The sequence below is a fragment of the Arthrobacter sp. Soil736 genome, assembly GCF_001428005.1.
Classification (GTDB): Bacteria; Actinomycetota; Actinomycetes; order Actinomycetales; family Micrococcaceae; genus Arthrobacter.
Window position 1 is genome coordinate 230410 of sequence record NZ_LMSB01000023.1, and the last position, 55428, is coordinate 285837.

At 66.7% G+C, this 55428-nt stretch carries 55 protein-coding genes and 3 tRNA genes (1 of these 58 only partly in view); 38 read left to right on the forward strand and 20 right to left on the reverse strand.

Features of this window, described 5'->3' with window-relative positions:
- Positions 1-4: 4 nt before the first annotated feature.
- Both ASG92_RS14385 and ASG92_RS14390 read right to left on the reverse strand, forming a co-directional pair.
- A complete protein-coding gene (locus ASG92_RS14385) occupies positions 5-1153 on the reverse strand; it encodes a winged helix DNA-binding domain-containing protein (RefSeq protein WP_056629469.1) in 1149 nt (382 codons plus the stop codon).
- Positions 1154-1186: 33 nt separating this feature from the next.
- Complete coding sequence (locus tag ASG92_RS14390; protein WP_157372226.1) at positions 1187-2038, reverse strand: SGNH/GDSL hydrolase family protein; 852 nt, start codon at positions 2036-2038, stop codon at positions 1187-1189.
- Positions 2039-2132: 94 nt separating this feature from the next.
- On the opposite strand from ASG92_RS14390, the gene ASG92_RS14395 reads away from it, so the two are divergent.
- On the forward strand, positions 2133-2783 hold the full coding sequence (locus ASG92_RS14395) for an alpha/beta fold hydrolase (RefSeq protein WP_056629473.1): 651 nt from the start codon (positions 2133-2135) through the stop codon (positions 2781-2783).
- Between the two features lie 54 nt (positions 2784-2837).
- Here ASG92_RS14395 and ASG92_RS14400 read toward each other — a convergent pair whose 3' ends face one another.
- Positions 2838-3071, reverse strand: coding sequence for an RNA-binding S4 domain-containing protein (locus ASG92_RS14400; RefSeq protein WP_056629475.1), 234 nt, complete (start codon positions 3069-3071; stop codon positions 2838-2840).
- A gap of 33 nt (positions 3072-3104) precedes the next feature.
- On the opposite strand from ASG92_RS14400, the gene ASG92_RS14405 reads away from it, so the two are divergent.
- From ASG92_RS14405 to ASG92_RS14415, 3 genes are all read left to right on the forward strand, one after another.
- On the forward strand, positions 3105-4130 hold the full coding sequence (locus tag ASG92_RS14405; RefSeq protein ID WP_056629477.1) for a DMT family transporter: 1026 nt from the start codon (positions 3105-3107) through the stop codon (positions 4128-4130).
- Positions 4131-4262: 132 nt separating this feature from the next.
- On the forward strand, positions 4263-5648 hold the full coding sequence (locus ASG92_RS14410; protein ID WP_056629479.1) for a glycine--tRNA ligase: 1386 nt from the start codon (positions 4263-4265) through the stop codon (positions 5646-5648).
- Positions 5649-5650: 2 nt separating this feature from the next.
- Complete coding sequence (locus ASG92_RS14415; RefSeq protein WP_056629481.1) at positions 5651-6619, forward strand: hypothetical protein; 969 nt, start codon at positions 5651-5653, stop codon at positions 6617-6619.
- Between the two features lie 75 nt (positions 6620-6694).
- On the opposite strand, the gene ASG92_RS14420 is transcribed toward ASG92_RS14415, so the two are convergent.
- The 3 genes from ASG92_RS14420 to ASG92_RS14425 are packed head-to-tail and all read right to left on the reverse strand — an operon-like array spanning position 6695 to position 9136.
- Positions 6695-8092: a TIGR00366 family protein gene (locus ASG92_RS14420; RefSeq protein WP_056629483.1), complete on the reverse strand. Its 1398-nt coding sequence runs from the start codon at positions 8090-8092 to the stop codon at positions 6695-6697.
- Between the two features lie 58 nt (positions 8093-8150).
- Complete coding sequence (locus tag ASG92_RS29850) at positions 8151-8321, reverse strand: hypothetical protein (protein ID WP_240987147.1); 171 nt, start codon at positions 8319-8321, stop codon at positions 8151-8153.
- Positions 8318-9136 (reverse strand): alpha/beta fold hydrolase, encoded by an 819-nt coding sequence (locus ASG92_RS14425; protein WP_082579506.1) that lies wholly within the window; start codon positions 9134-9136, stop codon positions 8318-8320. The genes ASG92_RS29850 and ASG92_RS14425 overlap by 4 nt, the downstream gene beginning before the upstream one ends.
- 53 nt (positions 9137-9189) lie before the next feature.
- Between ASG92_RS14425 and ASG92_RS14430 the strand changes: the two genes are divergently transcribed.
- The 6 genes from ASG92_RS14430 to ASG92_RS14455 all read left to right on the forward strand — a co-directional run bounded on the left by ASG92_RS14430 (position 9190) and on the right by ASG92_RS14455 (position 15502).
- Positions 9190-10605, forward strand: a complete 1416-nt coding sequence (locus ASG92_RS14430; protein WP_056629484.1) for a YibE/F family protein — start codon at positions 9190-9192, stop codon at positions 10603-10605.
- Between the two features lie 54 nt (positions 10606-10659).
- A complete protein-coding gene (gene dusB, locus ASG92_RS14435) occupies positions 10660-11841 on the forward strand; it encodes a tRNA dihydrouridine synthase DusB (protein ID WP_056629486.1) in 1182 nt (393 codons plus the stop codon).
- A gap of 52 nt (positions 11842-11893) precedes the next feature.
- Complete coding sequence (locus ASG92_RS14440) at positions 11894-13153, forward strand: deoxyguanosinetriphosphate triphosphohydrolase (RefSeq protein ID WP_200951980.1); 1260 nt, start codon at positions 11894-11896, stop codon at positions 13151-13153.
- Between the two features lie 73 nt (positions 13154-13226).
- Positions 13227-15143 carry a DNA primase gene (gene dnaG, locus ASG92_RS14445; protein ID WP_056629489.1) on the forward strand — a complete coding sequence of 639 codons (1917 nt, stop codon included), beginning with the start codon at positions 13227-13229 and terminating at the stop codon, positions 15141-15143.
- Positions 15144-15231: 88 nt separating this feature from the next.
- Positions 15232-15304: transfer RNA gene (locus ASG92_RS14450), tRNA-Asn, on the forward strand.
- 125 nt (positions 15305-15429) lie between these two features.
- Positions 15430-15502, forward strand: a tRNA-Asn gene (locus ASG92_RS14455).
- Positions 15503-15558: 56 nt separating this feature from the next.
- Here ASG92_RS14455 and ASG92_RS14460 read toward each other — a convergent pair.
- The 3 genes from ASG92_RS14460 to ASG92_RS14470 all read right to left on the reverse strand — a co-directional run bounded on the left by ASG92_RS14460 (position 15559) and on the right by ASG92_RS14470 (position 17541).
- Positions 15559-15966, reverse strand: coding sequence for a hypothetical protein (locus ASG92_RS14460; protein WP_056629491.1), 408 nt, complete (start codon positions 15964-15966; stop codon positions 15559-15561).
- A 131-nt stretch (positions 15967-16097) separates the two neighbouring features.
- Positions 16098-16277 (reverse strand): hypothetical protein, encoded by a 180-nt coding sequence (locus tag ASG92_RS14465; protein ID WP_056629492.1) that lies wholly within the window; start codon positions 16275-16277, stop codon positions 16098-16100.
- Positions 16278-16311: 34 nt separating this feature from the next.
- The gene (locus ASG92_RS14470; protein WP_056629494.1) at positions 16312-17541 is read right to left on the reverse strand and encodes a multidrug effflux MFS transporter; all 1230 of its coding nucleotides are present in this window, start codon (positions 17539-17541) and stop codon (positions 16312-16314) included.
- Positions 17542-17713: 172 nt separating this feature from the next.
- Here ASG92_RS14470 and ASG92_RS14475 point away from each other — a divergent pair, with 172 nt between their 5' ends.
- The 7 genes from ASG92_RS14475 (at position 17714) to ASG92_RS14500 (ending at position 23412) form a co-directional block, all read left to right on the forward strand.
- On the forward strand, positions 17714-18595 hold the full coding sequence (locus tag ASG92_RS14475; RefSeq protein ID WP_056629495.1) for a phage holin family protein: 882 nt from the start codon (positions 17714-17716) through the stop codon (positions 18593-18595).
- Between the two features lie 55 nt (positions 18596-18650).
- Positions 18651-19274 (forward strand): CDP-alcohol phosphatidyltransferase family protein, encoded by a 624-nt coding sequence (locus tag ASG92_RS14480; RefSeq protein ID WP_056629497.1) that lies wholly within the window; start codon positions 18651-18653, stop codon positions 19272-19274.
- Complete coding sequence (locus ASG92_RS14485) at positions 19274-20182, forward strand: DMT family transporter (protein ID WP_056629499.1); 909 nt, start codon at positions 19274-19276, stop codon at positions 20180-20182. The genes ASG92_RS14480 and ASG92_RS14485 overlap by 1 nt, the downstream gene beginning before the upstream one ends.
- A gap of 96 nt (positions 20183-20278) precedes the next feature.
- On the forward strand, positions 20279-21475 hold the full coding sequence (locus ASG92_RS14490) for a glycosyltransferase (protein WP_056629501.1): 1197 nt from the start codon (positions 20279-20281) through the stop codon (positions 21473-21475).
- A gap of 107 nt (positions 21476-21582) precedes the next feature.
- A tRNA-Ile gene (locus tag ASG92_RS14495) sits at positions 21583-21656 on the forward strand.
- A gap of 118 nt (positions 21657-21774) precedes the next feature.
- Positions 21775-22098 (forward strand): hypothetical protein, encoded by a 324-nt coding sequence (locus ASG92_RS27385; RefSeq protein WP_082579507.1) that lies wholly within the window; start codon positions 21775-21777, stop codon positions 22096-22098.
- Positions 22099-22221: 123 nt separating this feature from the next.
- The gene (locus ASG92_RS14500) at positions 22222-23412 is read left to right on the forward strand and encodes an acyl-CoA dehydrogenase family protein (RefSeq protein ID WP_056629503.1); all 1191 of its coding nucleotides are present in this window, start codon (positions 22222-22224) and stop codon (positions 23410-23412) included.
- A 40-nt stretch (positions 23413-23452) separates the two neighbouring features.
- On the opposite strand, the gene ASG92_RS14505 is transcribed toward ASG92_RS14500, so the two are convergent.
- Positions 23453-24004, reverse strand: coding sequence for a M23 family metallopeptidase (locus tag ASG92_RS14505; protein WP_056629505.1), 552 nt, complete (start codon positions 24002-24004; stop codon positions 23453-23455).
- A gap of 422 nt (positions 24005-24426) precedes the next feature.
- Here ASG92_RS14505 and rpsB point away from each other — a divergent pair, with 422 nt between their 5' ends.
- From rpsB to ASG92_RS14535, 6 genes are all read left to right on the forward strand, one after another.
- On the forward strand, positions 24427-25296 hold the full coding sequence (gene rpsB, locus ASG92_RS14510) for a 30S ribosomal protein S2 (RefSeq protein ID WP_056629509.1): 870 nt from the start codon (positions 24427-24429) through the stop codon (positions 25294-25296).
- Positions 25297-25424: 128 nt separating this feature from the next.
- Complete coding sequence (gene tsf, locus ASG92_RS14515) at positions 25425-26261, forward strand: translation elongation factor Ts (RefSeq protein WP_056629511.1); 837 nt, start codon at positions 25425-25427, stop codon at positions 26259-26261.
- Positions 26262-26386: 125 nt separating this feature from the next.
- The gene (gene pyrH, locus ASG92_RS14520; protein WP_056629513.1) at positions 26387-27124 is read left to right on the forward strand and encodes a UMP kinase; all 738 of its coding nucleotides are present in this window, start codon (positions 26387-26389) and stop codon (positions 27122-27124) included.
- A gap of 97 nt (positions 27125-27221) precedes the next feature.
- Positions 27222-27779 (forward strand): ribosome recycling factor, encoded by a 558-nt coding sequence (frr, locus tag ASG92_RS14525; protein ID WP_056629516.1) that lies wholly within the window; start codon positions 27222-27224, stop codon positions 27777-27779.
- Positions 27779-28702 carry a phosphatidate cytidylyltransferase gene (locus ASG92_RS14530; RefSeq protein WP_056629518.1) on the forward strand — a complete coding sequence of 308 codons (924 nt, stop codon included), beginning with the start codon at positions 27779-27781 and terminating at the stop codon, positions 28700-28702. The genes frr and ASG92_RS14530 overlap by 1 nt, the downstream gene beginning before the upstream one ends.
- A 99-nt stretch (positions 28703-28801) precedes the next feature.
- Positions 28802-29386, forward strand: a complete 585-nt coding sequence (locus tag ASG92_RS14535) for a DivIVA domain-containing protein (protein WP_056629677.1) — start codon at positions 28802-28804, stop codon at positions 29384-29386.
- Positions 29387-29435: 49 nt separating this feature from the next.
- Here the strand turns inward: ASG92_RS14535 and ASG92_RS14540 are convergent, their stop codons facing one another.
- The 4 genes from ASG92_RS14540 to ASG92_RS14555 all read right to left on the reverse strand — a co-directional run bounded on the left by ASG92_RS14540 (position 29436) and on the right by ASG92_RS14555 (position 33237).
- A complete protein-coding gene (locus ASG92_RS14540; RefSeq protein WP_056629520.1) occupies positions 29436-30902 on the reverse strand; it encodes a cation acetate symporter in 1467 nt (488 codons plus the stop codon).
- 4 nt (positions 30903-30906) lie between these two features.
- The gene (locus ASG92_RS14545; RefSeq protein WP_056629522.1) at positions 30907-31260 is read right to left on the reverse strand and encodes a hypothetical protein; all 354 of its coding nucleotides are present in this window, start codon (positions 31258-31260) and stop codon (positions 30907-30909) included.
- Positions 31257-31979: a LytTR family DNA-binding domain-containing protein gene (locus ASG92_RS14550; RefSeq protein WP_056629524.1), complete on the reverse strand. Its 723-nt coding sequence runs from the start codon at positions 31977-31979 to the stop codon at positions 31257-31259. The genes ASG92_RS14545 and ASG92_RS14550 overlap by 4 nt, the downstream gene beginning before the upstream one ends.
- A 61-nt stretch (positions 31980-32040) precedes the next feature.
- Positions 32041-33237 (reverse strand): histidine kinase, encoded by a 1197-nt coding sequence (locus ASG92_RS14555; protein ID WP_056629680.1) that lies wholly within the window; start codon positions 33235-33237, stop codon positions 32041-32043.
- A gap of 165 nt (positions 33238-33402) precedes the next feature.
- Between ASG92_RS14555 and ASG92_RS14560 the strand changes: the two genes are divergently transcribed.
- Positions 33403-33783 (forward strand): DUF485 domain-containing protein, encoded by a 381-nt coding sequence (locus ASG92_RS14560; protein ID WP_056629526.1) that lies wholly within the window; start codon positions 33403-33405, stop codon positions 33781-33783.
- Positions 33780-35396, forward strand: coding sequence for a sodium/solute symporter (locus ASG92_RS14565; protein WP_056629528.1), 1617 nt, complete (start codon positions 33780-33782; stop codon positions 35394-35396). The genes ASG92_RS14560 and ASG92_RS14565 overlap by 4 nt, the downstream gene beginning before the upstream one ends.
- A gap of 133 nt (positions 35397-35529) precedes the next feature.
- Here the strand turns inward: ASG92_RS14565 and ASG92_RS14570 are convergent, their stop codons facing one another.
- From ASG92_RS14570 to ASG92_RS14585, 4 genes are all read right to left on the reverse strand, one after another.
- Entirely contained in the window at positions 35530-36174 is a 645-nt protein-coding gene (locus ASG92_RS14570) for a hypothetical protein (RefSeq protein ID WP_056629530.1), read from the reverse strand.
- 21 nt (positions 36175-36195) lie between these two features.
- Complete coding sequence (locus ASG92_RS14575; RefSeq protein ID WP_056629532.1) at positions 36196-36600, reverse strand: DUF4383 domain-containing protein; 405 nt, start codon at positions 36598-36600, stop codon at positions 36196-36198.
- Positions 36601-36714: 114 nt separating this feature from the next.
- Positions 36715-37257, reverse strand: coding sequence for a hypothetical protein (locus ASG92_RS14580; protein ID WP_240987139.1), 543 nt, complete (start codon positions 37255-37257; stop codon positions 36715-36717).
- 153 nt (positions 37258-37410) lie between these two features.
- Complete coding sequence (locus tag ASG92_RS14585; protein ID WP_056629535.1) at positions 37411-37884, reverse strand: Lrp/AsnC family transcriptional regulator; 474 nt, start codon at positions 37882-37884, stop codon at positions 37411-37413.
- Positions 37885-38079: 195 nt separating this feature from the next.
- Here ASG92_RS14585 and pdhA point away from each other — a divergent pair, with 195 nt between their 5' ends.
- The 3 genes from pdhA to ASG92_RS14600 are packed head-to-tail and all read left to right on the forward strand — an operon-like array spanning position 38080 to position 41650.
- Entirely contained in the window at positions 38080-39258 is a 1179-nt protein-coding gene (pdhA, locus tag ASG92_RS14590; protein ID WP_056629537.1) for a pyruvate dehydrogenase (acetyl-transferring) E1 component subunit alpha, read from the forward strand.
- The gene (locus tag ASG92_RS14595; protein ID WP_056629539.1) at positions 39258-40268 is read left to right on the forward strand and encodes an alpha-ketoacid dehydrogenase subunit beta; all 1011 of its coding nucleotides are present in this window, start codon (positions 39258-39260) and stop codon (positions 40266-40268) included. Before pdhA ends, ASG92_RS14595 begins: the two co-directional genes overlap by 1 nt.
- An 8-nt stretch (positions 40269-40276) precedes the next feature.
- The gene (locus tag ASG92_RS14600) at positions 40277-41650 is read left to right on the forward strand and encodes a dihydrolipoamide acetyltransferase family protein (protein WP_082579514.1); all 1374 of its coding nucleotides are present in this window, start codon (positions 40277-40279) and stop codon (positions 41648-41650) included.
- A gap of 61 nt (positions 41651-41711) precedes the next feature.
- Here ASG92_RS14600 and ASG92_RS14605 read toward each other — a convergent pair whose 3' ends face one another.
- The gene (locus ASG92_RS14605; protein ID WP_056629682.1) at positions 41712-42362 is read right to left on the reverse strand and encodes a TetR/AcrR family transcriptional regulator; all 651 of its coding nucleotides are present in this window, start codon (positions 42360-42362) and stop codon (positions 41712-41714) included.
- Positions 42363-42562: 200 nt separating this feature from the next.
- On the opposite strand from ASG92_RS14605, the gene ASG92_RS14610 reads away from it, so the two are divergent.
- The 7 genes from ASG92_RS14610 to ASG92_RS14640 are packed head-to-tail and all read left to right on the forward strand — an operon-like array spanning position 42563 to position 50494.
- On the forward strand, positions 42563-44170 hold the full coding sequence (locus ASG92_RS14610; protein ID WP_056629543.1) for a carboxyl transferase domain-containing protein: 1608 nt from the start codon (positions 42563-42565) through the stop codon (positions 44168-44170).
- 7 nt (positions 44171-44177) lie between these two features.
- Positions 44178-46379 carry a biotin carboxylase N-terminal domain-containing protein gene (locus ASG92_RS14615; RefSeq protein WP_056629545.1) on the forward strand — a complete coding sequence of 734 codons (2202 nt, stop codon included), beginning with the start codon at positions 44178-44180 and terminating at the stop codon, positions 46377-46379.
- Positions 46380-46381: 2 nt separating this feature from the next.
- Positions 46382-47545 (forward strand): acyl-CoA dehydrogenase family protein, encoded by a 1164-nt coding sequence (locus ASG92_RS14620; RefSeq protein ID WP_056629547.1) that lies wholly within the window; start codon positions 46382-46384, stop codon positions 47543-47545.
- 20 nt (positions 47546-47565) lie between these two features.
- A complete protein-coding gene (locus ASG92_RS14625; protein WP_056629549.1) occupies positions 47566-48357 on the forward strand; it encodes a CoA transferase subunit A in 792 nt (263 codons plus the stop codon).
- A gap of 2 nt (positions 48358-48359) precedes the next feature.
- The gene (locus ASG92_RS14630) at positions 48360-49100 is read left to right on the forward strand and encodes a CoA transferase subunit B (RefSeq protein ID WP_056629550.1); all 741 of its coding nucleotides are present in this window, start codon (positions 48360-48362) and stop codon (positions 49098-49100) included.
- A complete protein-coding gene (locus ASG92_RS14635) occupies positions 49097-49648 on the forward strand; it encodes a MaoC family dehydratase (RefSeq protein WP_200951974.1) in 552 nt (183 codons plus the stop codon). Before ASG92_RS14630 ends, ASG92_RS14635 begins: the two co-directional genes overlap by 4 nt.
- 15 nt (positions 49649-49663) lie before the next feature.
- Positions 49664-50494: a CoA ester lyase gene (locus tag ASG92_RS14640; RefSeq protein WP_056629552.1), complete on the forward strand. Its 831-nt coding sequence runs from the start codon at positions 49664-49666 to the stop codon at positions 50492-50494.
- A gap of 29 nt (positions 50495-50523) precedes the next feature.
- On the opposite strand, the gene ASG92_RS14645 is transcribed toward ASG92_RS14640, so the two are convergent.
- The gene (locus ASG92_RS14645; RefSeq protein ID WP_056629554.1) at positions 50524-51975 is read right to left on the reverse strand and encodes a lipase maturation factor family protein; all 1452 of its coding nucleotides are present in this window, start codon (positions 51973-51975) and stop codon (positions 50524-50526) included.
- Positions 51976-52073: 98 nt separating this feature from the next.
- Here ASG92_RS14645 and ASG92_RS14650 point away from each other — a divergent pair, with 98 nt between their 5' ends.
- The 3 genes in view from ASG92_RS14650 to ASG92_RS14660 are tightly spaced (at most 54 nt apart) and all read left to right on the forward strand, a layout consistent with a single transcriptional unit that may run on beyond the window.
- Positions 52074-52817 carry a sulfite exporter TauE/SafE family protein gene (locus ASG92_RS14650; RefSeq protein ID WP_056629556.1) on the forward strand — a complete coding sequence of 248 codons (744 nt, stop codon included), beginning with the start codon at positions 52074-52076 and terminating at the stop codon, positions 52815-52817.
- Between the two features lie 54 nt (positions 52818-52871).
- Complete coding sequence (gene dxr / locus ASG92_RS14655; protein WP_056629558.1) at positions 52872-54101, forward strand: 1-deoxy-D-xylulose-5-phosphate reductoisomerase; 1230 nt, start codon at positions 52872-52874, stop codon at positions 54099-54101.
- A 19-nt stretch (positions 54102-54120) separates the two neighbouring features.
- Positions 54121-55428 carry the 5' portion of a site-2 protease family protein gene (locus ASG92_RS14660; protein ID WP_056629560.1) on the forward strand. 24 nt of this gene lie beyond the right edge of the window, so 1308 of the gene's 1332 nt are visible here — the first part of the coding sequence; the start codon lies at positions 54121-54123; its stop codon lies off the right edge, out of view.

Consider the following 55428-nt stretch of genomic DNA (forward strand, 5'->3'; position numbering starts at 1 on the left):
CTGTTCAGGAGCGGTCTGCGGACCCAAGGGCAGTCGGAACGCCAAGAAAATCCCCGTACCGCGCCACGCTCCGGTCGAGTGCCTGGTCCATCGCCTCATCGGATCCGGAGAACGCCGCGGACAGGCGGACGTCGAGCTGGCAGCGCGGCCCGGTGGATCCTGTCCGTACCAGCCAATGCCGCCACGAACCCGCCATGCGTCCATTCAGAAGAACCACGTGCATGGGAGCGTCGTGGAGCGGAAATGTTGGCGCCGTTCCGCCGAAGTAATGGCGGGAAACCGAGTACCCCATGATGTATTCGTCGTAGCACTGGACCAGATCTATCCGCGGCGATGGACGGCCAGGCAATTGATCATCGGGAGCTTGGAAATAGAAGGTGGCGCCGTCGATCGTTGATGTCTCCAGCGCCGCGGGGTCGGCTTCCAAACCCAGCGCCAACCCCAGCCGCACGTCGGCCATCGTCAGCCCGGACCAGTCGGCGCAGTCCCTTACCGTGGCAGGACCGCGGCTCCGGAAGTACCGCACTGCCAGCGCGGCCAGGGATTCCTCTTTGGACAGCGCGGGAACGCCGGATGGCATCGCCTGGGCGCGTTCGTCGAAGTCCGCGTAGGTCTGCCGGAGGGCGCCGCCGGCGCTGCGCACCGGGACTCCGCTCGCCAGGACGCCGCTGATTTCGGCATGCATGATCAGGTAGGCCAGGCCGAGCCCCCTGGCCGCAAACCCCGCACGCTGCAGTTCGGTTGCCAGCTGCTCCCGCGTCCGGTGTGCGCCGTCCGCCACCGCCGCAGCCAACACTGCGGCGCTCTTTGCCGCAACCTCGGAGTCGATCCCGGTCCTGCGGTAGGTCCCGGCATTGGCCTGGTGCAGGCGCGGCGCGGACAATACGCGCAGCCACGGCAGGTCATCCCGGTGCACAAAATGCCAGGTGGGCCGCAGGATGTGGGTCCGGAGGATCTTCCCGTCAGCGACTGCCTCCTCCACGTCGTCCGCGGTGGCGCCCTCAGTCCGCTGGGCCAGGGACCAGCGGGCATAGGGAAATTCCTGGGCCTGGACGGCGAGCAGGTTTTTCAGCGCGTCGTCAGCCGAGGCCGCCGCAGGAGCACGGAGCTGCTGGCTTCCCAGCCGGATCCGCACCACGTCATCCGGTTCCATCACCGCCGTCGCTCCTCACACCCAGCCCCGCTGCTACTGCCGGACCGCGTCCTCCGAGCCCACAGGGCCTTCGCCGGAACCCAGCGGGACTCCGGGACCGAACACCGGTCCCGGGGTGGGACGCTTCGGGGTGATGCCATCGCCGGAGGACCGGTGGCGGAGGCGCCGGACCACCCAGGGCACAAAGTACTCCCGTGCCCAGACGAGGTCCCCGGTGCGGGCCTCGCGCCAGCTGCGCGAGGGCAGCGGCTTGGGAGCCAGCGGCTCCAGGCTATGGGGGACGTTGAGGGACTCGAGCACCATCGCCGCAATGGTGTGGTGGCCCAGGGGCGAAAAGTGCAGGCGGTCCTCATCCCACATCTGCGGGTCCTTCAGCTGCCGGAGGGACCACATGTCGGCGATGATGGCGTCATGCCGGGCGGCGATGGTGCGAAGGTTCTCGTTGTAGATGGCCACTTTGCTGCGGATCCGGCCCAGCACGGACGAGCCGGTGTCGGGGCCGTTGAACAGGACCACCGTGGCGCCGCTTAACGTCAGGATCTGCACAACGGGGTCGAGCCGTTCGGCCAGGGCATCGGGGTCCCCTCCTGGGCGGATGAGGTCGTTGCCTCCGGCGGAGAGCGTCACGAGGTCCGGTTTGAGGGCCAGGCAAGGGGCCAGCTGCTGGTCGATGACCTGCTGGAGCAGCCGGCCCCGAACGGCCAGGTTGGCGTAGGCAAAGTCATCGCGGCCGCGTGCCAGTTCCTCCGCCACGCGGTCGGCCCACCCCCGGTGGCCGCCAGGGCTGCTCGGTTCGGGATCGCCGATTCCTTCGGTGAAGGAGTCTCCCATGGCGACATAGCGGCTCCACGGGTGGCGGCCGGGAGGCCCCTGGGGATTCTGCATCGATTCGGCTCCGCTCACCTTCACATCCTGCCTTGTCCCTGCCAAGCTACGCCACCGTAGGTTGTTACCGGCGGGTAACTGTAAGAATGGAGCCATGACTTTCGCCGACTCCTTTCCTGCCCCCGTCGTTCTGTGGTCCAAGCCCGAGGAGGCAAGGGCCGGCAAGCCCCTCCTCGTCCTGCTGCACGGCTACGGAGCGAACGAGCAGGACCTCCTCAGCCTGGCGGAAATGCTCCCGGAAGACTTCGCGGTGGCTTCCGTCCGCGCACCCATCGCCATGGGGCCGGGCTTTTCCTGGTTCCCGCTGACCGGCACAGCCGACTACTCCCTCGACGCGGTCAAGGCCGCGTCCGTTTACGTCCTCGACTGGCTCGACACCGTCAAGGAGAACCACCCGTCCGTCACGCTCCTGGGCTTCTCCATGGGGATGGCGATGGCCACCACCCTTCTGCGGCAGCGCCCCGCGGACTTCGCTGCCGTCGTCGGGCTTTCAGGCTTTGTGGTCAATGCAGGCGCCGACGGCGAGTTCCGCGACGCCGAGCTGGACGGCACCGTGCCCCTCTTCTGGGGCCGGGACCAGCAGGACCCGGTCATCACGCCGGACAAGATCGAGTACACGATGGGGTGGGTCCGGAACCACGTGAAGCTGACCAAGGTGCTCTACACAGGGATGTGGCACGGCATCAATGCCCAGGAGATCGGCCACGTGTCCGAGTTCCTCACCCACGAGGTGCTCAGCAAGTAGGCCTGCGCCGGCCACTGTGAGCCGGCGCAGCCCTCAACCCCCTTATGCGCTGCGTTATGCGGCGGGCGCGCTGACCCGGACGGTCCGTCCGTTGACGGTGACCGTGTCGCCGTCGTGCAGCTGCCGGCCGCGCCGGTCGTCGATCTCGCCGTTGACCTTGACCAGGCCGTTCTTGATGAGTTCTGCGGCCTCCACTCCGTCCTCCACGAGGTTGGCGAGCTTCAGGAGCTGGCCAAGACGGATCATGGCGTCGCGGATGGGGATCTCTTCGATTTCCTGGTTGCTCATACCAGTAATGATGCCTGACGTAAGGTGAATCCAATGACCCATGCACCCCGGCTTCCGCTTGCCGCGGGCCTTCCAATGGCCGTGGCCGCCGGCCTGGCCATCCCGCTCCAGGGACGGATCAACGGAGCCTTGGGTGCCCGCCTCGGAGACGGCATCGCCGCCGCCGTGGTCAGTTTCAGCACCGGCCTGGTCCTGATGATCCTTGTGTCCCTCGTCCTGCCGCGCGGACGGGCCGGCCTCGGCAGGATCCTGCCGGCCCTGCGCGAACGGCGGTTCCCGCCCTATTACGCCATGGCCGGAGGGATCGGCGCGTTATTCGTCTTCGCACAGTCGTTCACGATCGGCCTGCTGGGGGTCGCGCTGTTCACCGTGTCCACAGTCACCGGGCAGACGGTCAGCGGGCTGCTGGTGGACAGGCTGGGAATCGGCCCGGGGGGCAAGAAGGCCGTGACGGGCATCCGCATCATCGGCTGTGTCCTCACCATCGCCGCGGTTGCCTGGGCGGTGTCGCCGCGTTTTGGGGCCTCCGGCGGCGGGGCGGGAGGCCCCGCGGCGCGAGCGGCAGGCTCTGGAGCGGCAAGTGCCGCAGGTGACCCCGCCCAGCTCATCCTGCTGGTGCTCCTTCCCGTTTTGGCAGGCTTCCTGATGAGCTTCCAGCAGGCGATGAACGGGACTGCCACCGTGCACTACGGCACCCCCATCGCGGCAACCCTGGTGAACTTCATCGCAGGCGCCTGTGTGCTGTGGGCGGCCTGGCTCGTCAAGCTGGCGGTCGCCGGTGCGGGCAACCCGCTGCCGGGGGAGTGGTGGTATTACCTCGGTGGCCCCATGGGGTGCGTTTTCATCGGACTCGGGGCGCTCCTGGTGCGCAGCCTCGGGGTGCTGGTGACGGGGCTCGGCATGATCGCCGGCCAGCTCCTGGGCTCGCTGGGCCTTGATCTGCTGGTTCCAGCCCCCGGCACCGTGGTGGAAGTGCCCACGGTGCTCGGGACGCTGCTGACCCTGGCGGCCATCGTCGTCGCAACCCTGCCGTGGCCGCGGGGCGCCTTTCGGAGGTAGCGCCCGGTAGGCTAGGACACGCAGCTTTCTGCACATTCTTCCCTTCGCATACCCCCGCCCGGCAACCAGCCGGGGTTCCGGGGCCAGAAACCGCGGACCGCACCCAGCGGCCCTGTAGAAATTGGAGTTCCCATGGCAGCAAAATCCGTCCTCGACCAGGTCATCTCCCTCTCCAAGCGGAGGGGCTTCGTTTTCCAGGCCGGCGAGATCTACGGAGGCTCGCGCTCCGCCTGGGACTACGGCCCCCTCGGTGCCGAGCTGAAGGAAAACATCAAGCGCCAGTGGTGGCAGTCCGTGGTGCGCGGCCGCGAGGACGTGGTTGGGCTGGATTCCTCCGTGATCCTGCCGCGCCAGGTCTGGGAAGCGTCCGGCCACGTCGACGTCTTCTCCGACCCGCTGGTTGAGTGCCTCTCCTGCCACAAGCGCTACCGTGCCGACCACCTCGAAGAAGAATACGAGGAAAAGAAGGGCCGTCCGGCCGAAAACGGCCTCAAGGACATCGCCTGCGCCAACTGCGGCACCCGCGGCGAATGGACCGAACCGCACGAGTTCTCCGGGCTCCTGAAGACGTTCCTCGGCCCGGTGGCCAGCGAAGAGGGCCTGCACTACCTCCGCCCCGAGACGGCACAGGGCATCTTCGTGAACTTCAACAATGTGCTCACCACGTCCCGCAAGAAGCCCCCGTTCGGCATCGGCCAGATCGGCAAGTCCTTCCGCAACGAGATCACGCCCGGAAACTTCATCTTCCGCACCCGCGAGTTCGAGCAGATGGAGATGGAATTCTTCGTCGAGCCGGGCACGGATGAGGAATGGCACCAGTACTGGATGAAGGAGCGCATGGACTGGTACACCGGCCTGGGCATCCGCGAGGAGAACCTGCGCTTCTTCGAGCACCCGCTGGACAAGCTCAGCCACTATTCCAAGGGCACCACGGACATCGAGTACCGCTTCGGCTTCCAGGGCTCGGAGTGGGGCGAGCTCGAAGGCATCGCCAACCGCACGGACTTCGACCTCACCACGCACGCGAAGGCATCGGGCACTGACCTGAGCTACTTCAACCAGGCCACCAACGAGCGCTACACGCCTTACGTGATCGAGCCCGCCGCAGGCCTGACCCGCTCGTTCATGGCCTTCCTGATCGATGCCTACACCGAGGACGAGGCCCCCAACGCCAAGGGCGGCGTGGACGTCCGCACCGTGCTGAAGCTGGACCCGCGGCTCGCGCCGGTCAAGGCCGCCGTGCTTCCGCTCAGCCGCAACGAGGACCTCTCCCCGAAGGCCAAGGCCCTCGGCACCCAGCTCCGCAAGAACTGGAACATCGATTTCGACGACGCCGGCGCCATCGGCCGCCGTTACCGCCGCCAGGACGAAATCGGCACCCCGTTCTGCATCACGGTGGACTTCGACACCCTCGACGACCAGGCCGTCACCATCCGCGAGCGGGACACCATGAGCCAGGAACGCGTCTCCCTGGACAAGGTGGAGGGCTACCTGGCCGCACGGCTGATCGGCGCCTAGCCGTGGCGATCCAGTACCGTGAATGGCGCGAAGGCGACGACCTCGCGCTGCTGGAGATCTGGGGAGACCCGGAAACCGTCCAGGCCGGGCAGTTCCGCGGAACGCTGGCGCCGTCCGGTAGCTCTCCCTGGCGGCGCTGCGTCGTGGCCGAGGACGTTGTTGACGGCGTCGCCGTCCCGGTGGCCGCGGGAGTGGTCCACGAGGCATCCCTGCACCCGGAACGCCTCTGGGCCTACATCGAGGTGGCACGGGACCACCGCCGCTCCGGCGTCGGTTCCACCCTGCTTGCCATGCTCCGGCGCGAGGCCGAAGGGTCGCTGTCGGGCGTTTCCAGGCTGCGCTGCAAGGTGGAGCCGGGCACTCCCGGTGCGGCGTTCGCTGAGGCGGCCGGACTGGCCCCCATCCAGCGCTCGCAGCTCGTGGTGGTGGAGCCGGCAGCCCTGAAGCTCCCGGTCTTCGGGGACGGTTCCGAGGAAGCGGCGTCGGAGCGCATCGAGGATCTGGCCACCGGTTCGGTGGAGCTCTCCGACGTGGTGGGCAGGTACTACACGTCCGTGCACGGCTGGGACAGCCCGGGCGAGCTGAGCGTCGCCACGGTGCAGCGGCTGTTCCTGGACGACCTCAGCGGCGCCCACGGCGCGATCGTGCTGCGGGCCCCGAAGGCCAGCGCTTTCGGCCAGGGCGTGCCGGCGTCGAAGAAGGGCCGGCTGCAGGCATTCGCGGTCAGCTATGCGCAGGGCAGTTCGGACCATCCCTCGGATGTGTTCCTCGGCCATGAGCCGGAGCTGGACGCGGATGAGGCACAGGCCGCCGTCCGCGATCTCCTGGCCCTCATCGCGTACCAGTACCCGGTCCTGATGGAACTGGACGACTCCATGACAGCGGTGCGCGCCGTCGTCGAACCCCTGATGGAATCCGGCAAGGCCCGGCGCCAGGGATCCGAGACGTTCGTCGTTGCCGACCCGGCCTAGCGATTAACCCGGCTGGCCCGCAGCAGTTCCCGTTTCCAACGGCGACTACTGCGGGCCAGCTTGGTTTAAAGGCAGCTACTTGCCGCTGGGGATTACCGGGGGAACGAAGTCGAACGTCATCCCCAGCAGCCACACGAGCAGGAGCACCACCGGCAGATGGAACACGAACTGCAGGAACGTGAAGCCCACCAGGTCCCGGGCCCGCAGTTTCAGCACCGCGAGCAGCGGCAGCATGAGGAACGGATTAACCAGGTTGGGCAGGGCCTCGGCGATGTTGTAGATCTGGACGGTCCAGCCCAGGTTCATGTTCACATCCGTGGCCGCCTGCATCACGTACGGCGCCTCCACCAGCCATTTCCCGCCGCCCGAGGGAACAAACAGCCCCAGCACGGCCGTGTACAGGGCAATCACGACGGCGAACGCACCGCCGCCGCCGATGTCCGAGAAGAATTCGGCCAGGTGTGCCGAGAGGGACATGCCGCCGTGGCCGGTGGCCTTCGTGAGGATGGCGGCCATGGCCGCGTAGAGCGGAAACTGCACGAGGATGCCGGCAGTCGCCGGCACGGCCTTGGTCACGGCCTGCAGGAAGTTCCGCGGTGTCCGGTGCAGCACCAGGCCCAGGATGAGGAACACCAGCAGGTAGCCGTTGAGGCTGCTGACCACGGTCAGGAACGGCTTGGTCAGGAACTGCGACACCAGCCAGCCCAAGGTCAGGATCCCGGCGAGGACCGGCAGGATCATGCTGTATTCCAGCCATTCGCCGGGGCGGGACCGCGGCGCCGGTTCGCTGGGTTCGTCGTCGAGGTCCACACCGAGGTCCCCGGCCGTGCGTACGGCGGCACCGCGCGGTGCGGAGAAATGGGCGATGACAGTGGTGAGCGCCATGAGGATGGCCAGGGTGAGCAGCGACTGCCAGGTGAAGATGGTGGTCCCGAAATCCAGGATCCCGGTGATTTTCAGGAGGGCCGGCGGCAGCGGGGCAGCCGTGGCCTGCAACTGCGCGGCCGAGGATGACAGCCCCAGTGCCCACACTGCGCCGAGACCCATGAAGGCGGCCGCCCCGAGCGCGCGGTAGTCCACTGACAGGTCCTTGCGGCGCGCGATGGCACGCGCCAGCAGGCCGCCGAAAATGAGGCTGAGGCCCCAGTTCAGGAAGGACACGGACATGGAGAGCATCGCCACGAAGCTCACGGCAGTCCGTGCCGTCGACGGGACCAGCGCCAGCCGGTTGATGAGCCTTGCCACCGGCGGGGACGTTGCCACCACGTAGCCGGTGAGCACCACCATGGCCATCTGCAGGGTGAAGGCGGTGAGGTCCCAGAAGCCGTTGCCGAACGAATCGGCGATGGACTGGGGTGAGGCGCCGATGGCGAGGGCGGCCACGGCAATGAGGACCACCCCGGCCAGCGCGAAAATGTAGGCGTCCGGGAACCACTTTTCCGTCCACGCCGCGTGCCGAGCCGGATCCCCCAGATCCCCGTCAGGACCAGCAGCAGCAGCCGCCTCGCGTCATCTCCGGCGGCGGCCGACATCACGAAGGAGACCACGGCGACGGCAACGAATCCGGGCCCCCACGCCACGTCCATGACGAGTGCCGGCCCTGGGCCACGGCCGCCGCAAACGTCACGCCCAGCACCACGAGAACCGCGAGCGCCGTCCACGGCAGGCTGGCCAGGAACGCGTCCAGGGGGAACAGGCTCACAGCACCACCGGGAGGGTTCCGGCGGAGGACGGCACCAAACGGTCCAGCGCAGCGGCCGGGGCGGACGGCTTGGCCCCGGCCGTGCCGGTCCTGTCGCTGAAGGCCTTCATCAGGAAACCCGTGGCCAGCGTGTGCCAGAGCCGCACGCGCCGGAACATGAAGTGGCCGGCACCCCGGAGCGAGACGTACTGCACCACATCGGCCTCCTGCGCAGCGCGGCGCGAGAACCGCAGCGATGCCGCCGGGCTCGTCCAGCGGTCCTGGTCGCCGTGCACGATCAGGAGCTTCCGCCCGACCAGCGGGGTGGGCGGCGTTGCGTCATCGAGCCACGGAGCCAGTGCCACCACGGCGTCCACCTGGGGATCGTCCGCCGCGCAGATGGCGGTGAGGCCGCCCATGGAGTGCCCCAGCAGGTATACGGGGAGTCCGGGATGCTCTTCGCGGATCTTCGCCAGCGCCCAGCGGGCGTCCTTCAAGGGAGACATCTCGTCGCCGTTCCAGCCGCGCACGCGGTTCCGCAGGATCCACACCGCCAGGCCCCGGTTCTTCCCCGCCCGATGCAGGTGCCGGGCAAAGGGCACCATCCGGGCCGGGCTCAAATGGCGGGCCTCGACCGGTTCGAAACTGTGCGAGCGGCCGCCGTGGAGGACCAGCGCCACGCCCTGCGTGGTTCCGGCCGGGCGCAGGACGGTCAGGACCGCTTCCGACGGCGACGCCTCCGACGGCGTTCGCTCCGGCAGCGCTGCGTGTACCGTTTCGTGCCGGTCAGTTCTGCGCTGGCTCACTCCTGAGTCCTCCGACTTCCTGTGGTCCATTTATCAACACTATGGTGCCCGCCGTAGAGTTCAAGCATGAGGTCTAACTGCTGATGGGTTCCGGTCACTCCCACGGTCACACAGGTCATTTGGAGCCAACGGCCCAGTCGATTGCCGCCCGCCGGAAGGCAAACAGGATTCTTGCCGCGGTGCTGATTCCGCTGACCCTGCTGACGCTGGCGGCCATGGCGGCGCTTTGGCCGTCCGGCAACCGCGAGGGCCTGACCCTGGCCAACCCGTACGCCGCAGCCCCGGGTGTCACCTTTGATACCGGCCGGATCCAGCGAGTCGTCACGGAGAGCTGCAGCCCGGCGACGGCGCAGGATCCGCAACAAGGTTCCCAGGACGGCGCCCAGAACGGCGGCGGCTCACAGTGCACGTTCGCCTTCACGGAGCCGGACAAGGGCGGCAACCCGGTCAAGGTGGTGATCAACCCGGACATCGCCAAATCCCACGGCGTGCGCGTCGGTGACAACATCCGCTACCTCAACCTCTCCAACGCCCAGGGCGCGGCCGCCGCCCAGGGATCGCCGTCGTATATCTTCGTGGACTTTGTCCGGACCATGCCCATCATCCTGCTGGCTGTCCTCTACGCCCTGGTGGTGGTGGCGGTGGCGCGCTGGCGCGGGCTCCGCGCCCTGATCGGCCTCGTCGGCGCGTACTTCGTGCTGGTGAGCTTCATGCTGCCCGGGCTCGTCGAGGGAAAGCCGCCGCTGCTGCTGGCGCTCGTGGGATCCACGGTGATCATGATCGGGGTGCTGTACTTCGCGCACGGATTCTCGGCGCGGACGTCAACCGCCCTGTTGGGAACCATATTCGGACTGGGCATCACGGCGCTGCTGGCCGCCTGGGCAACGGATGCGGCGAACCTCGCCGGAGTGGGAAACCACGATGCAGCCACCCTGACCAATATCTCGGGCAGCATCTCCATCTCCGGCATCATCCTGTGCGGGCTCATCATTTCCGGGCTCGGCGTGCTGAACGACGTCACCATCACGCAGTCATCGGCGGTATGGGAACTGTACGAACTGGCGCCGGCCACCAGCGCCCGCAAGCTGTTCACGTCCGCGATGAGGATCGGCCGGGACCACATCGCCTCCACCGTGTACACCATTGCGTTCGCGTACGCCGGCGCGGCCCTGCCCGTCCTCATCATCGTGATGCTCTACGACCGTCCGCTCGGCGAGGCGCTCACCAGCGCCGAACTGTCCGAAGAGGTCATCCGCACGCTGGTGGGGTCGATCGGCCTGGTGCTGGCCATTCCCGTCACCACGCTCATCGCCGTGCTCGTGGTCAAGGCCACCGGCATCCGCACCGGCGGCCAGACTGCCGTGACGCCCGACGACGTCGACGACACCGGAGCGCTCGCGGCAGCGGCGGCAGTGGCCGGCGAAACCCCGACGGCGGACGGAGCCTTGGAGCCGCCGGCCGAGACCCGGCGGGGCAGGCGGGCCGCCCAGCGCGGCTGAACGCCGTCGTCGGCGCTTTCTGCTCGATTTGCCCGGCTTTGAGACAATGGACGGGTGACTGTTGTAGCAACGCCTCCCGCCCCCAAGCTGGAACTTCCGCCGCTGAAACTCGGCCCCATCACCGTGGACACCCCGGTGGTGCTGGCACCCATGGCCGGAATCACCAACACCGCCTTCCGCAGGCTCTGCCGTGAATACGGCGGCGGCATGTACGTGGCGGAGATGGTCACCTCCCGCGCACTGGTGGAACGCACGCCGGAGTCGCTGCGCATCATTTCCCACGACGACGACGAGAAAGTCCGCTCCGTCCAGCTCTACGGCGTGGACCCCGTCACGGTGGGACAGGCCGTGCGCATGCTTGTTGACGAGGACCGTGCGGACCACATCGACCTCAACTTCGGCTGCCCCGTGCCCAAGGTCACCCGGCGCGGCGGCGGCTCGGCCCTGCCCTGGAAGATCGACCTCTTCACCGCCATCGTGCAGACCGCGGTCAAGGAAGCGTCCAAGGGCGGCATCCCGCTGACCATCAAGATGCGCAAGGGCATCGACGACGACCACCTGACGTACCTCGACGCCGGCCGCATCGCCCGCGATGCCGGGGTTGCCGCAGTCGCGCTCCACGGCCGCACGGCCGCGCAGTTCTACTCCGGCCAGGCCGACTGGTCAGCGATCGCCCGCCTGCGTGAGGCGCTCCCCGACATCCCCGTCCTGGGCAACGGCGACATCTGGTCCGCGGAGGACGCCGTGCGCATGGTCCGCGAAACGGGCGTCGACGGCGTAGTGGTGGGCCGCGGCTGCCAGGGCCGCCCCTGGCTGTTCGGTGACCTGCAGGCCGCGTTCGAAGGAAGCGACGAGCGGCACCGCCCGGGACTGCGCCAAGTGGCCGAAGGCGTCTACCGCCACGCCGAGCTCATGGTCGAGACCTTCGGCAACGACGAATACAAGGCCCTGCGCGAAATCCGCAAGCACATGGCCTGGTACTTCAAGGGCTACGTGGTGGGCGGTGAGCTGCGCGCGAAGCTGGCCACCGTGCCCACCCTTGAGGTGCTGCGCGAACTGCTGGACCAGCTGGACATGGACGTGCCGTACCCGGGCGCCGATTCGGAGGGTCCGCGCGGCCGTGCCGGTTCGCCCAAGAGGCCGGCGCTGCCCAAGGACTGGCTGCTGAGCCGGCAGATGGACGCGGAGCAGACCCGCGACATCTCCGCCGCGGAACTGGACGTGTCTGGTGGGTGAAAGCCAGCTCGCCGAGAGCCAGTTAGTCCCCGCCCGCGGGCCGTCCCAGTCCCTGCCGGGCTACGGGCCGCACGACTCTGCCCGCTGGGTGGAGGAACCGCCCAAAAGCACCTACCGGTCCGATTTTGAGCGTGACCGGGCCCGCGTGCTGCACTCTTCGGCCCTGCGCCGGCTCGGTGCCAAGACCCAGGTGGTGGCGCCGGACACGGACGACTTTGTCCGCACCCGGCTGACGCACAGCCTTGAAGTGGCGCAGGTGGGCCGTGAGCTCGGACGTGCCCTGGGCTGCGACCCCGATGTGGTGGACACCGCCTGCCTCAGCCACGACCTCGGACACCCGCCGTTCGGCCATAACGGCGAGTCGGCGCTGAACGAGATGGCGCACGCAATCGGCGGCTTCGAAGGCAACGCGCAGACGCTCAGGCTGCTCACCCGGCTCGAGCCGAAGGTCCTGGACACGGAGGGCCGGCCTGCCGGCCTGAACCTTACGCGGGCGAGCCTCGACGCGGCGGCAAAGTACCCCTGGTCCGCCCTGGACGCCCCGGTGATCCATGGCCAGCGCACCAGCAAGTTCGGGGCCTACGAGGACGATCTGCCCATCTTCAACTGGATCCGGGCGGGGGCGCCGGAGCGGCGCTCGTGCCTCGAAGCCCAGGTCATGGACCTCGCGGACGATATTTCCTACTCTGTCCACGACGTCGAGGACGCCATTGTCGCCGGCCATTTCCAGCTGCGCTGGATGGACAACCCGGACCACCGGGCCCGTGTGGTGGGCTACGCCAAGCAGTGGTACCTGCCCCACAACGATCCCGCGGCCATCGACGCCGCCCTGGCCCGGCTGGAGGCCACGGACGTCTGGGTGCGCGAGGCCGACGGCAGCCGCAAGTCCATGGCGGCCCTGAAGGACATGACCAGCCAGCTGATCGGCCGGTTCTGCCAGAGCGCGCTGGAGACCACGCGGGCCGTCTACGGCCCGGAAAACCTGACACGCTACAGGGCCGAACTCATGGTCCCGGACGAGACCGTCATGGAAATCGCCGTGATGAAGGGCCTGGCCACCACGTTCGTGATGACCACGGACCACCGCCAGCCCATCTACGAACGGCAGCGTGAGGTCCTGCACGCGCTCGTGACGTCCCTGAACGCCTCCGGGGACCGCCACCTGGAACCGATGTTCGCTGCCGACTGGAGGGACGCTGCCGACGACGGCGCCCGGCTCCGCGTGGTCATCGACCAGGTGGCGTCGCTGACGGACGGCTCCGCGCTGGCCATGTACGAACGGCTGGTCGGCAGCCTGCCGTCCCTGTGGTGACTTTGCACGCAACTGCCCACATACGGCCGGAAGCGCTTCGGCTGGCTCTGAACCCCGGGACTAGGATGGCTCTGTGGCTGGGCTGATTAAACGCGAAGATATTGACGAAGTTCGCCAGCGCACGGATATCAAGGAAGTCGTCGACGGCTACGTCACGCTCAAGGGTGCCGGGCTGGGGACCTACAAAGGCCTGTGCCCCTTCCACGACGAGCGCTCGCCGTCGTTCACCGTCCGTCCCCAGGTGGGGCGCTACCACTGCTTCGGCTGCGGCGAGGACGGCGATGTCATCGCGTTCGTGCAGAAGCTGGACCACACCTCCTTCCACGAGGCCGTGGAGAAGCTGGCCGCCCGGATCGGCTACGAGCTGCGCTACGAGGACGGCGGCACCGGCCCCAACCGCGAAGAGGTAGGCCGGCGGCAGCGCCTCCTGGACGCGCACAAGATCGCCGACGAATTCTTCCGTGCCCAGCTGCTGACGCCGGGCGCCGCCGAGGGCCGCAACTTCCTGCACGGCCGCGGCTTCGACCGCGCCGCCGCGGAGCAGTTCGGTGTGGGCTATGCACCGCAGGGCTGGGATGCGCTCCTCAAGCACCTCCGCGGACGCGGCTTCACCGATCAGGAGCTCAAACTGACCGGGATGTTTTCCGAGGGCAACCGGGGGATCTACGACCGCTTCCGCGGCCGCCTCATCTGGCCCATCCGCGACATCGCCGGCGACACCATCGGCTTCGGCGCCCGCAAGCTGTACGAGGACGACCAAGGCCCCAAGTACCTCAACACCCCGGAAACCACCCTCTACAAGAAGTCCCAGGTGCTCTACGGGATCGACCTCGCCAAACGGAATATCGCCAAGGACCGTCAGCTGGTGGTGGTGGAGGGGTACACGGACGTGATGGCGTGCCACCTCGCGGGAATCCCGACGGCGGTGGCCACTTGCGGTACAGCGTTCGGCACCGAACACATCAAGATCGCCCGGCGGCTGCTGTCCGACGATGGCACCGGGGGAGAGGTCATCTTCACCTTCGACGGTGACGCCGCCGGCCAGAAGGCGGCCCTGCGGGCCTTCGAGGAGGACCAGCGCTTCGTCGCCCAGACGTACGTCGCGGTGGAACCGACCGGCGCCGACCCCTGCGACCTGCGCCAAAGCAAGGGTGACGACGCCGTGCACGCACTGGTGCGGTCACGCCGGCCGCTGTTTGAATTCGCCATCCGCACCACGTTGAAGCAGTTCAATCTGGACACAGTGGAAGGGCGCGTGCAAGGCCTGAAAGCCTCGGTGCCGGTGGTTGCCGCCATCCGGGACGCTTCCACGCGGACGGGCTACTGCCAGGCACTCACCGGCTGGTTGGGCATGCCGGACCCGAACGAGGTGCTGCGCATGGTTAGCGCCGCCGTGAAACGGGGCGACCAGGGACGGTCGTCTGGTTCCGGCGCCCAAACTCCGGCGGCTTCCGCGCAGGCGGGCGGACCGGGCGTGGCTGCCGGACGTGCGGCGGGCGTTGTCCCGTCCTTCAACAGGCCGGATCCGCGGGACCCGGTGGCGTCTATGGAGCGGCAGGCGCTGGAAGTGGCGCTTCAGGAGCCCTCGCTCCTGGGCGGAGGCATCTGGGAGCGTTTCTCGGCCGCACGGTTCGCTACACCGGCATTCCAGGCCGTCCACGACGCCATGCGTGCGTCCGGACTGGGACTCATCGGGGACCCGGTGAGGTGGGTGGAACAGGTGATGCAGGAGGTGCCCGAGCCCCTCCGGCCGCTGGTTTCGGAGCTTGCAGTGGTGCCGCTGCCGGCGAGCAACGCAGAGGGCGTGCTCAAATACTGTCGCGACATCCTGGCCAGGCTCTTCGAGCTGCAGATCACCCGCGTGAAGGCGGAGAAGATGGGCCAGCTCCAACGGCTGGATGCATCGGCACACCCCGAGGAATTCCAGCGGCTGAACCGCGAACTGATGATGCTGGAAATGGAGCGCCGCTCGCTCCGCTCCGACGCCTGAGGTGCCTTGCGGCGCCGTGCGGGGCGGCCCGTCCCGGCGCCGATTTCGCTTCCCGGCAGGGTCTTTGCTAGGCTTATACCCGCTTCATTCCTCCTTAGCTCAATTGGCAGAGCATTCGACTGTTAATCGAAGGGTTGCTGGTTCAAGTCCAGCAGGAGGAGCGCACAGTCCCCGTTCCGGGCTTCCGGAACGGGGACTTTTTTATACCCGGGCGGGGTATTTCGTTTCCCCGCTCTGCCGATTTCCCATAGCGGCAAAACCTTTGCTAATGTCATACCTGCTTCATTCCTCCTTAGCTCAATTGGCAGAGCATTCGACTGTTAATCGAAGGGTTGCTGGTTCAAGTCCAGCAGGAGGAGCAAGTAACAGCCCCCGGCCTCATGAAGCCGGGGGCTGTTGTCTTTGGATCAGCCATTCAGACGAAGTCCATCTCCACCTGGAGGAACCTCTCGGCCTCGGCCACGGCCTCGGCGAAGGCCTCCCGTTCGGTGGGCGACTTCCGTGGTTCCCGGGGGTGCCATTCGTGCGGGGAGGAATGGACGCGGGTGAACCCGCCGTCGGGCGGGGCGTAGAAGATGCCGAAGCGCTGCACCGGCCATTCGGGGGACGTTTCGGGGGCCACCAGCAGTGCCGCGTTGAATGCCGGGTTGAACCACTGGGCGATGGGCCGCCGTCGGTCTTCAGTGAAAAGTCCCGCCGCATAGAGAGCTGCCGACTGCGCACTGGTCTGTGTGCACAGCCGGTCCCACCACAACGGCAGTATGCCGGCGTCGCACCGCTGCCACGTGGCCGGAAGTGGAGGATGATCCTGCCAGTGGGGCACGTATCAACTTTATCGCGCACGGGGCCGCGCCGAACAGATGGCCGCCGCAGCTTGCCGTAAGGGATAGCAGGCGCTCAGTGCCGGATCCCTTGCCGGTTCTCAGCGCCGGTCAGGGGCAGTTCAGGGCCGGTTCAGGGCCGGTTCCACGGTCCCGGATTGATGCGGTACAGCAGCGCCGAACCCGCCACGGCACCGAGGATGATGCCCATCGCCGGGTTCCCCATGGCCCTGCCTGCGAAGTACCCTGCCACCGCTCCGAGGATCGCTCCAACGAACAGCCCGCGGCGGTTGCGGTGGGGTTTGCGAGTCATGCTGCCAGCCTACTGGCTGAGCACAACCCGGGGCCTAGTGGATGGACGGGACTGTCCTGGGCCGGACCACGATCCACAGGGCTGCGGCGGCGAGGAGGATGCAGCAGGCCTGGACGGCACCCATGGGAGTGGCGGAGCTGCCGCCCAGCCAGCCAACCACGGGCGAGATGATGCCGGCCATCATGAAGGTGGAGGCGCCCAGCAGAGAAGCGGCAGTGCCGGCCTGCGCGCCGTGGCTGGACAGTGCCAGGACCTGCACGCTCGGGAAGGTGAAGCCGGTACCGAGGATGTAGAACCACAGCGGCACCATCACGCCCCAGAGCCCGAAGCCCAGCTGGTCGAAGATGACGATCAGGGCAGCCATCAGAAACATCCAGGCGGTGGAGCCGGCGAGGATCCACTGCGGGGGCACCCGGCGGATGAGTCTGGAGCTGGTCTGGACTCCGGCCACGATGCCCAGGGAGTTCACGCCGAACAGCAGGCCGTACTGCTGCGGCGTGAATCCGTAGATGTCCTGGAACAGGAACGGTGACGCGGAGAGGTACGTGAACAGCCCGGCGAAGTTCATGCCGCCGAGCATGAGCAGGCCAACGAAGATCCGGTCGGAAAAGAGCGCACGGTACCGCTGCCTGGCCGTCAGGCCCGACTGGCCGCGCTTCTCTCGCGGCAGTGTCTCGCGGACCAGGAACATCGCGGCGACGATCACCACCGTGCCGTAGCACGCCAGGAACACGAAGATGCCCGGCCACGGCATGACCAGGAGAAGCTGCGATCCGATGACGGGCGCCAGGATGGGGGCCAGCCCGTTGACCAGGGCCATGCGTGAGAACATCCGGACCATGGCGTAGCCGCTGAAGAGGTCGCGCACCATGGCCATGGCCACCACGCCGCCGCCCGCTGCGCCAATGCCCATCAGCACACGGAAAAGGCCCAGCGTGGTTATGTCCGTGGAAAGCGCGGCCCCGACCGAGGCGGCGATATGCAGGGCGGTCGCCAGGATGAGGGGCATCCTGCGGCCGAACTTGTCGCTGAACGGCCCGACCACCAGCTGTCCCAGCGCAAAGCCGAGCGTTGTGCCGGTCAGGGTCAGCTGGACCGCGGCCTCTGATACTCCCAGACTCGACTCCAGCGCGGGGAAGGCGGGCAGATAGAGGTCCACGGTGAACGGACCCAGGGCCGTGAGGGCGCCAAGAAGGAGGATGTAGAGGAACTTCTGGCGGCGGCTTAGGGCATCGCCCGGGTTGATGGTGGTCACAGAGACCAATCCTAGGGTGCAAAGATCATACTTTTACAGCGTTGGAGGGCTCGCCGGACAGTAATTCCAGAAGTTGCGGATGACCCTGAATGATAGCTTTGTCAGCGGGGACGCGCTGAGCCACAGTCCGCCCCGGATAAGCCGAAGAAGAATCGATGATGGAACCAGTTAGGCGGAACCTATGAGCGGGCGTCACAGCGGGCGGGCCAACCAGGGATTGCGTATTACTGCGCTGCCAAAAACGTTGAAACTCATCTTCCAACTGGCGCCGCGCCAGCTCAACGACGAAATCGCCCTGGCCAAGGTCGAGGTCAAGCGCAAGGGCAAGCAGCTGGGCGTTGCAGGAGCGTTCTTCGGGGTAGCGGCCGTGTTCGCCGCCTTCCTGCTGACCGGACTGATCGTCGCCGCGATCATGGGACTTGCCACCATCATGCCCGCCTGGCTCGCGGCACTGCTCGTATGCGCCTTATTCCTGCTCATTGCCCTCATCGGCGGGCTCATCGGCCTCCGGAAGTTCAAGAAGGCCATGCCGCTCGTCCCGGAGGACACTATCCGCGGCCTCAAGCACGATCTTGGAATCGCCAAGGAAGGCTCGGACTTCGACCCCGCCGTGCTGGACCCGAACTCACCGCAGGCCAAGGCGGCCAAGGAAGCCAAGGAAGCGGCCAAGGCCAAGGAGAAGGCAGACAAGGAAGCCAAGGCAGCAGCCGAGGCGATTGAGCTGCCCGCGCCCACCGAGCCCGAACTCCGCCGCCGCCTGCACCAGCGCCGTGAACACCTCAAGGGCGTCCGTGACGAGCTTGGCGAGGAAGTCGACGTCAAGCCGCAGGCCCAGGCCCTGCTCGCCGTTGCCCGGCACCGCCTGGACAACGGCAGGGACAAGCTCCGGGAAGGCAAGGAGCGGGCGGCCGGGAAGCTTGCGTCCCTGTCATCATCGGACCGCTCCGGAGAAGCCTCAGGTTCCCTGCCCGGGCAGCTTGAAGCCCGGTGGAAGCCGCTGCTCGCCCTCGCCGCATCCGCCGCCGTCCTGCTCGCCCTGCTGCGCAAACTGTTCAAGAGCTGAGCGCCGCCCTGAACTTTGACAGGAAGACGCCGCCCGCCACGGAGAGGGGGACCGGATGAGGTTCATCGGCGCTGGTTCCCGACCCGGCCAGCCGCACGTCGACCGCGATCTGGTCTTCACTGTCCCTAACCTCCTCACCGTGCTGCGCTTCATGGGCGTGCCGCTCTTCATCTGGCTCGTGCTCGCCCGGAAGGAGTACGGACTCGCTGTTCTGGTGCTGGCCATCATGGGCAGCACCGACTGGGTGGACGGGTACGTCGCCCGGCGGTTCAACCAGGCCTCCAAGCTGGGCCGCGTCCTGGACCCCATTGCCGACCGGCTGGCGTTGATAGCCGTGGCGGTCACGCTGGTGATAGCAGGAGTGGTCCAGTGGTGGTACCTGGCCGCACTCGTGGTGCCGGATGCCGTGCTGCTCACCATGTCGCTGTTCTATTTCCACGGCCATCCGGATCTGCCTGTCAGCACGGTCGGCAAGGCCCGCACCGGACTGCTGCTGCTGGGCACTCCACTCCTGGTGCTCTCGAAGCTCTCCATCCCCTTTGCCGATGCCTACTTCGTTGCGGCGTGGATAGTGCTCGGCCTGGGGCTGATCGGCCACTGGGTGGCCGCTTACAACTACTTCTGGGCCATCCGCCGGAAGGGCGAAACACTTAAAGCCGACGACGGCGGGCACGGCTGATGGTGGGGGTTGCGGTTTTCCTTGCGGTGATGGGCGCATTTTGCCTGGCCTTCGGGGCCCAGCGGCAGGGGAGTGCGGTCAAAGCCGATACCGGCGGGTTAGCGCTCAGCTCCAACGGATTCCTGCGCCTTCTGCGGAATCCCCGGTGGGTCTTCGGGCTCCTGCTCTTGTGCATGGGAATGGCGATGAACTCCGTCGCCCTGGTGTCGGCCCCGCTGACGGTCGTGCAGCCGATCGGAGCCATCGCCCTGGTAATCACCACCGTGGTGAACGCCAAGGACCAGGGGCTGAGCATCAACCGGGCCACGGTGGTGGCGATCTCTGCGTGTGTCACGGGCTCTGCACTGTTCGTCCTCCTTGCCGTGAACGTTACGCAGGAAAACCACCATGTCAGTTCCGACGACGAACTCACCGTTGTTCTGCTGCTTGCCCTGGCCGTGAGCATCTTCGGCACCCTGGCGGCCATGTTCAAGCACCGCATGAGCGCCTTCATCTACATCCTTGGCGCCGGTGTCCTGTTCGGGTTCGTGGCGGTGCTGACCCGGATCATCGGCAAGCACCTCCTCGATCCGAACGGCCTGGGCCTGCTGAACGTGCAGTGGTACTCGGTGCTTGCCATTGCAGCGGCCGGCGGCCTGGGATCCTGGTTTGTGCAGAGCGCCTACTCCACCGGTCCGCCGGACCTCGTGATTGCCGGGCTGACGGTGATCGACCCCATCGTGGGCATCGCGATCGGCATCGCCATCCTGGGCGAGCTGCGTCCGGATGTCCACGCCGTCATGGCGATTGCCATGGGTACAGCCGCAACCCTTGCTATCGTGGGAGTGATAGCCCTCTCCAGGCACCATCCTGAGGTCACCAAGCGGAAGAAAGACGCTCGGAAGGCCGCAGGCAGGGCATCCCACTAGCCGATTTTTCACTGCGGGCCAGGCGCCAACGCGCCAGCGGCCACCAGGGACGGTCAGCCGAAGCCGACCGCACCGTGACCACCAGGAGCTCTCCACGTGACCATGCCCGATGCCCAGCGCCCACTGACCATCCTCATTGCGGCGGACACCTATCCGCCCCACGTCAACGGCGCCGCACAGTTCGGCTACAGGCTGGCCAAGGGAATGACGGGCCGCGGACACAACGTCCACGTCCTCGCCCCCCGCGCGGACACGGGCAGGAGCTTCACCGAATTCCGCAAGGAAGGCACCGTCCACCGGCTTCGCTCGCACGGTGTCTTCACACACGAGTACTTCCGGATCTGCTTCCCGTGGGAGATCAAGAAGGAGATCAGCCTGCTGTTCGACAAGGTTCAGCCGGACGTGGTGCACATCCAGAGCCACTACATGATCGGCGAGCACGTGCTGTACGAAGCCGAAAAGCGCGGCATCCGGATCGTTGCTACCAACCACTTCATGCCTGAGAACCTCAACCCGTTCCTGCCGTTCCCGCAGTGGTTCAAGGACATCATCGGGAAGATCTCCTGGAAGGACATGGGCAAGGTGATGGGCAAGGCGGACGTCGTGACCACGCCGACGCCGCTGGCCGCCAAGGCCATGCACCAGCACGCGTTCCTGCGCAAGGTCCTGCCGCTGTCCAACGGCATCGACTCCGCGGCCTACGAGCCCAGGCCGGACGAGGTCATTGAGCCGCACGCCAACCCCACGGTGCTTTTTGCGGGCCGGCTGGCGGAGGAGAAACACGTCGATGTGCTGATCAGGGCCGTGGCGGCCAGCCCCGCGGATCTGAACGTGCACCTGGAGATCGTGGGCGGCGGGGAAGTCCGCCCGGCCCTTGAGGCACTCGTGGAGCGGCTCGGGCTGCAGAACCGGGTGAAGTTCCTGGGCATGGCCAGCGACGAGGACCTGCGCGAGGCGTACATCAAGGCGGATATCTTCTGCATGCCGGGAACCGCGGAGCTGCAGTCGCTGGTGACCCTTGAGGCGATGTCCGCGTCCACGCCGGTGCTGCTGGCCGACGCCATGGCCCTTCCGCACCTGGTGCGGGACGGTGAGAACGGCTACCTGTTCACGCCCAATGACAGTGCTGACCTGACAGAGAAGCTGACGAGGATCCTGCGCCTGCCGGCCGAGGAGCGGAAGGCCATGGGGCACGCCAGCCGCTGCATGGTGGAGCCCCACAGCATCCAGGGGACCCTTCAGACATTCGAGGACCTGTACCGCGGCGCGAGCTACGACGACAAGGTGGTCTAAAGCGAAGGTGGTCTAAAGCCGGCCACCAGTTTGCTAGAGTGTTTCTGCCCTGCAGATGGCGGGCCCCGGTGATGCACCTGCGTCGGGGCACGCGGTAGCAGGGGCACGGGGCTATAGCTCAGCTGGTTAGAGCGCGGGACTCATAATCCTAAGGTCCTCGGTTCAAGTCCGAGTAGCCCTACCCGAAGAGAGCCCCCGACGCGAGGAAACGCGGATCGGGGGCTCTTTCATTTTTAAAGTTCTTGCTTCATGCCATTGGTCTTCGCCACCGCAGCCAGTCTTGTCCCTATGCTGGCGCCATGGATATCGATAGCGATGCTGCGGGCGTGCTGGCACAGGTCATTCCTGCACTGTTGGTTTTCCTGGCGCTTGAGGACAGGTTGTCTCCCGCCAATGTCCCCCGGCGGAAGGTGCGGAGGCGACTCTCCAGATGGCGTGAACTTGCAGTCGTCTTGAATCTGCTTGCCCTCTTTCTTTGCCTTGTAATCGTCGTGACTGGCATGGTGTACGGCCCTGCGAATTGGTTCATCGCGTTCAGCGTCAGCTACCTGGTATTCGTGTTGGCCCTCCTGTTCGCGGCCATGTTTGGAAAGGAAGAGGAGCGGGGAGTACGGACGGGATAGAAATCGCTTGCTGCGGCGGCTTTGTTTCTCTTCGCATCTGCGGTAAGTTACTCACCAGTAACATACTGCTGACGCAAGGCGTGCGGTTCTCAGGCCGCCGCTGATCACCCGCGAAGGAACATCATGTCCACAGCTGCAAGCGACATCAACGACCTGCCCTACGCCGACGGCGACTTCTTCGCCTTCGAACAGATGCTCAGCAACAAGGAGCAGGACAGGCTGGCCGAGATCCGCGCCTTCCTCGCCCGCGAAGTGAAACCGATTGCGGTGGACTGCTGGAACCGTGGCGAGTTTCCGATGGAGCTGATCCCGAAGCTCGCCGAGATCGACCTGGTCAGCCCGGTGCGCCGGCAGGGCCACTCCAACCTCTTCGCGGGCATCGTGCACGCCGAGGTCACGCGAGCGGACACATCCATTGCCACGTTCATGGGTGTCCACGACGGCCTCTTCACCGGGTCCATCGAGGCGCTCGCCTCCCGCGAGCAGCAGGACGCCTGGCTGCCGGACATCTACTCGCTCAGGAAGATCGGCGCCTTCGGCCTGACGGAACCCCTGGGCGGCTCCGACGTTGCGGGCGGTACGCGCACTACGGCCAGGCGCGAGGGTGACCACTGGATCCTCAATGGCGCCAAGCGCTGGATCGGGAACGCGACCTTTTCCGACTGGGTAGTCATCTACGCGAAAGACGTGGCCGACAACCAGGTGAAGGCTTTCCTCGTGGACACCACGCTGGCCGGGTTCAGCTCCGCCAAGATCGAAAACAAGATATCGCTGCGGACCGTGCAGAACGCGGACATCACGCTCACGGATGTGGCAGTTCCGGACTTCTTCAAACTCTCCCATGCCAACAGCTTCCGCGACACCAACAAAGTCCTGAAGGTCACCCGCYTCGCGGTCGCGTGGCAGGCCGTGGGACAGCAGCTTGCGGCCTTCGATGTCGCCCGGCGCTACTCCGTGGAGCGTCATCAGTTCGGACGCCCCCTCGCGTCGTTCCAGCTGGTGCAGAGCCAGCTGGTCCAGATCCTGGGCAACGCCGTCAGCTCCATGGGCATGATGGTCCGGCTTTCCCAGCTCGAAGACGCGGGCCAGGCCAAGGACGAGCAGTCCGCCCTGGCCAAGGCTTTCACCACGGCCCGGATGCGCGAGAGCGTGGCCATTGGCCGCAGCCTGCTCGGCGGAAACGGCATCGTGACCGACTTTGAGATGGCCAAGATCTTCGCCGACGCGGAGGCCATCTACTCGTACGAGGGCACCCATGAGATAAACACGCTTGTGACCGGACGGGCCATCACCGGCATCTCGGCCATCGTCTAGTCCCGACAGTAAGCCGCCCGTAATTCCGCCCGATCGCGGGTCAGCCGGACGGCCCTCCGTCCAGGGGCAGCAGTACCGACGGCCGCAGATCAAGGACGAATTCCAGCGGGTTGACGTACTCGTCTCCGCGGCGCACGCCCCAGTGAACGCAGGGCGTCGGACCGCAGTGCCCGGCGAGAAGCGTGCCCAGGATCTCGCCTTTGGCCACCGCATCGCCTTTCGCCAGGGTGCTCGCTACGGGTTCGAAGCTGCTCCGCAGGCCGTTGCCGTGGTCCACGGTGATGACGGGCCGGTCCACCACGACGCCCACAAAGCTCACGGTGCCCGACTCCGGTGCGGTGACCGGTCCGCCGTCGGACGCGGACTTCAGGTCCACGCCCCGGTGGCCGCTCAGCCACGGCTTGTCCGGCGGGTCGAAGGCGCGCAGGACCGCCGGCCGGGGAGTCAGCGGCCAGCTCCACGAGCCTGCCGACGGCGACGGCGAGGCGCTGAAGCTGACGGGGGCAGCCGGAGCGCCGGCGGCAGGGGCGGTTGAGGGTGCTGTTGCGGCAGCTGCCAGGAGGAGGAGTGCCACGAGCGCGGGAGCTTTCATTCAGCCAGCTTCGCCGCCTGGAGCGGCGGCCGGAACCCCGTCTTTGGCGTATGTGGAAAACGCCGCCGGCAGCCCCGGAACTGGTGCTTTTGCCGCGTGCCCCTGTAGTACACTTGGTGGAGCAGTTTGCTGTGCCCTCAACGTATTCCAGTCTCTTGGGTAGCGTCAGCACGCCCCATTCAGGAGTGCGGGGGAGCAGCAGCTGACTACGCGTATCCAGCCCTCCAAAACCGGAAGCCGATGCTTCCCGCCGAGGAGGATTGTGCCTCTTGCGGTCAGGCCCGGCAACGGTCCTGATGAGAAGCGCAATGGATGCCAGGAGCTTGGCCCGCCTGGGCGAAGCTAAATAACCGTCAACTATTGGCAGGGTAAGAGCGGCTTATGGGCTCTCTCATGAATGACCTGCCGGAAGGAGCGTCGGCATGCCCGTCGTAACTATGCGCCAGCTGCTTGACAGCGGCGTCCACTTTGGACACCAGACCCGTCGTTGGAACCCGAAGATGAAGCGCTTCATCTTCACGGAGCGCAACGGCATCTACATCATTGACCTGCAGCAGTCGCTGTCCTACATCGACCGCGCCTACGAGTTCGTGAAGGCCACCGTCGCGCACGGCGGAACCGTACTCTTCGTCGGCACCAAGAAGCAGGCTCAGGAAGCAATTGCCGAGCAGGCCACCCGTGTTGGCCAGCCGTACGTCAACCAGCGTTGGCTCGGCGGTATGCTGACCAACTTCCAGACGGTTGCCAAGCGTATCCAGCGCATGAAGGAACTCGAAGAGATCGACTTCGACGACGTCGCCGGTTCCGCTTACACGAAGAAGGAACTGCTGCTCCTTCGCCGCGAACTCACCAAGCTTGAGTCCAACCTCGGCGGTATCCGGAACCTGACCAAGGCACCCTCTGTGCTCTGGATCGTGGACACCAAGAAGGAACACCTCGCCGTTGACGAAGCCAAGAAGCTCAACATCCCCGTTGTGGCCATCCTGGACACCAACTGCGACCCCGATGAAGTCGACTTCCCGATCCCGGGCAACGACGACGCCATCCGCTCCGTGAACCTCCTGACCCGCGTTGTGGCTGACGCTGTTGCAGAGGGCCTCATCGCCCGCAACCAGCGCGCAACCGGCACGGCCGAGACCCCGGAAGAGCCGCTGGCCGAGTGGGAGCGCGAACTCCTCGAGGGCAGCAAGTCCGAGGAAGCCCCGGCAGCCGCCGAAGCGCCGGCCGCTGAAGCTGCTCCCACTGCAGAGGAAGCCCCGGCAGCTGCCGAGGCCACCGACGCCGAGAAGTAAACAACTCCACCGGGATTTCCCGGCGCTGTCCACAGTGCCGGGGTAACTGACAGGATGGCGGCTCACCAGGTGAGCTGCCGTCCTGTCGGTCCGTACACCACATAAATTTTCTAGACAGAGGGGTTCACATGGCGAACTACACTGCCGCTGATATCAAGGCTCTGCGCGAGCGCACCGGCGCCGGCATGATGGATGTCAAGAAGGCTCTCGACGAAGCCAACGGCGACGCCGAGAAGGCGATCGAGATCATCCGCATCAAGGGCCTCAAGGGCGCTACCAAGCGCGAAGGCCGCTCCACTGCTGAAGGCCTGGTTGCTGCCAAGGTCGACGGCGGCGTGGGCGTAATGATCGAGGTCAACTGCGAGACCGACTTCGTCGCCAAGGCTGACAAGTTCATCCAGCTGGCCGACAGGGTCCTCGCCATCGCCGTCGAATCCGGCGCAGCCGACCTCGAGACCCTGCTCGCCACCGACGTGGACGGCAAGCCGCTGTCCGAGGTTGTTGTCGAAGAGGGCGCTGTCCTCGGCGAGAAGGTAGTGGTCCGCCGCATCTCCCGCATCGAGGGCACCACGGTCGACGCTTACCTGCACAAGACCTCCAAGGACCTCCCGGCCCAGGTCGGCGTGCTGTTCGCTGTTGACGGCGAAGGCGAAGCGGCTGTTACCGCAGCGCACGACGTTGCAGTCCACATCGCAGCCATGGCTCCGAACTACCTCTCCCGCGAGGACGTTCCGGCTGAACTCGTTGAGTCCGAGCGCCGCATCGCCGAGGAGACCGCCAAGGCCGAAGGCAAGCCCGAAGCCGCCATGACCAAGATCGTGGAAGGCCGCGTTACGGGCTTCTACAAGGGTGAAGTCCTGGTTGACCAGGCTTTCGCCAAGGATGCCAAGAAGTCTGTTGCGCAGGTCCTCGAAGAGGCCGGCGTCAAGGGAACCGCCTTCACGCGTTTTCGCGTCGGCTCCTAGTCAGACACGCAAGGGGGTGGTCACTTCGGTGGCCGCCCCTTTTGCATGCACCGGCCAAGCGGGAATATGAGCTTTGGCCGTGCAGCACGATAATCTAGCTCAGAGTTCACCAACGGGAAGGCACCATGGAAGCCGTCAAAACTTCAGTCCAGCCAGAGAAGAACAGGCGCCGGGTCCTCCTGAAGCTGTCCGGCGAGGTCTTCGGAGGAGGCAAGCTGGGCGTTGACCCGGACACCGTCCGGGGAGTTGCCAAGCAGATAGCCGCAGCCGTTCCCGACGTCGAGGTTGCCATTGTGGTGGGTGGCGGTAACTTCTTCCGCGGAGCCGAGCTGTCCCAGAGCGGCATGGACCGGTCGCGCGCCGACTACATGGGCATGCTGGGAACCGTCATGAACTGCCTCGCCCTGCAGGACTTCCTTGAGCAGGCCGGCGTCGAGACCCGGGTCCAGAGCGCCATCACCATGGGCCAGGTGGCCGAGGCCTACATTCCCCGCCGCGCAATCCGGCACATGGAGAAGAACCGCGTCGTGATCTTCGGCGCCGGGGCAGGCCTGCCCTACTTCTCGACCGACACGGTGGCCGCCCAGCGCGCCCTCGAGGTCCACGCGGACGTGGTGCTGATGGCCAAGAGCGGTGTGGACGGCGTGTACACGGCCGATCCGAAGAAGGACCCGAGCGCCGAGAAGCTGGAAAAGCTCAGCTACGACGACGCCCTCCGCCGCGACATCCGGGTCATGGACCAGACCGCGATGACCATGTGCAAGGACAACAACCTGTCCATGGTGGTCTTCGGCATGGAAGGCGAAGGCAACGTCACCCGCGCCATCCGCGGCGAACAGATGGGAACCCTGGTCACCCCCTAGTTACAGCTAGGATATTTTAGGAAGGTTCCGTCCATCGGGCGGAACCTGGATTTCGAAATGCCCCGGTCCGCCGGGAACCAATTTCTGAGGAGAGATCGTGATCGAAGAAACCTTGCTCGAAGCCGGGGACAAGATGGACAAGGCGGTTGAGGTAGCCAAGGAAGACTTCGCCTCGATCCGGACCGGCCGGGCAACTCCGGGCCTGTACAACAAGGTGATGGTGGAGTACTACGGCACCCCCACGCCGCTCCAGCAGCTGGCTTCCTTCGCGGTCCCCGATGCCCGCACCATCCTCATCACCCCGTACGACAAGACGGCCCTGCGCGACATCGAACGGGCCCTCAGCGATTCGGAGGTCGGCGCCAACCCGTCCAACGACGGCAACGTCATCCGCATCACCATCCCGGAGCTCACGAAGGAACGCCGCAAGGAATACGTCAAGATCGTGAAGGCCAAGGGTGAGGACGCCAAGATCTCGATCCGCAACATCCGGCGCAAGGCCAAGGAAACCCTGGACAGGCTTGTCAAGGACGGCGAGGCGGGGGAGGACGAAGGCAGCCGCGGCGAAAAGGAACTCGACGCCATCACCAAGCAGCACGTCGACGGCATCGACGAGCTGCTCAAGCGCAAGGAAGCAGAGCTGCTCGAAGTCTGATGGGCCAGGCACAGCAGGCCCCCGGAGCGCGGGCGCGATCGCGGACCCGTCAGCCGAGGCCCAACCCGACCCCCGGGGCCGGGCGTAACCTGCCGGCGGCGACCGCCGTCGGATTGGCCATGCTCTTTGCCGTGCTGGGCGGCCTGCTGTTCCTGCCGCTGGGCTTCGTCGCCATCACCACGACCTTTGCCATTTTCGGCGTGTGGGAAGTCTTCCGTGCCCTCGAGGCCAACGGGACACGCCTGCCGATCGTCCCGGTCATGGTCGGCACCGTGGCCATGCCCTTCTCCGCCTACTTCGGCGGACCGGAAAGCCTGCTGTTCGCCATGCTGATCAGCAGCGTCGCCGTACTGCTGTGGCGGTCTGTCGAGAGCGCCACCGGCTCGGCCCGGAGCATCTTCGCCGGCGTCTTCACACTGGCCTGGGTTCCGTTCCTGATCAGTTTTGCGGCGCTGCCGCTCCATGTGGCGGGAGGCGTGACTCCGATAGGCCCCTGGCCCGGCGGGGTGGTGCCGGAGGGGGCGTGGCAGATCGTCATCCTGCTCCTGCTCGTGGTCTCCAACGACACTTTCGGCTACCTGGTGGGCGCATCCCTGGGCAAGCACCCCATGGCGCCCAAGATCAGCCCCAAGAAGTCATGGGAAGGCTTTGCCGGGTCCATCGCCGGTGCCATGCTGATCGGTGTCCTGGCCAGCATCTTCCTGCTGGGCAAGCCGTGGTGGGTGGGCGTGGTCCTGGCCGTCGGCATGGTTGCGTCGGCCACCGCAGGCGACCTTGCCGAGTCCATGGTGAAACGCGAACTGGGGATCAAGGACATGAGCAGCATCCTGCCCGGACACGGCGGGGTCATGGACCGGCTGGACTCGATCGTGTTCGCCTCCCCGGTGGCGTACATGCTGTTCGTTCTGGTGTCCGGCGCCTGACGCTCCGGGCCTGCCTGCTCCGCCGCGTCCGCGGCGGCTGACGCGACGCCCTAGAATATTGCGGTTACTACTGAGCTGAAAAGCATTGAAGGAAACATGGTGAGAGTGGACAGCAAGCGGCAGATCCCCGCGTCTTTCGAGCGCGTGTCACGGACCGATTACGGCTACAACGCCAAGCAGGTAGACCAGTTCCTGCAGCGGGCCCGTGTGTCCCTGGAGACGCCGGCGGCGGCCGTCCACCCCATCAGGAGCGCTGACGTCCGGTCGGTGTCCTTCGACCCCGTCAAGGGCGGATACTCCGCCACGGCCGTTGACGCGGCCCTCGACCGGCTCGAAGACGCCTTCGCCCGCCGTGAACGCGACGAACTCATCGCGGAGCGGGGGGAGGAAGCCTGGCTTCGGCAGATCGGGCAGCTTTCCGGAACGCTTCGGGGCCGCCTGCACCGGCCCGACGGCGAGAGGTTCCGCCGCCCGGTCAAGAAGAAGGCACGGAGCTACAACACCAGGGACGTGGACAGGCTCTGCAAGGACCTGATCGGCTACCTCGAGGAGGACAAGCCGCTTAGCGTCGACAACGTCCGGCGGGCCGTCTTCCGCCAGGCCGTCGGCAAGGACGGCTACGAGGAAACCCAGGTGGACGCTTTCCTGGACCGCGTCGTCGAACTGATGGCCGCCATCGACTGAACGGCGTCACGGGAGGCGCCCGGCGTCACCGGCCGCCGCTCGCAGCAGCTCAGCGTTCCGTGGCCAGCGGCCTTTCGGGCGTGTGCAGCCTGGTCATGACCTTGGTGATGGTCCGCGGCACGCGTGCACTGGTTGCCCGGGAGGTCAGGATCATGACGGCAAACGCGGCGGGCACCGTCCAGGCCGCCGGCTGGGCCAGCCAGAACGGCGTCCCGGCCGCCCCGAGCACCGTCCCGGCCACCATGGCCCCGCCGCACAGCGCGCCTCCCGTCACCATGCCCGCAATGGCGCCGGCATCGGTCAGGCCGCGCCACCAGATTCCCAGCAGCAGCACGGGGCAGATCGTGGAGGCCGTGAAGGCGAAGACCAGGCCCACGCTGCCGGCGAGGGCCAGCGAGTCCGTCGTGAACGCCAGGCCCAGCGGAACCACTGCTGAAACCAGCGCGGCAAGCCGGAAGCCGCGGACGCTGCCACCCAGCACATCCTGGCTGATCACGCCGGCCAGGGATACCACCAGCCCGGACGTCGTGGACAGGAATGCTGCGAAGGCTCCGGCCACCACGAGTGCGGAAAGCAGTTCGCCGGCCGGCCCGCCGATGAGGCGTCCCGGCAGCAGCAGCACCACGGCGTCGGCCTGCCCTGTGTGGGCGAGTTCCGGTGCAAAGACGCGCCCCAGCAGTCCGAAGGCCGTGGGGAACAGGTAGAACACGGACAGCAGGCCCAGCACAATCAGGGTGGTGCGCCGGGCGGAGTGCCCGTCCGGATTCGTGTAGAAGCGGACCAGGACATGCGGCAGGCCCAGGGTTCCGAACAACAGCGCCACCAAAAGCGAGATGTTTTGGTACGGGCCGGCCGGGGCCAGGCCCGTGGGGTTGGTGGCAGGGGCGGCCTGGCCGGGGAAGTCGTTTCCACCCAGGACAAGGACTATGAAGATGATGGGGACGGCCAGCGCGGTGAGTTTGAGCCAGTACTGGAATGCCTGCACAAAAGTGATTGAACGCATTCCGCCGGCAACCACCGTCAGGCACACCACCACAACCACCGCGGTGGACCCAACCCAGGGCGGCAGGCCTGTGGTGGTCCGGATCGTCAGGGCGGCGCCGTGCAGCTGGGGGACAATGTACAGCCAGCCCACGATGACCACTGCCAGGCTGGTCACCCGCCGCACGGCCTGGGAATCCAGCCGGGCCTCCGTGAAGTCCGGAATCGTGTAGGCCCCCGAGCGCCGGAGCGGGGCCGCCACAAACAGCAGGAGCATCAGGTAGCCGGCCGTGTACCCCGCGGGGTACCACAGGGCATCCGTGCCGGACAGCAGAATCAGGCCGGCCACGCCGAGGAAGCTCGCGGCAGACAGGTACTCGCCGCCGATCGCGGAGGCGTTCCACCAGGGCCGCACAGTGCGGGAAGCTACGTAGAAGTCTCCGGTGGTCCGGGAGATCCGGAGCCCGTAGAAACCGATCACCGCCGTGGCCACTGACACTGCGGCAATGGCGGCGATTCCCAGTGCCGGGCTCATCGGCTCACCACTTGTCCTCGGCGAGGTCCCGGTACCGGGCCTCGTTTCGCGTGGCGCTGCGGATGTACAGCCAGGCGCTGATCCCGGTCACGGGATAGATCCCGGCGCCGAGCAGGAGCCAGTCAAAGGGGATCCCCGCAATCCGGGTTTCCGCCAGCCCGGGGATGGCACCGAGCAGCAAGGGAAACGCGCCGAGGATCAACAGGAACCCGCCGGCCACCACCAGGGCAAGCCGGAGCTGGGATCGGATCAGGGACCGGACAAACACCTGTCCCATTGCCGATTCCTCGGCGGCCTCCCGGGGCTCGGTTGCCGGCCTGGCCGCCGAGCGGGGCGCCGTCACCCTGACGCGCGTCATGCCTGCGGCCGGATCCGGGTCGCCTCGAGCTTCTCCCGGACGGCGGGCAGGAGACGGCGGCTGATCGGCAGCTCGGCATCCTCCACGGTGACGCTGGGACGGACCGCGGCGAGCTTCAGGTGCGTGACGTGCGAGAGGGCAATGAGATAGGAGCGGTGCGTGCGGATGAAGCCTGCGTCCGCCCATTGCTGTTCAAGATCCGCCAGCGGAACGCGGATCAGGTAGCTGGCATCGGCTGTGTGCAGCCGCGCATAGTCTCCCTGCGCCTGCACGTAGGTGACGTCGTCGCGCCGGATCATTTTGGTGGTGCCGCCCTGGTCCACGGTGATCATCTCCGGTGCGGCGCCGCCGCCGTCGCGGATCAGCTCGCTGATCCGGCCCACCGAGCGGGCCAGCCGCTCCGCCCGGACGGGCTTCAGCAGGTAGTCCACCGCCGCCAGCTCGAATGCCTCGAGGGCGCAGTCCTCGTCAGCGGTGACAAATACGACGGCGGGCGGCCGGCTGCTGCGGGAAATGACCCTCGCGATGTCGAGGCCGGACACCGCCGGCATGTGGATGTCGAGGAAGACGGCGTCCACGGATTCGGTTTCCAGAGCCCGCAGCGCCTCAGCACCGGAGGACGCGCGAAGAATGGTGCCGATCCTCTCATCCCTGCCCAACAGGAAGGCGAGTTCTTCGATGGCGGGCAGCTCGTCGTCGGCGACGAGTACATTAATCATGGTTCTAGGTTATCTTCCGGCCAGGCCCGCCGTTCTCAGGCCCCGTTCTCAGGCGCCGTGCTCAGGCGTTGTGACCAGGCTGGGACTTGGGGACCCGCATCGTGATCAGCGTCCCCTCGCCGGGGGCCGTCTCGATCACCAGGCCATGATCGTCGCCGTACACCTGGCGAAGACGTGCGTCGACGTTCCGCAGCCCAACGTGTTCACCGTCCATGTGCCCGGCCAGCATGGACTGAAGCTGTACCGGATCCATCCCCACGCCGTCGTCCTCTATGGTGACCTCCGCGAAAGCGCCGGAATCGTTGGCGGAGATGGTGATGTGGCCCGGCCCGTCCTTCGCCTCCAGGCCGTGCCGGACGGCATTTTCCACGAGCGGCTGCAGGCTCAGGAACGGTATCACCGTGCTCAACACCTCCGGCGCGATCCGCAGGCTCACCTGCACCCGGTCACCGAAACGGGCCCGTTCCAGCAGGAGGTACCGGTCGATGCACCGCAGCTCCTCGGCGAGCGTGGTGAAATCCCCGTGCCGCCGGAACGAGTAGCGGGTGAAGTCCGCAAACTCCACCACCAGTTCGCGGGCGCGGGCCGGATCCGTGTTGATGAACGAGGCAATGGCGTTGAGCGAGTTGTAGATGAAGTGCGGGCTTATCTGTGCCCGCAGGGCACGCACCTCCGCTTCCATCAGGAGGGTCCTGGACGCGTCCAGCTCGGCCAGCTCCACCTGGGCGGCCACCCAGTCGGCCACTTCGGTGGTGGCACGCACCAGGCCGGCGCCGGCCGAGGGGGCAAAAGCCGCAACAACCCCCACCACGCGGGCGCCTGCCCGGATGGGCGCGATGACGGCGGCTGCAACGGAACCGGACTTCCGGGCCGGCAGCTGCAGATCGGCGGCATTGAACACCTGGGTCCTCCCGCCGGACAGCACGTCGGCGGCGAGCTCCATGAGCCGGGGCCGGAGTTCTTCGGCGGGCCCGTCCCACGCCAGAACACCGGACACATCGGTGATGGCCAAGGCGTCGCAGCCCAGCAGCGTCCGGAGCTGCCGGCTGGCCTTCGCTGCACCGGCCGGGTTCAGTCCCGTCCGCAGGTGCCGGCCGGCCTTCGACGCCGCGTGAAGGGTGTTGTACGTGGCACGTTCGGCGTCGGTGCCCAGCTCGCGGAAGGAGCGGAGCACCTTGAGGCCAACCCCGACGACGACGGCAATCGCCAGGGCAATCACCGCAACGGCGGCTGCGGCATAGAGAGGGGATTCCGGCATGCTGCCCAGCGTAGCGCGTGCCGCTTGTCGCAGCATCGCGACCGCTAGGCGACCGAATTCCCGCAAGTACTGGAACCCCGCCGGGGATCGGCGCACAGTGATGAGAGTCACACTGGTGTGGAGCGTGCAGGCCGGTGTGGGAGACAGTCTCAATGAGGAGGAACGATGGGTAACAGTGCCCGAACTCCGGACGTCGCGGCGTCCGCGGACTTCGAGGAAGTCCAAGCCACCGAGCAGTTCAAGGAACTGCGCAAGCGCCACCGCAGCTTTGTTTTTCCCATGGCCGCGGCGTTCCTGCTGTGGTACTTCGCGTACGTCCTGCTGGCTGACTATGCGGTCGACTTCATGTCCGCCAAGGTGTGGGGCAACATCAACGTGGGGCTGATCATGGGCCTGCTCCAGTTCGTCACCACGTTTGCCATCACGGGCTGGTATGTCAGCTACTGCAACAGGAAGCTGGACCCCATCGCAGCGGAAATCCGCCACGGTATTGAAGGACACGAATTCGACAAAGCGGGCAACCGCGTGGGTGGGGATACTCAATGATCAGCATCCCGGCAGCGGTTGACGTCGCCGCGCTCAAGGACACAACCCTCCTGAACATGGGGATCTTCGGCCTGTTCGTCGCGGTCACCATGGTGATCGTCCTGCGGGCGAGCCGGAACAACAAGACCGCGGCTGACTACTACGCCGCCGGCCGTTCCTTCACCGGATCGCAGAACGGAACGGCCATCGCAGGCGACTACCTGTCCGCGGCCTCGTTCCTGGGGATCACGGGCGCCATCGCCATTAACGGCTATGACGGCTTCATGTACTCCATCGGCTTCCTGGTCGCGTGGCTCGTGGCGCTCCTGCTGGTGGCGGAACTGCTCCGCAACACCGGCAAGTTCACCATGGCCGATGTCCTCTCCTTCCGCCTCAAACAGCGCCCGGTGCGTATCGCGGCCGCCATCTCCACTCTGGCCGTCTGCTTCTTCTACCTCCTCGCCCAGATGGCCGGCGCGGGCAGCCTGATCTCCCTGCTGCTGGGCATCAGCGACTGGGGCGGCCAGGCCCTCGTGATCATCGTCGTGGGCGCCCTCATGATCATGTACGTCCTCATCGGCGGCATGAAAGGAACCACGTGGGTGCAGATCATCAAGGCAATGCTGCTCATCGCGGGTGCTGCCGTCATGACCTTCTGGGTCCTGGCGATCTACGGCTTCAACCTCTCCGACCTGCTGGGCGGCGCGGTGGAAACCGCGAAGAACCCGGCAGTGCTGAACCCGGGCCTGCAGTACGGCAAGACCGAAACTTCCAAGCTGGACTTCATGTCCCTGGGTCTTGCCCTGGTCCTCGGCACGGCCGCCCTGCCGCACGTGCTGATGCGCTTCTACACTGTGCCCACGGCCAAGGAGGCCCGGAAGTCGGTGGTGTGGTCCATCGGGCTGATCGGCCTGTTCTACCTCTTCACCCTGGTCCTGGGCTATGGCGCTGCCGCACTGGTAGGTGCCGACACCATCAAGGCAGCCCCGGGCGGGGTCAACTCCGCTGCTCCGCTGCTTGCCTTCTACCTGGGCGGACCGCTGCTCCTGGGATTCATCTCTGCGGTGGCCTTCGCCACCATCCTCGCCGTGGTGGCCGGGCTGACCATCACTGCTGCGGCGTCCTTCGCCCATGACATCTATGCCAGCGTCATTGCCAAGGGAAAGGCCGACGCCGACACCGAGGTCAAGGTGGCGCGACGCACAGTGGTGGTCATCGGAATCATGGCGATCCTCGGCGGCATCTTCGCCAACGGGCAGAACGTGGCCTTCCTGGTGGCGCTCGCGTTTGCCGTAGCGGCCTCCGCCAACTTGCCGACCATCATCTACTCGCTGTTCTGGCGCCGGTTCACCACCCAGGGCGCGGTTTGGAGCATGTACGGCGGCCTCGCATCGGCGATTATCCTGATCGTGTTGTCCCCGGTGGTCTCCGGAGCCAAGACGTCCATGCTTCCGGGCGCCAACTTCGCCATCTTCCCGCTCAGCAACCCGGGCATCGTGTCCATCCCGCTGGCATTCCTTCTGGGCTGGCTCGGCACAGTCCTGGACAAGAAGAGGGAGGACACCGTCAAGCAGGCCGAGATGGAGGTCCGTTCACTGACCGGCGTCGGCGCCGAGAAGGCCGTTGACCACTGACCCTGTGACACGCGTTCTCTGTGGCCTACCCACCGGTGACGCTGTGGCATACGCTCCGGGCCGCTGACCGGCCAGCAACACAGAAGCCCCCGCGCGACGCGCGGAGGGCTTCTGTGTGTTTGGCTGCATGCTTTCAGGGACCGTGGTGTCCTGTCGCGTCGCCGGAATGGCTGCCGTGCGGGACGGCGAACTGTCCGGCCGTGGATGCCGCGAGTCCGGGCGTCGCGATGGCCGCGACGGCCAGGGCGCCGGCGAAGGCGGCGGCGAGGAGCCGTGCCGTGCCGGTTCCGCCGGGGGCGGGGCGGCCGCCGTCGTCCTCAGCGCCGCCGTCGCCATCACCGCTGGGCTGCCGGCCGAGCCAGGCTTTGGCGGCGATGATCACGAGGGTCAGCAGCAGGGCGGCGAGGTGGCTGAGGCTGAGGCCAGCCCTGTCGCCGCTTGCGCCCGTGACGATGGCCAGCACGTGGACGCCTGCGGCTGCCCGGAGCGCGGCGGCGGACGTGCGGGGCAACGGAAAGTTGCCGTTCCGCAGTGCCGCCACCGTCCAGGCGAGCAGGGTCGCCCCCCACAAGGCGGCAGCCAAGGCAAGGGAGGTCAGCCACGGGCGGCCGGTCCCGGCCGCGGCGAACAGGCTGGAGGAAACGGCGAGGTTGACGGAAGCGGCGCCGAAACCTGCGAAACCTGCGAACAGCCGCACAGTTGTCTTCCCGGGCGCCTCCGGCGGCGGAGCCTCCGCCGCCGGTGCCTGGCTTTTCATGGCCGCTGCCTGGCGTTGCATGGTCGCTGACTCTGCTGCCCGCTAGGCGTGAGCGGTAGCGGGGGACTTGTCCATGGACAGGCCGACGCCCAGCAGCAGAACGGCGCTGGCAAGGTGCAGCACGTTGTCCGCACCGTTGAGGGCAATGATGTTCAGCGGCGAGCTGAGGAGGAACAGGCCGAGGATGCCCACCAGGAGGTACACGGCACCCACGCCGGCATTGACGGTGCGGGCCAGCTGGACGTTCTTCAGGCCCGCATAGAGCAGGGCGGCGCCGATGGCGAGGTGGATCACGTTGTGCAGCGGGTTGACTTCGAAGATGATCAGGTTCGCGCCTTCGGTGGAGAAGAAGCTGATTCCCGCTGTCACGGCGAATCCGACGAGTCCCACGAGCAGATAGACAGCTCCGAAGACGGTGGCGATAAGGCGGTTCGGTGAGTTGCGCATGGCCGAATCCTTCCGGTTGGGCCGGGGTTCCTGCCCCGGCCGGACTGCGGAGCCCCGGGCGGGGCTCTCGGAAGCAATTCGGACCGCCGGGGCCCGTGGATGGGTGGGCGGCGGTCAGCCCTTCGGCTTGAGCCTGATGTTGACCATCTTCAGCTCGTCCTTGCCGGTGAAGCGGTAGACGAGTTCGATGTCCTTGCCCTCGCATTTGATGACCCCGGTCACGTCAGCGATGTTGGTTCCGCTTTCGGAGCTGACCTTGAGGTCGTCGTACGCCGTGGTGCAGGTCGGGTCAAGCTTGAGGCTCTCGACGCCGGAGGCAAAATCCTCCTTTGTCAGCTGCTCTTTGAGCGCCGGGTCCATGAAGTCGTTGTAGGCCTTGTCCGTCTCCCCGGCGATAACCAGCCTGGTGAAGTCGTCCGCAAGGTCAGAGGCTTTACGCGTGGCTCCGCCCACGAGATTCAGGATCAGCAGCACTCCGACGACCACCAGCAGCAGGACGCCTCCAACAATCCCCACGACAATACAGAGGCCCTTGCGGCTCCTGGCCGGAGGCTGGCCCGGCAGCCCGAACGGGGCGGGAGGGAGCGGCTGGCGGCTGCGGGACTGCTGGCCATATGGTTGCTGGCCGGGCTGATACGGGTCCTGAGGGTTGCTCAAGTGGAGCCTTTCCGGCAACCGACACACACCGGCGCGCCTGGGTACTGGGGCCACTGTGGGCGCCCGGTCATTTCACGAGTCATTTCACGTGGAATCACGTGGCAATATCCTATAGCGGTCGCTGAGCGGGCAGCGGCGGGCGGAAATCCGGCGTCATTCGGCTGCGGAACCACGGTCCAGGAGGGGCTGGATCCGGAACGGAATCAGTTCGCCCATGGCCAGGGCTGTATCCGTCCTGTCCACGCCGTCGCACGCGAGGATCTTTCCGTTGATCCGGAAGAGGTCTTCGGCGTCCAGTGCCACCACGCGGAGCAGAAGGTCCGCCGAGCCCGTCAGGCCATAGCCCTCCAGGATCTCGGGAACGCTCGCCAGCTCTTCGGCGAGCTGGCCCAGTTTCTGCTGTTGGACGTGCACCGAGATGAAGGCCATCAGGGGGTAGCCCAGTGACACCGGGTTGATGCGGCGTTCGAAGGAGAGGAAGACGTGTTTCTTCTCGAGTTGGGCCATCCGCGCCTGGACCGTGTTCCGTGACAGTCCCAGCTTTTGGGCCAGTGCCACCACCGTCCTGCGCGGATCGCGGGCCATGGCTGAAAGCAGGCGGGTGTCAGTGCCATCCAGAGGTTGCATAATGCGCAAGATTAGCACGGTATGCGAGGTCCAAACAGTGCATAATGCTCAAGATTTTTATTGGTAGTTGTACCCGATGAGCATTGTGAGTATGGTCACAATTATCCGGGGCAACGGCGCCCGGGCGGCTGGCGCGCCGCGGGATCACGAGTCCTGCGAGTTCCGGTCAGACGACGTCAGAAGGTGCGTACAACTGTGTTTACCGACGACGCGGGCAAAGGCGGCATTGCCGCCGGGGGCCCCGGAAACAGTGAGAATTCAGCGAGGCGGACGGGCGGCGATCTCGTCCAGCTCATCACTCCGGCGGGTGAGCGCATCAGCCATCCGGAGTTTGATCCCTGGCTCCAGGACGTCAGCGACGAGCAGCTTTGCTCGCTCTACGAGGACATGGTGGTCATCCGCCGTATCGATGCTGAAGCCACCGCCCTCCAGCGGCAGGGCGAGCTGGCACTCTGGCCGCCCCTGCTGGGCCAGGAAGCGGCGCAGATCGGCTCGGCACGAACGCTGCGTGAAGACGACTTTGTTTTCCCCAGCTACCGCGACAACGGTGTCGCCTACTGCCGGGGAGTGAAACCCGAGGACCTTGTCCGAGCCTGGCGGGGCAACGCCTCCGCCGGCTGGAACCCGTTCACTGTCAACGTCGCCACGCAGCAGATCATCATCGGTTCGCAGAGCCTGCACGCCACGGGCTATGCCATGGGCATCCAGAACGACGGCGCCGACTGCGTCGCCGTGGCCTACTTCGGCGACGGCGCCACGAGCGAGGGCGACGTCAACGAAGCCATGGTCTTCGCCGCGAGCTTCCAGGCCCCGGTGGTCTTCATCTGCCAGAACAACCACTGGGCCATCTCGGAGCCCGTCCGGCTGCAGTCCCACATCCACCTTGCGGACCGCGCCTCAGGCTTCGGCATCCCCAGCATGAGGGTCGATGGCAACGATGTCCTCGCCGTCATGGCGGCCACCCGCATTGCCCTGGACCGCGCCCGGCACGGCGGCGGGCCCACCTTTATCGAGGCCGTGACCTACCGGATGGGCCCGCACACGACGGCGGATGACCCCACCCGCTACCGGGATGCCAACGAGCTCGAAGACTGGGCCGCCAAGGACCCGATCAGCAGGATGAAGTCGCTGCTGGACCGCAAGGGACTGCTGACCGCGGACCTTGAGGCCGCCGTCGCCGCGAAAGCCGACGCCGTGGCCAAGGAACTCCGGGCCGGCACCATCAACATGCCCGAGCCGCAGCCGCTGGATATCTTCAAGCACGTTTACAGCACGCCTAACTCCTGGCTGGACCGCCAGCAGGACCATTACTCCCGCTACCTGGCTTCCTTCGGCGATCCCGCAGAAGCCGCTTCTGAAGAAGGTGCACGCTGATGACGCAGATGACCTTTGCCCGAGCCATCAATTCGGGCCTGCGCAAGTCCCTCGAAAACGATCCCAAGGTGATCCTGATGGGGGAGGACATCGGCGCCCTCGGCGGTGTCTTCCGTGTTACCGACGGTCTGCAGAAGGACTTTGGCAAGCACCGCGTTGTGGACACCCCGCTGGCCGAATCGGGCATCATGGGCACCGCCGTCGGCCTGGCGTACCGCGGCTACCGTCCGGTGGTGGAGATCCAGTTCGACGGCTTCATCTACCCGGCGTTCGACCAGATCGTCAGCCAGGTCGCCAAGACGCACTACCGCACCCAGGGCGCCGTCAAAATGCCGATCACCGTCCGCGTCCCGTTCGGCGGCGGAATCGGTTCACCCGAGCACCACTCCGAGTCTCCGGAGGCCTACTTCACGCACACCTCCGGCCTGCGGGTGGTCAGCCCCTCCAGCCCGCAGGACGCGTACACCATGATCCAGCAGGCCATCTCCTGCGATGACCCCGTGCTGTACTTCGAACCTAAACGCCGCTACCACGACAAAGGCGACGTCGATGAGACCCTGGACCCGGGCAGCGCGCTGCCCCTGGAAAAGGCCCGCGTCATCACGGACGGGCGGGATGTCACGCTGGTGGCGTACGGTCCGTTGGTCAAGACCGCCCGGGACGCCGCCATTGCCGCAGCGGATGAGGGAATTTCCATCGAAGTCATTGATCTTCGCTCCCTCGCACCGGTGGACTATGCGGCGGTGGAGGCCTCGGTCCGCAAGACCGGCAGGCTTGTCATCACCCACGAGGCGGGGCAGTCAGGAGGCTTGGGCGCCGAGGTCGCCGCCAGTATCACCGAGCGCTGCTTCTACTACCTGGAGGCTGCTCCTGTGCGCGTCACGGGTTTCGACGTGCCGTATCCGTATTCCAAGCTGGAGATGCACCACCTTCCGAGCCTGGACAGGATCCTCGACGGCGTTGACCGGGCGCTTGGCCGGCCGAACTCGCTGAGCGGGCTGGAAGGATGATCGCCACCATGATCAAGGAATTCCGGCTGCCCGATCTCGGCGAAGGCCTCACCGAATCCGAAATCGTCAGCTGGAAGGTGAATGTTGGCGATACCGTGAGCCTCAACCAGATCATTGCCGAAGTGGAAACGGCGAAGGCCGTCGTGGAGCTGCCCTCCCCGTTTGCCGGCGTGGTCACTGCCCTGCACGAGCAGCCGGGCACGGTGGTGGAGGTGGGCAAGCCGATCGTCTCCTTCGAAGTGGAGGGCGACGCCGGCGCGCAGACCGCCGCCGGCGGTGCGGCTGAGTCGCCCGCCGCCAAGCGGGAACCGAACCTCGTGGGGTATGGCGCCGTCGTCGAAGCAACCGGTCGGCCTGCCCGCCGGCCGCGCGCATTCGCCGCCGCGCCACCGGTTGAGCGTGTCGAAACGAAGCAAGCCGAACCGCTGGTTGAGCTTGTCGAAACCGCGCCCGCCGAACCACTGACCGGCGAGCGCCCCCGCTCCACTCCGCCTGTGCGGAAGCTGGCGAAGGACCTTGGTGTGGACCTGGAGCTTGTCACCGGCAGCGGCCCCGGCGGGCTGATTACCCGCGATGATGTGCGGAACTTCGTGGGCGGCGGCGAGCTTCCGGCTGCGGCCCAGGAGCTGGCGGGCGAAGCCGGTCAGGCGCAGGGTCAAGTTCCGTCCGCACGGCCGGGTGAACGCGAAGTGCGCACGCCCATCAAGGGGGTACGCAAGTTCACGGCGGCGGCCATGGTCTCCAGCGCGTTCACCGCGCCGCACGTCACGGAGTTCCTGACCGTGGACGTCACTCCGGCCATGGAGCTGCTGGCCAGGCTGAAGGCGAGCAAGGCCTTTGCCGGGCTGAAGCTGACGCCGCTGACCCTCGTGGCCAAGGCTGCCCTGATCGCCCTGCGACGCAATCCGACCCTCAATTCCAAGTGGGATGAAGCCAACCAGGAGATCGTGCAGTTCAACTACGTGAACCTGGGGATTGCGGCGGCCACCCCGCGCGGCCTGACGGTTCCCAACATCAAGGACGCGGACCGGATGACGCTGGCCGAGCTGTCCACGGCGCTGACCGGGCTGACAGAGACGGCCAGGGCTGGCAAGACCAGCCCGGCGGAGCTTTCCGGCGGCACCATCTCCATCACCAACATCGGTGTTTTCGGGATCGACGCCGGCACGCCCATCCTCAATCCGGGCGAGGCCGCCATCCTGGCCATGGGCGCGGTGCGGAAGATGCCATGGGAGTACCAGGACCAGGTCGCGCTGCGGCAGGTCATGACCCTGAGCCTGTCCTTCGATCACCGGTTGGTGGACGGCGAACAGGGGTCCCGGTTCCTGGCGGACATCGGAGCCCTCCTGGCCGACCCGGGCATGGCGCTCGCGATGGTCTAGCGTCTGCTGGTTGAGCCTGTCGAAGCCCGATTTCGGCGGGCTCAATCAGCGGCGGGCCGGCTCAGTCGGCGTCGGTCTCGGGAGCGCCGGGCGCCGTCAGGGCTGCCAGTGCCATGTTCTCCAGCAGCGGCCTTGCCGACTTGATGGCCATCCTCCGGCCGTGGCTGCGGACCGAGTGCGGCGTGGAGTTGATCAGTCCGAAGGTTGCATGGGCGCGCATCCGGAGGTCGGCCGTGTCCGTTGCGTCGTGGATCCCCGCCAGAACGTCCACCCAGAGCTCCACATAGCTGCGCTGCAGTGCCCGGACATGAGCCTGGTCCTCGTCGGTGAGGTTGCTGAAGTCCCTGTCCTGGACCCGGATCACGTCCGGATTGCTGAGCGCAAAGTCAACGTGGAACTGAACCAGCCGGCCCAGCGCTGCGAGGGGGTCGGCGGCGTCGGCAACAACGCGCCGGCCGCCGTCGAGCAGGTCCTGGCTGACCGTCAGGAGCAGGGCACCCAGCACTGCCTGCTTCCCGGGGAAATGGCGGTACACGGCAGGGCCGCTCACCCCCGCGGCGGCACCAAGGTCCTCAAGGGAGACGCGGTTGAAGCCGTTGGCGGCGAAGAGGGAGGCGGCCGCGGACAGCAGGGCCTGCCTGCGCGTCTCCTTGGCCCGGCTGCGCTGCGTCGCACGGTTGGGCGCGGCACCCTGGTCCGGCGGGGCGGGCAGGGCGGCGTCGCTGCTTTCCGCAAGCTGGCCATGCTCCGTGATCTGCACATTTCCTCCTCGAAACTGCAAACTCTAGCAACTCATCCATGTGTTGGACATCACAGTTAATAGAGACTAACCTAAATCTCAGTTACACGGCACTAACCGAAAGTGGCCGGGCCCGGCGGGGATTCGGGCCGGCCAAGGAATGGAAGCGGTCAATGGAGACACTCGCCAGCAAGCTGGACGCCACCAGCGAGGCCTTTACGGCCAACAGCCTCGCTCAGGAGGCGCTCGCAGGCGAACTGCGGAAGCGGCTCGCCACGGCGGCCCTGGGCGGGCCGGAGAAATCCCGCGAGCGCCACGTGGCACGGGGCAAGCTCCTTCCGAGGGAGCGGATCAACCAGCTCCTGGACGACGGCAGCCCCTTCCTTGAGATTGCCCCGCTGGCAGCCAACGGCATGTATAACGACGATTCGCCGGGCGCCGGCGTGATCGCGGGCATCGGGCTGGTCCACGGGCGCCAGGTCCTGGTCATCTCCAACGACGCCACCGTCAAGGGCGGCACCTACTATCCCATGACCGTGAAGAAGCACCTGCGGGCCCAGGAGATCGCGCTGGAAAACCGGCTGCCGTGCATCTACCTCGTGGATTCCGGCGGAGCCTTCCTCCCCAAGCAGGACGAGGTCTTCCCGGACAAGGAGCACTTCGGGCGGATCTTCTACAACCAGGCCAAGATGTCCGCGGCCAAGATTCCCCAGATTGCCTCCGTCATGGGCTCCTGCACCGCCGGCGGCGCCTACGTCCCGGCCATGAGCGACGAAACGGTCATCGTCCGCAACCAGGGAACGATCTTCCTGGGCGGGCCGCCGCTGGTGAAGGCCGCAATCGGCGAGATCGTCACGGCCGAGGAACTCGGCGGGGGAGACGTCCACTCCAGGATCTCCGGCGTCACGGACCACCTGGCGGAAAACGACGAACACGCCCTGCAGATCGTCCGGGACATCGTCTCCACCCTGCGCCGGCCCGCGGCGCCCGCCTGGGCCGTGGACACCGCCGTCGAGCCGGTAGTGGACCCCGCGGAGCTCTACGGCGCCGTCCCCACCGACGTCAACGCGCAGTATGACGTCCGCGAGGTCATCGCCCGCCTCGTTGACGGCAGCCGGTTCCACGAATTCAAGAAGAACTACGGCACCACCCTGGTGACAGGCTTCGCGAAGCTGCACGGGCATCCCGTGGGCATCGTGGCCAACAACGGCGTGCTCTTCAGCGAGTCCTCGCTCAAGGGTGCCCACTTCATCGAGCTCTGCGACCAGCGGGGCATCCCGCTGGTCTTCCTGCAGAACCTCTCCGGCTTCATGGTGGGCAAGGACTACGAACAGGGCGGCATCGCCAAGAACGGCGCCAAGATGGTGACCGCCGTCGCCACCGCCCGCGTGCCGAAACTGACCGTCGTGATCGGTGGATCCTTCGGTGCCGGAAACTATTCGATGTGCGGCAGGGCCTATTCCCCGCGGTTCCTGTGGATGTGGCCCGCGAGCCGCATCTCCGTGATGGGCGGCAACCAGGCCTCGAGCGTGCTGGCCACGGTGAAGCGCGACCAGTACGAGGCTGCGGGGCAGGAGTGGTCCGCAGCGGACGAGGAAGCCTTCAAGGCTCCCATCAGGCAGCAGTACGAGGATCAGGGGAGCCCCTACTATTCCACCGCCCGCATCTGGGACGACGGCGTCATCGATCCCGCGGACACCCGCACTGTCCTGGGGCTGGCGCTCGACGTCGTCTCCCGAAGCCCGCTGCCGGAGACCTCCTTCGGCCTCTTCCGGATGTGAGCCGGCCATGACCAATGCAACTGAGACCAATCCGGCCAATACCAATCTGTTCCACACGGTCCTCGTGGCCAACCGCGGCGAGATCGCCTGCCGGGTGATCAGGACGCTGCACGCCATGGGCATCCGTTCGGTTGCCGTCTACAGCGACGCCGACGCCGACGCCCGCCACGTGCGGGAGGCGGACCTCGCCGTGCGGATCGGTCCCGCCGCCGCGGCCGAAAGCTACCTGAAGATCGAGGCGATCATCAGGGCCTGCAAGGACACCGGCGCCCAGGCGGTGCACCCCGGCTACGGCTTCCTGAGCGAGAACGTCGAATTCGCCCGTGCCCTGGAGGCCGCCGGCATCGCCTTCATCGGCCCCGGCGTCGAATCCCTGGAGGTCATGGGAGACAAAATCCGCTCCAAGAACCACGTGGCCGGATACGGCGTCCCGGTGGTCCCGGGCATCGCCGAACCGGGGCTGACGGACGGCGACCTGATCGCCGCCGCCGCGGGCGTGGGGTACCCCCTGCTCATCAAGCCGTCCGCGGGCGGCGGCGGCAAGGGCATGCACGTGGTGGAACGGCCGGAGGACCTGCCGGCAACGCTGGCCACCGCCCGGCGCGTCGCGGCCAGTGCCTTCGGCGACGACACCCTCTTCCTGGAACGACTGGTCATGGCCCCGCGGCACATCGAAGTGCAGGTGCTCGCCGACACGCACGGGAACGTCATCCACCTGGGGGAGCGCGAGTGCTCCCTGCAGCGCAGGCACCAGAAGGTGATCGAGGAAGCGCCGTCGCCGCTCCTGGAATCACTGGCCGACAGCGGAGCCACCCGGGCACGGATCGGCGAGGCGGCATGCCAGGCGGCCCGCAGCGTCCACTACACGGGCGCCGGCACCGTGGAGTTCCTCGTCTCGGACAATGCCCCGGACGAGTTCTTCTTCATGGAGATGAACACGCGCCTGCAGGTGGAGCATCCGGTCACTGAAATGGTCACCGGGGTGGACCTCGTGGAGTGGCAGGTGCGCATCGCCGCCGGTGAGGTGCTCACCGTGGCGCAGGACGACGTCGTGCTTAACGGCCACGCCGCAGAAGCGCGCGTCTACGCGGAGGTCCCCGAGCGGAACTTCCTGCCGTCCTCCGGTGAGGTGGTCCTGCTCGACGAACGGGGCACCACCTTTACGGCCCTGGCCGACCTGGATTCCTTCGCCCCTGCCTCCGCGGACCCGCACATCCGCATCGACTCCTCGCTGCAGCCCGGCCTGGAAATTTCCAGCGACTACGATCCCATGCTCTCCAAGGTCATCGCGTGGGGTCCGGACCGCAAGGCGGCGCTCGACAAGCTTGACACGGCGCTGGAGCGGTACACCGTCCTGGGGGTCGGAACCAACGTGGAATACCTGCGGCTCCTGATCAACGACGACGACGTCCGCGCCGGCCGCCTCGACACGACCCTGATCGACCGCAAGATGCCGGACCTCACGTTCCGGAGCGCCGGCGACACCGAGTTCATCGCCGCGGCCCTCCCGTTCTGGGTCCTTCACGAGGCGCCGGCCGGCGTGGCGTCGCCCTGGAACACCGGCCGGGGCTGGCGGCTGGGCACTCCCGCACCCTGGCGGATGAGCTTCGGCCTTCCCGGCGGGGCCGTGGCCACCGTGGCCGTGACGTGGCTGAGCGACCAGGGCCTCGGCCACGCGCTGGTCCGCGTCAACGACGGACCGGACCACAAGGTCCTGGTCCTGGCTCTGGCCAGCCAGTCCATCGACTTTGACGTCGACGGGCAGGAACACACCTTCGCGCTGGGCTCCTACTGGGAGGACCACCCGCGGGAAGGGCGTCCGCAGCAGGTCTTCGTGGGGAACGGCGGATGGTCCTGCGGACTCGACGTCCTCACCAGGGAATCCCGCCTCGCTCGCGTGCTGGCCGCCATTGAGCGGGAAGAGGGTGTGGCCGATCCGGAAGTCCGCTCACCCATGCCCGGGACTGTCGTGTCAGTCTCCGTGCACAACGGCGACACCGTGGAAGCCGGGCAAGTGCTGCTCTCCGTGGAAGCGATGAAGATGGAGCACCAGCTCGTGGCCGAAGTGGCCGGAACCGTGCACATCAGCGCGAAGACCGGTGACCTGGTGAAAGCGGACCAGGTGCTCGCCACGATCCACGCCGAGCCGCCCGCCGGCTCTTCAGAATCCCCAATCCAAGATCCAACCAATGAACGTAAGGAAGCCTAGCTATGGCCGATTTTGAGCTCAGCGAGGAATACCAGGACCTCAGCAACACCGTCCGGGAATTTGCCGACGAGGTCGTCGCGCCCGTCTCGGCCAAGCACGACGAAGAGCACAGCTTCCCCTACGAGGTTGTCTCCCAGATGGCGGACATGGGCCTGTTCGGCTTGCCGTTCCCGGAAGAATCGGGCGGCATGGGCGGGGACTACTTCGCCCTGGCCCTCGCGCTGGAACAGCTCGGCAGGGTGGACCAGTCCGTGGCCATCACGCTGGAAGCGGGCGTTTCCCTGGGTGCCATGCCCGTCTTCCGCTTCGGCACCGAGGCCCAGAAGGAGGAATGGCTGCCGCTGCTTGCGTCCGGAAAGGCGCTCGCAGGCTTCGGGCTGACCGAACCAGAGGCGGGCTCGGACGCCGGCGGCACCAAGACCACCGCCAGGCTGGAAGACGGGCACTGGGTCATCAACGGCAACAAGGAATTCATCACCAACTCCGGGACGGACATCACCCGGCTGGTGACCGTGACCGCCGTGACCGGCCAGCGCGAACGCAAGGACGGCAGCGTCAAGAAGGAAATCTCCACCATCCTGGTGCCCACCGACACGCCCGGCTTCAAGGCCGAGAAGGCGTACAACAAGGTGGGCTGGAATGCCTCCGATACGCATCCCCTGACGCTGAAGGACGTCCGCGTTCCCGAGGCCAACCTCCTGGGTGAACGGGGACGGGGCTACGCCAACTTCCTGTCCATCCTTGACGAAGGCCGCATCGCCATCGCGGCGCTGGCCACCGGCGCGGCCCAGGGCTGCGTGGATCTTTCGGTCCGCTATGCCAAGGACCGGAGGGCCTTCGGCCACAACATCGGCAAGTACCAGGCCATCTCCTTCAAGATTGCCCGCATGCAGGCACGCGCCCACACCGCCCGGCTGGCCTACTACGATGCGGCCGCCAGGATGCTCGCCGGCAAGCCGTTCAAGACCCAGGCGGCCATCGCTAAGATGGTCGCAGGCGAGGCAGCCATGGACAACGCGCGGGACGCCACCCAGGTGTTCGGCGGCTATGGCTTCATCAACGAATTCACCGTGGCACGCCACTACCGGGACTCCAAGATCCTTGAAGTCGGTGAGGGCACCACGGAGGTCCAGCTGATGCTGATCGCCCGGGAACTCGGACTGTAGCCGGCCTGAAAGGATCAACGATGATTGACAAGGTTGTTGCCAGCGCTGCCGAAGCGGTCGCGGACATTCACGACGGCGCGTCGCTCGCCGTCGGGGGGTTCGGCCTGTGCGGGATCCCGGTGGCCCTCATTGACGCCCTGCACGACCGCGGCGCCAAGGACCTGGAAACCGTGAGCAACAATTGCGGCGTGGACGACTGGGGGCTCGGCATCCTGCTCAAGGACGGCCGGATCCGCCGCACCGTCAGCTCGTACGTCGGGGAGAACAAGGAGTTCGCCCGGCAGTACCTCTCCGGCGAGCTCGAAGTGGTCCTTACCCCGCAGGGCACGCTGGCGGAGAAGCTGCGCGCCGGCGGTGCCGGCATCCCGGCGTTCTACACGAAGGCGGGCGTGGGCACCCAGGTGTCTGACGGCGGACTGCCGCAGAAGTACGACGCCGACGGCAGCATCGCGATCGCCTCCGCTCCCAAGGAGGTGCGGAGCTTCGGCGGCGTGGACTACGTTCTCGAAGAGTCCCTGACGCCCGACTTCGGCCTGGTACACGCGTGGAAGGGCGACCGCCACGGCAACCTGGTCTTCCACGCCACGGCGATGAACTTCAACCCGCTCTGTGCCATGGCGGGCAAGGTCACCATCGCCGAGGTCGAGGAACTGGTGGAGCCGGGGGAGCTGGATCCCGAACACATCCACGTGCCCGGCATCTTCGTCCAGCGTGTCGTGCTCGCGCCCGAGATCGAGAAGCGCATCGAAAAGAGGACGGTCGCACTCTCGGCACAGTCCGCAGCCGGCACCACCGAACAGGCAGGAGCGTAGCCATGGAGTCGAACAGCTCGCAGGGGGCCCCGCCCCGCCCCGAAGCCGTCCGTCACGAGTACCGGCGTGCCGCCTCGTCCCATCCGGAGGGCAAGGGGTGGACGCGCAACGAGCTTGCGGCGCGTGTGGCCCAGGAACTCAGCAACGGCCAGTACGTCAACCTGGGCATCGGGATGCCCACGCTGATCCCGAACTACATCCCCGCCAGCGTGGAGGTGGTCCTGCATTCGGAGAACGGAATCCTGGGCGTCGGCCCCTACCCCGGCGAAGACGAAGTGGACCCGGACCTGATCAACGCCGGCAAGGAAACCGTCACGGTCAACAAGGGCGCGGCCTTCTTCGACTCGTCGCTGTCCTTCGGCATGATCCGGGGCGGCCATGTGGACGTGGCCGTGCTCGGCGCCATGGAGGTCGCCGCCAACGGGGACCTCGCCAACTGGATGATCCCGGGCAAGATGGTCAAGGGCATGGGCGGCGCCATGGACCTGGTCTTCGGTGCCAAGAAGGTGATCGTGATGATGGAGCACGTGGACCGGAACGGCCGGCCGAAGATCGTGGAGCGGTGCACGCTGCCGCTCACGGGCAAGGGCTGCGTGGACCGCATCATCACGGACCTCGCCGTGATCGACGTGACGCCGGACGGGCTGGTGCTGCGCGAGCTCGCGCCGAACGTCTCGATCGAGGACGTCGCCGCGGCCACCGGCGTCGAACTTCTCGAGGAAGACCAGGAACTGACCGTATGACGGCGAACCCTGAACAGAGCGCTGACGGGGTTTCGACAAGCTCAACCACCGGCAGCCCCCGCGTTGTTGAACAGCGCGGCCTGTACTTCGAGGAGCTCGAGGAAGGCGTGGTGTACGCGCACCGTCCGGGCCGGACGGTCACCGAGACCGACAACGTCCTCTTCACCACCATGACCATGAACACGCAGGGGCTGCACCTTGACGCGGCGTGGAGCGCGGGGCAGCCGTTCGGCCAGCGGCTGGTGAACTCCATGTTCACCCTGGCCACCGTCGTCGGGCAGTCCGTCACGCAGCTGACGCAGGGCACCATCATCGCGCAGCTGGGCCTGACCGATGTGTCCTTTCCCGCTCCGCTGTACCACGGCGACACCCTCTACACCGAGACCGTCATCACCGGCAAGCGGCTCTCCGGGTCGCGGCCCGGCCAGGGGGTCGTCACCATGAAGCACACCGGCCGCAACCAGGACGGTGCGGCGGTGGCCCTCGCGACGCGCAGCTGCCTGATGTGGACGCGGGAGGCGCATATGCAGGCGCAGACGGAAAAATAATCGGACAATAGCTGTATGACTTTCGTGATGGGCCCGGCCCTGCTCTTCTGCCCTGCTGACCGCCCCGAGCGTTTCCAGAAGGCCGCCGAGCGCTCGGACGCCGTGATCGTCGACCTCGAGGACGCGGTGGCGGCCCCGGACAAGAAACGGGCCCGGGGGGCCATCCTTGCCCAGCTCGGCAGCTCCGGCGAGGGGCCGGAGCTCGATCCCAGCCGGACCATCATCCGGATCAACCCGGCGGGCACGGAGGACTTCGAAATAGACCTGCACTGCCTGGCCCACACGCCCTACCGCACCGTGATGCTCGCCAAGACGGAAAGCGCCGAGCAGCTCCGGGCGCTGGACGGCTTCCACGTGATCGCGCTGTGCGAAACTGCGGCCGGCATCGTCAACGCGCCGGCCATCGCCGCCGCCCCGAACGTCGTGGCGCTCATGTGGGGCGCCGAGGACCTGCTCGCGTCCCTTGGCGGGACGTCCAGCCGCAAGGACGACGGCGGCTACCGCGCCGTGGCGCTGCACGCCCGCTCCTCGGTGCTCCTGGCTGCGGGCGCCTTCGGCAAGGAGGCGGTGGACGCCGTCTACGTCAACATCCCCGACCTTGACGGGCTGGGTGAGGAAGCAAGGGACGCCGTGGCGTCCGGCTTCAGTTCGAAAGCCTGCATCCATCCCAGCCAGGTGGCTGCCGTCCGTGCCGCCTATGCGCCGTCGGTGGATGAGGTGGCTGCGGCCAGGGAACTCCTGGAGGCCGCCCGCGCCGCCGGGACAGGCGTGTTCCAGTTCCACGGCAGGATGATTGACGGCCCCATCCTCAAGCACGCCGAAGCGACGCTCCGCAAGGCCCGCTAGCGCCGCCTTTTCCTCACACGACTGCCCGGTCAGCCCCCGCGCCGGAGGGAAAGGGGCGGGATGGCCTCATACAGCGGCGTCCGGATCCAGCGCTGGCCCGTTTCACGGAACTCGGCCCGGCTGGCGAAGCGGTACAGGTAGGTCCGGGCGCGCACCCAGCGGGGGCGCTCGCCGTCGAACGGATCCTCGCGCAGCAGGCGCAGTACCGTCCTGTCCGCCTTCAGCAGTTTTTCCAGGAACGCGTAGAACCACTCCTCGTGCACGGTGCGCAGGGGCAGGAACCACATCAGCCAGTCGAGCCGCAGGTGGTACGGGGCCCACTGGCGCGGCAGCCTGCGCACGTCCCCGGGCTTGCCCTTGAACTCGTACTCCCGCCAGTCCGCCGACTCGTCGGGATCGTCGTCCCTGGTGCCCTCCACGGCCACCTCGATCCGCTGCTTCGTGACCGTGCCAAACGCGCCGTACGTGTTGACGAGCTGCCAGCGGTTGAAGCTGGCGTTCATCAGCTGATGGTGTGAGAACAGGTTGCGGACCGGCCAGTAGCTGAGCACCAGGAGCAGCACCGTGACCGCGAGCGTGAGAATGAGCCACCACAGCGGCGTTTGCCCGCCGCCGGCCGCCTGCCAGTCCAGCGGAATGACCGGCAAAACTGCGTGGGCGACGGGATCGCTGACTGCGGCGAAGGCCAGCACAATCGCGATCCAGTTCAGCCACGCGAAATTGCCGCTGGCCACGAGCCACAGCTGCGTGAAGATGATGATGCCTGCTGCGGCACTTCCCACCGGCTGCGGAGCGAACAGGAAGAAGGGCACCACGAGCTGGGCGAAATGGTTGCCCAGCACCTCCAGCCGGTGAAAGGGCTTCGGCAGGAGATGCGCCTGCCGGCTCAGCGGACCCGGCATGGGCTGGGTCTCGTGGTGGTAATACAGGGCCGTAAGGTCCCGCCACTCCCGGCCGCCGCGGATCTTGATCATGCCCGCGCCGAACTCCAGCCGGAACACCAGCCACGCCACGAGGAGCAGGATGGTCCGGGGCGGATCTGTCTGGTCTGACCCCAGGAAAGCCACGGTGAAGCCCGCCTCGAGGATCAGCATCTCCCAGCCGAAGCCGTAAAACGTCTGCCCCACGTTGACGATCGACATGTACAGCAGCCACAGCGCCAGGAAAGCGATCATCGGCAGCCACGGGGGCCCCGTCTGCGGAAGTCCCGCAACCAGGACGGCGGAGATGGCAAGCCCCGTCCCGCAGACGGCGCGGAGCAGCCGGTCCGAGTAACGCCAGCGGAAGAGCGTGGGCCGCTGCAGCCTGCTGAACCCCTCCAGGTAGTCCGGGACGGGAAGGAGTCCGCGCTCGCCGAGCAGCGCAGGGAACTGGTTCAGGGTTGACAGGAACGCAACGAAATAGAGCGCGGCGACGCCGCGCTGCAATACCTGCCGGGCGAATTCGTAGTCCGGCGCGTCGAACCAGGAAGCCCAGTCCACGGTTCCACGTTACGCCTGCCGGTAAACCCGTCAAGGCAGCCCGGGGGAGGCCCCCGCGCCGGTGTGGGCTAAGTCCCGCGCGGCACTAGGATCGAACCATGTTTGCTCTGGTGCTCATCGTGGTTGTCGCGGGGGCGTTGGCGCAAAGACTGGCCGGACTGGGCTTCGGCCTCCTGGTGTCACCGGTCCTCGTGGTGCTCCTGGGGCCGTTCGACGGCGTGATGATCATCAACCTCTGCGGTGCGGCGTCATCGCTGCTGATCCTGTCGCGGGTCTGGCGGCACGTCGAGTGGCGGCGCTACTTCGGCCTTGCCGCTTCCGCGCTGACCGGGGTGGTGCCCGGCGCCTGGCTGGCCAGCCACGTCCCCGAGGCTCCGCTGGAGATCTGCATCGGAGTCCTGCTGATCCTGGGACTGATGGCTTCGCAGCGGCTGAACCGCAGCCCATGGCGGGCCAGCGGCCCGGCTCCGATGATGGCGCTGGGATTTTCCAGCGGGCTCATGAACGCGGCCGCCGGGGTCGGCGGTCCGGCCATCACGGCGTATGCCATCGTCACGCGCTGGGAGCAAAGAGGCTTCGGCGCCACCCTGCAGCCCTACTTCATCACCACGGGGCTGTCCTCGCTGCTGTGCAAATACCTGTTCTCCGGCGGCCACCTTCCGGCCCTGGAGGGTTGGCAGTGGCTGGGCATCCTTGCCGCCATGATCCTCGGAATCGTCGCCGGTGACCTGCTCTCGGGCAGGGTGCAGCCGGGCTTCGTCCGGAAGATCGTCGTCGTGATCGCGTACGCCGGCGCGGTATCCACCGTGTCCAAGGGCGTGCTGGAACTCACGGTGAGCTAGTCCGGATCCACCCCGCCCGTCCGGAGGCGGCCCGCGGTGCGGGATACTTAAGCCATGCAGACTTCGGGCTCCAGCCGTCCAGCCGGCCGTCCAGCGGCAGGCCAGCCGCGCAGAATCGTCCTCCTCGGATCCACCGGTTCCATCGGCACCCAGGCGATTGACGTCGTCGACGGCGCCCCGCACCTTTTCGAGGTAGTGGCGCTGAGCGCCGGCGGCGGCAACCCGGAACTCCTCGCGCGGCAGGCCGTGCACACGAAGGCCGCCGCGGTGGGCATGGCCCAGGGGGATCCCCGCCGTCTCCGGGACCTGATCGACGACGCCGCCCGGGCAGCCGGGCTGGCGGGGTACCGTCCGGAGATCATCACCGGCCCCGACGCCTCCACCCGAATCGCCGCCGTGGAAGCGGACGTGGTGCTCAACGGCATCACCGGATCCATCGGCCTGGCGCCGACGCTGGCGGCCCTGGAATCCGGGGCCACGCTGGCGCTGGCCAATAAGGAATCGCTGATCGTGGGCGGCACCCTCGTCAAGGCCGCTGCCGCTGAAGGGCAGATCGTGCCGGTGGATTCGGAGCATTCGGCCATTGCCCAGTGCCTGCGTTCAGGCTCCGCCTCCGAAGTGGACAGGCTCATCCTGACGGCGTCGGGCGGGCCGTTCCGCGGCCGGACCCGCGAGCAGTTGTCGGCCGTCACCCCGGCGGAAGCCCTCGCCCACCCCACCTGGGACATGGGCCTGATGGTCACCACCAACTCCGCCAGCCTGGTCAACAAGGGGCTCGAGGTGATCGAGGCCCACCTGCTCTTCGACATCCCGCTGGACAGGATCGACGTCGTGGTCCATCCGCAGTCCGTGGTCCATTCCATGGTCCAGTTTGTGGACGGCTCCATCATCGCCCAGGCCTCCCCGCCGGACATGCGGTTGCCCATCGCGCTCGGGCTGGGCTGGCCGGACCGCGTTCCGCAGGCGGCCACACCCTGCGACTGGACGCAGGCAACCAGCTGGACGTTCGAGCCGCTGGACGTCAGCGCTTTCCCGGCAGTCGGCCTTGCCAAGGATGCGGCGAAGCAGGGAAGCACCTACCCGGCCGTGTTCAATGCCGCCAACGAGGAGGCCGTGATGGCGTTCCATGCGGGCCGGATCCGGTTCACGGACATCGTGGACACTATCGAAGCCGTTCTCAGCGAACACCCGGGTTCCTCCGTGCTAACGGTCGAGTCCGTGCTGGATGCTGAAAAGTGGGCACGTGCACGCACGCACGAACGTTTAGCAGTGAGAAGTTTCTAGGAAGCAGCAGATCGAAAGCATGAGTCCCGTCATTCTCTTCATTATTGGTGTCGTCTTTGTGGCCGTCGGCATCGCGGTCTCCATCGCCCTGCACGAGGTGGGCCACCTGCTGCCGGCCAAGCTTTTCAAAGTGCGCGTCACCAAGTACATGATCGGCTTCGGCCCCACCGTCTGGTCCACGAAAAAGGGCGAGACTGAATACGGCTTCAAGGCGCTGCCGCTCGGCGGCTACGTGTCGATGATCGGCATGTACCCGCCCAACAAGGAGGACGGCTCCGTCCGTCCCTCCAGCACCGGCATGTTCCAGACGCTGGCCACCGAGGCCCGCTCCATGGCCCATGAGGAAGTGGGCCCCGGGGACGAGAACCGTGTGTTCTACCGGCTCCCGGTCTGGAAAAAGATCATTGTCATGCTCGGCGGTCCGGCGATGAACCTCCTGATCGGCCTGGTGCTGACCGCGGTGATGCTCATGGGCTTCGGCCTGGCCGAGCCCACAACCACCATCGCCGATGTCTCCAAGTGCCAGGTGAAGGCGGGGGAGACCGTCGATCCGGACTCGGCCGACTGCAAGCTGACTCCTGCCGCGGCCGCGCTACTCAAGCCCAACGACGTCATCACCTCCTTCGGCGGCAAGGCCGTGACCAGCTGGGATGAGCTGACAGGGTGGATCCGCGCCTCAGCCGGCAAGGAAGTCAGCATCACCGTGCAGCGGAACGGTTCGCCCGTCACCACCACCGTGACTCCCGTGCTTTCGGCGCGGCCGGTGGTCGGCGCCGACGGCCGCCAGGCCAGGGACGACGCCGGGAACCTGATGTACCAGGACGTCGGCTTCCTGGGCATCGGTGCGCAGACCGCGCTGGTGCCGCAGCCGGCGTCGACCGTCCTGCCCATGGCGGGGGAGAACATCAAGCAGGTTGCCGGCGTCATACTCAATCTCCCGGCCCGCGTGGCCGGGGTGGCGAAGGCTGCCTTCAGCGAGGAGCCCCGGGACCCGAACGGTCCCATCAGCGTGGTCGGCGTGGGCCGGGTGGCCGGCGAAGTTGCCGCCATGGAAGAGGTTCCTGCCCAGTCCAGGCTCGCAGCCCTGGTGGGCCTGCTGGCCGGCCTGAACTTCGCGCTGGCGGTCTTCAACCTGGTGCCCCTGCTGCCGCTCGACGGCGGACACATCGCCGGAGCGCTGTACGAAGCTGCCCGGCGGCGCGTGGCCAAGCTCTTCGGCAAACCGGATCCCGGCGCCTTTGACATCGCCAAGCTGCTGCCTGCGACGTATGTGGTGGCCGCGCTCCTGATGGGCATGGGCGCGCTGCTGATCTATGCGGACATCGTG

Excerpts from the sequence above, each read along its gene's own strand:
- ASG92_RS14390 (WP_157372226.1), bottom strand. The coding sequence starts at position 2,038 with ATGCAGAATCCCCAGGGGCCTCCCGGCCGCCACCCGTGGAGCCGCTAT.
- ASG92_RS14565 (WP_056629528.1), top strand. The coding sequence starts at position 33,780 with ATGATCAGCATCCCGGCAGCGGTTGACGTCGCCGCGCTCAAGGACACA.
- ASG92_RS14505 (WP_056629505.1), bottom strand. The coding sequence starts at position 24,004 with ATGAAAGCTCCCGCGCTCGTGGCACTCCTCCTCCTGGCAGCTGCCGCA.
- ASG92_RS14610 (WP_056629543.1), top strand. The coding sequence starts at position 42,563 with ATGGAGACACTCGCCAGCAAGCTGGACGCCACCAGCGAGGCCTTTACG.
- ASG92_RS14385 (WP_056629469.1), bottom strand. The coding sequence starts at position 1,153 with ATGGAACCGGATGACGTGGTGCGGATCCGGCTGGGAAGCCAGCAGCTC.
- ASG92_RS14480 (WP_056629497.1), top strand. The coding sequence starts at position 18,651 with ATGAGGTTCATCGGCGCTGGTTCCCGACCCGGCCAGCCGCACGTCGAC.
- ASG92_RS14530 (WP_056629518.1), top strand. The coding sequence starts at position 27,779 with ATGGGCCAGGCACAGCAGGCCCCCGGAGCGCGGGCGCGATCGCGGACC.
- pyrH (WP_056629513.1), top strand. The coding sequence starts at position 26,387 with ATGGAAGCCGTCAAAACTTCAGTCCAGCCAGAGAAGAACAGGCGCCGG.
- ASG92_RS14405 (WP_056629477.1), top strand. The coding sequence starts at position 3,105 with ATGACCCATGCACCCCGGCTTCCGCTTGCCGCGGGCCTTCCAATGGCC.
- ASG92_RS14570 (WP_056629530.1), bottom strand. The coding sequence starts at position 36,174 with ATGCAACGCCAGGCAGCGGCCATGAAAAGCCAGGCACCGGCGGCGGAG.
- ASG92_RS14410 (WP_056629479.1), top strand. The coding sequence starts at position 4,263 with ATGGCAGCAAAATCCGTCCTCGACCAGGTCATCTCCCTCTCCAAGCGG.
- ASG92_RS14465 (WP_056629492.1), bottom strand. The coding sequence starts at position 16,277 with ATGACTCGCAAACCCCACCGCAACCGCCGCGGGCTGTTCGTTGGAGCG.
- ASG92_RS14550 (WP_056629524.1), bottom strand. The coding sequence starts at position 31,979 with ATGATTAATGTACTCGTCGCCGACGACGAGCTGCCCGCCATCGAAGAA.
- ASG92_RS14555 (WP_056629680.1), bottom strand. The coding sequence starts at position 33,237 with ATGCCGGAATCCCCTCTCTATGCCGCAGCCGCCGTTGCGGTGATTGCC.
- ASG92_RS14485 (WP_056629499.1), top strand. The coding sequence starts at position 19,274 with ATGGTGGGGGTTGCGGTTTTCCTTGCGGTGATGGGCGCATTTTGCCTG.
- ASG92_RS14650 (WP_056629556.1), top strand. The coding sequence starts at position 52,074 with ATGTTTGCTCTGGTGCTCATCGTGGTTGTCGCGGGGGCGTTGGCGCAA.
- ASG92_RS14575 (WP_056629532.1), bottom strand. The coding sequence starts at position 36,600 with ATGCGCAACTCACCGAACCGCCTTATCGCCACCGTCTTCGGAGCTGTC.
- ASG92_RS14430 (WP_056629484.1), top strand. The coding sequence starts at position 9,190 with ATGGGTTCCGGTCACTCCCACGGTCACACAGGTCATTTGGAGCCAACG.
- ASG92_RS14585 (WP_056629535.1), bottom strand. The coding sequence starts at position 37,884 with ATGCAACCTCTGGATGGCACTGACACCCGCCTGCTTTCAGCCATGGCC.
- ASG92_RS14600 (WP_082579514.1), top strand. The coding sequence starts at position 40,277 with ATGATCAAGGAATTCCGGCTGCCCGATCTCGGCGAAGGCCTCACCGAA.
- tsf (WP_056629511.1), top strand. The coding sequence starts at position 25,425 with ATGGCGAACTACACTGCCGCTGATATCAAGGCTCTGCGCGAGCGCACC.
- ASG92_RS14615 (WP_056629545.1), top strand. The coding sequence starts at position 44,178 with ATGACCAATGCAACTGAGACCAATCCGGCCAATACCAATCTGTTCCAC.
- ASG92_RS14395 (WP_056629473.1), top strand. The coding sequence starts at position 2,133 with ATGACTTTCGCCGACTCCTTTCCTGCCCCCGTCGTTCTGTGGTCCAAG.
- ASG92_RS14595 (WP_056629539.1), top strand. The coding sequence starts at position 39,258 with ATGACGCAGATGACCTTTGCCCGAGCCATCAATTCGGGCCTGCGCAAG.
- ASG92_RS14475 (WP_056629495.1), top strand. The coding sequence starts at position 17,714 with ATGAGCGGGCGTCACAGCGGGCGGGCCAACCAGGGATTGCGTATTACT.
- ASG92_RS14630 (WP_056629550.1), top strand. The coding sequence starts at position 48,360 with ATGGAGTCGAACAGCTCGCAGGGGGCCCCGCCCCGCCCCGAAGCCGTC.
- rpsB (WP_056629509.1), top strand. The coding sequence starts at position 24,427 with ATGCCCGTCGTAACTATGCGCCAGCTGCTTGACAGCGGCGTCCACTTT.
- ASG92_RS14540 (WP_056629520.1), bottom strand. The coding sequence starts at position 30,902 with ATGAGCCCGGCACTGGGAATCGCCGCCATTGCCGCAGTGTCAGTGGCC.
- ASG92_RS14640 (WP_056629552.1), top strand. The coding sequence starts at position 49,664 with ATGACTTTCGTGATGGGCCCGGCCCTGCTCTTCTGCCCTGCTGACCGC.
- ASG92_RS14400 (WP_056629475.1), bottom strand. The coding sequence starts at position 3,071 with ATGAGCAACCAGGAAATCGAAGAGATCCCCATCCGCGACGCCATGATC.
- ASG92_RS14625 (WP_056629549.1), top strand. The coding sequence starts at position 47,566 with ATGATTGACAAGGTTGTTGCCAGCGCTGCCGAAGCGGTCGCGGACATT.
- ASG92_RS14635 (WP_200951974.1), top strand. The coding sequence starts at position 49,097 with ATGACGGCGAACCCTGAACAGAGCGCTGACGGGGTTTCGACAAGCTCA.
- ASG92_RS14620 (WP_056629547.1), top strand. The coding sequence starts at position 46,382 with ATGGCCGATTTTGAGCTCAGCGAGGAATACCAGGACCTCAGCAACACC.
- ASG92_RS27385 (WP_082579507.1), top strand. The coding sequence starts at position 21,775 with ATGGATATCGATAGCGATGCTGCGGGCGTGCTGGCACAGGTCATTCCT.
- ASG92_RS14425 (WP_082579506.1), bottom strand. The coding sequence starts at position 9,136 with ATGGACCACAGGAAGTCGGAGGACTCAGGAGTGAGCCAGCGCAGAACT.
- ASG92_RS14560 (WP_056629526.1), top strand. The coding sequence starts at position 33,403 with ATGGGTAACAGTGCCCGAACTCCGGACGTCGCGGCGTCCGCGGACTTC.
- ASG92_RS14545 (WP_056629522.1), bottom strand. The coding sequence starts at position 31,260 with ATGACGCGCGTCAGGGTGACGGCGCCCCGCTCGGCGGCCAGGCCGGCA.
- dxr (WP_056629558.1), top strand. The coding sequence starts at position 52,872 with ATGCAGACTTCGGGCTCCAGCCGTCCAGCCGGCCGTCCAGCGGCAGGC.